This is a genomic window from Anaerobacillus sp. QJM3NY_17, from assembly GCF_056173665.1.
Window position 1 is genome coordinate 2,817,598 of sequence record NZ_CM149685.1, and the last position, 56,005, is coordinate 2,873,602.

The 56,005-nt window shown below is 38.9% G+C and carries 66 protein-coding genes (2 of these 66 running past the window's edge); 16 read left to right on the forward strand and 50 right to left on the reverse strand.

Annotated features, from left to right (window positions below):
• The 9 genes from prmA to gpr form a co-directional block, all read right to left on the reverse strand.
• On the reverse strand, window positions 1–475 hold the 5' portion of the coding sequence (prmA, locus tag AC0VYV_RS14805; protein ID WP_475365520.1) for a 50S ribosomal protein L11 methyltransferase. Its footprint begins 470 nt before the window's first position; only the first 475 of its 945 coding nucleotides appear in the window; it begins with the start codon at window positions 473–475; its stop codon lies off the left edge, out of view.
• A gap of 98 nt (window positions 476–573) precedes the next feature.
• A complete protein-coding gene (gene dnaJ / locus AC0VYV_RS14810) occupies window positions 574–1,683 on the reverse strand; it encodes a molecular chaperone DnaJ (RefSeq protein ID WP_194219501.1) in 1,110 nt (369 codons plus the stop codon).
• Between the two features lie 346 nt (window positions 1,684–2,029).
• Entirely contained in the window at window positions 2,030–3,862 is a 1,833-nt protein-coding gene (gene dnaK, locus AC0VYV_RS14815; protein WP_194219500.1) for a molecular chaperone DnaK, read from the reverse strand.
• Window positions 3,863–3,893: 31 nt separating this feature from the next.
• Entirely contained in the window at window positions 3,894–4,466 is a 573-nt protein-coding gene (gene grpE / locus AC0VYV_RS14820) for a nucleotide exchange factor GrpE (RefSeq protein ID WP_194219499.1), read from the reverse strand.
• Window positions 4,467–4,558: 92 nt separating this feature from the next.
• Window positions 4,559–5,599 (reverse strand): heat-inducible transcriptional repressor HrcA, encoded by a 1,041-nt coding sequence (gene hrcA / locus AC0VYV_RS14825; protein ID WP_226614406.1) that lies wholly within the window; start codon window positions 5,597–5,599, stop codon window positions 4,559–4,561.
• 220 nt (window positions 5,600–5,819) lie between these two features.
• Window positions 5,820–6,962 carry a radical SAM family heme chaperone HemW gene (gene hemW / locus AC0VYV_RS14830; RefSeq protein WP_194219650.1) on the reverse strand — a complete coding sequence of 381 codons (1,143 nt, stop codon included), beginning with the start codon at window positions 6,960–6,962 and terminating at the stop codon, window positions 5,820–5,822.
• 103 nt (window positions 6,963–7,065) lie between these two features.
• The gene (gene lepA, locus AC0VYV_RS14835) at window positions 7,066–8,898 is read right to left on the reverse strand and encodes a translation elongation factor 4 (protein WP_194219497.1); all 1,833 of its coding nucleotides are present in this window, start codon (window positions 8,896–8,898) and stop codon (window positions 7,066–7,068) included.
• Between the two features lie 260 nt (window positions 8,899–9,158).
• Complete coding sequence (locus tag AC0VYV_RS14840) at window positions 9,159–9,509, reverse strand: DUF3679 domain-containing protein (RefSeq protein ID WP_475372685.1); 351 nt, start codon at window positions 9,507–9,509, stop codon at window positions 9,159–9,161.
• A 67-nt stretch (window positions 9,510–9,576) separates the two neighbouring features.
• Window positions 9,577–10,695, reverse strand: a complete 1,119-nt coding sequence (gpr, locus tag AC0VYV_RS14845; protein WP_430244173.1) for a GPR endopeptidase — start codon at window positions 10,693–10,695, stop codon at window positions 9,577–9,579.
• A 156-nt stretch (window positions 10,696–10,851) separates the two neighbouring features.
• Here gpr and rpsT point away from each other — a divergent pair, with 156 nt between their 5' ends.
• Window positions 10,852–11,118, forward strand: coding sequence for a 30S ribosomal protein S20 (rpsT, locus tag AC0VYV_RS14850; RefSeq protein WP_194219495.1), 267 nt, complete (start codon window positions 10,852–10,854; stop codon window positions 11,116–11,118).
• Window positions 11,119–11,162: 44 nt separating this feature from the next.
• On the opposite strand, the gene holA is transcribed toward rpsT, so the two are convergent.
• Window positions 11,163–12,188, reverse strand: a complete 1,026-nt coding sequence (holA, locus tag AC0VYV_RS14855) for a DNA polymerase III subunit delta (RefSeq protein WP_475373945.1) — start codon at window positions 12,186–12,188, stop codon at window positions 11,163–11,165.
• 403 nt (window positions 12,189–12,591) lie between these two features.
• Here holA and AC0VYV_RS14860 point away from each other — a divergent pair, with 403 nt between their 5' ends.
• Window positions 12,592–12,723: a YqzM family protein gene (locus AC0VYV_RS14860; RefSeq protein WP_194219493.1), complete on the forward strand. Its 132-nt coding sequence runs from the start codon at window positions 12,592–12,594 to the stop codon at window positions 12,721–12,723.
• A 25-nt stretch (window positions 12,724–12,748) separates the two neighbouring features.
• On the opposite strand, the gene AC0VYV_RS14865 is transcribed toward AC0VYV_RS14860, so the two are convergent.
• The 3 genes from AC0VYV_RS14865 to AC0VYV_RS14875 form a co-directional block, all read right to left on the reverse strand.
• Window positions 12,749–15,031 carry a DNA internalization-related competence protein ComEC/Rec2 gene (locus AC0VYV_RS14865; RefSeq protein WP_475373946.1) on the reverse strand — a complete coding sequence of 761 codons (2,283 nt, stop codon included), beginning with the start codon at window positions 15,029–15,031 and terminating at the stop codon, window positions 12,749–12,751.
• A complete protein-coding gene (locus tag AC0VYV_RS14870; protein WP_194219491.1) occupies window positions 15,031–15,594 on the reverse strand; it encodes a ComE operon protein 2 in 564 nt (187 codons plus the stop codon). The genes AC0VYV_RS14865 and AC0VYV_RS14870 overlap by 1 nt, the downstream gene beginning before the upstream one ends.
• A gap of 67 nt (window positions 15,595–15,661) precedes the next feature.
• A complete protein-coding gene (locus tag AC0VYV_RS14875) occupies window positions 15,662–16,303 on the reverse strand; it encodes a helix-hairpin-helix domain-containing protein (RefSeq protein ID WP_430244165.1) in 642 nt (213 codons plus the stop codon).
• 101 nt (window positions 16,304–16,404) lie between these two features.
• Here AC0VYV_RS14875 and comER point away from each other — a divergent pair, with 101 nt between their 5' ends.
• Window positions 16,405–17,241 carry a late competence protein ComER gene (gene comER, locus AC0VYV_RS14880; protein ID WP_475365523.1) on the forward strand — a complete coding sequence of 279 codons (837 nt, stop codon included), beginning with the start codon at window positions 16,405–16,407 and terminating at the stop codon, window positions 17,239–17,241.
• Window positions 17,242–17,328: 87 nt separating this feature from the next.
• On the opposite strand, the gene AC0VYV_RS14885 is transcribed toward comER, so the two are convergent.
• Genes AC0VYV_RS14885 through AC0VYV_RS14920 form a run of 8 tightly spaced genes read right to left on the reverse strand, consistent with a single transcriptional unit; the run spans window position 17,329 to window position 22,343 of the window.
• Window positions 17,329–18,057, reverse strand: a complete 729-nt coding sequence (locus AC0VYV_RS14885; RefSeq protein ID WP_475373947.1) for a class I SAM-dependent DNA methyltransferase — start codon at window positions 18,055–18,057, stop codon at window positions 17,329–17,331.
• 1 nt (window position 18,058) lies between these two features.
• A complete protein-coding gene (gene rsfS, locus AC0VYV_RS14890) occupies window positions 18,059–18,412 on the reverse strand; it encodes a ribosome silencing factor (protein ID WP_194219487.1) in 354 nt (117 codons plus the stop codon).
• Window positions 18,413–18,432: 20 nt separating this feature from the next.
• On the reverse strand, window positions 18,433–18,999 hold the full coding sequence (gene yqeK, locus AC0VYV_RS14895; RefSeq protein WP_194219486.1) for a bis(5'-nucleosyl)-tetraphosphatase (symmetrical) YqeK: 567 nt from the start codon (window positions 18,997–18,999) through the stop codon (window positions 18,433–18,435).
• Complete coding sequence (locus AC0VYV_RS14900; RefSeq protein WP_371018229.1) at window positions 18,986–19,576, reverse strand: nicotinate-nucleotide adenylyltransferase; 591 nt, start codon at window positions 19,574–19,576, stop codon at window positions 18,986–18,988. The genes yqeK and AC0VYV_RS14900 overlap by 14 nt, the downstream gene beginning before the upstream one ends.
• On the reverse strand, window positions 19,576–19,866 hold the full coding sequence (gene yhbY, locus AC0VYV_RS14905) for a ribosome assembly RNA-binding protein YhbY (protein WP_404681512.1): 291 nt from the start codon (window positions 19,864–19,866) through the stop codon (window positions 19,576–19,578). The genes AC0VYV_RS14900 and yhbY overlap by 1 nt, the downstream gene beginning before the upstream one ends.
• A complete protein-coding gene (gene aroE / locus AC0VYV_RS14910) occupies window positions 19,866–20,705 on the reverse strand; it encodes a shikimate dehydrogenase (RefSeq protein WP_475372687.1) in 840 nt (279 codons plus the stop codon). Before aroE ends, yhbY begins: the two co-directional genes overlap by 1 nt.
• A gap of 10 nt (window positions 20,706–20,715) precedes the next feature.
• Window positions 20,716–21,825 carry a ribosome biogenesis GTPase YqeH gene (gene yqeH, locus AC0VYV_RS14915; protein WP_475373948.1) on the reverse strand — a complete coding sequence of 370 codons (1,110 nt, stop codon included), beginning with the start codon at window positions 21,823–21,825 and terminating at the stop codon, window positions 20,716–20,718.
• Window positions 21,826–21,827: 2 nt separating this feature from the next.
• Window positions 21,828–22,343 (reverse strand): YqeG family HAD IIIA-type phosphatase, encoded by a 516-nt coding sequence (locus AC0VYV_RS14920; protein ID WP_194219481.1) that lies wholly within the window; start codon window positions 22,341–22,343, stop codon window positions 21,828–21,830.
• A 354-nt stretch (window positions 22,344–22,697) separates the two neighbouring features.
• Between AC0VYV_RS14920 and sda the strand changes: the two genes are divergently transcribed.
• Window positions 22,698–22,841: a sporulation histidine kinase inhibitor Sda gene (gene sda, locus AC0VYV_RS14925; protein ID WP_226614430.1), complete on the forward strand. Its 144-nt coding sequence runs from the start codon at window positions 22,698–22,700 to the stop codon at window positions 22,839–22,841.
• A 42-nt stretch (window positions 22,842–22,883) separates the two neighbouring features.
• Here the strand turns inward: sda and AC0VYV_RS14930 are convergent, their stop codons facing one another.
• Entirely contained in the window at window positions 22,884–23,342 is a 459-nt protein-coding gene (locus AC0VYV_RS14930; RefSeq protein WP_194219479.1) for a hypothetical protein, read from the reverse strand.
• A 178-nt stretch (window positions 23,343–23,520) separates the two neighbouring features.
• Between AC0VYV_RS14930 and AC0VYV_RS14935 the strand changes: the two genes are divergently transcribed.
• Genes AC0VYV_RS14935 through mnhG form a run of 6 tightly spaced genes read left to right on the forward strand, consistent with a single transcriptional unit; the run spans window position 23,521 to window position 28,781 of the window.
• Entirely contained in the window at window positions 23,521–25,863 is a 2,343-nt protein-coding gene (locus tag AC0VYV_RS14935; protein WP_430244156.1) for a Na+/H+ antiporter subunit A, read from the forward strand.
• Window positions 25,863–26,201: a Na(+)/H(+) antiporter subunit C gene (locus AC0VYV_RS14940; RefSeq protein ID WP_194219477.1), complete on the forward strand. Its 339-nt coding sequence runs from the start codon at window positions 25,863–25,865 to the stop codon at window positions 26,199–26,201. Before AC0VYV_RS14935 ends, AC0VYV_RS14940 begins: the two co-directional genes overlap by 1 nt.
• On the forward strand, window positions 26,194–27,675 hold the full coding sequence (locus tag AC0VYV_RS14945) for a Na+/H+ antiporter subunit D (RefSeq protein WP_430244154.1): 1,482 nt from the start codon (window positions 26,194–26,196) through the stop codon (window positions 27,673–27,675). Before AC0VYV_RS14940 ends, AC0VYV_RS14945 begins: the two co-directional genes overlap by 8 nt.
• 5 nt (window positions 27,676–27,680) lie before the next feature.
• Window positions 27,681–28,157, forward strand: a complete 477-nt coding sequence (locus AC0VYV_RS14950) for a Na+/H+ antiporter subunit E (RefSeq protein ID WP_194219475.1) — start codon at window positions 27,681–27,683, stop codon at window positions 28,155–28,157.
• Window positions 28,154–28,444, forward strand: coding sequence for a Na(+)/H(+) antiporter subunit F1 (locus AC0VYV_RS14955; RefSeq protein WP_194219474.1), 291 nt, complete (start codon window positions 28,154–28,156; stop codon window positions 28,442–28,444). Before AC0VYV_RS14950 ends, AC0VYV_RS14955 begins: the two co-directional genes overlap by 4 nt.
• Window positions 28,416–28,781 carry a monovalent cation/H(+) antiporter subunit G gene (mnhG, locus tag AC0VYV_RS14960; RefSeq protein ID WP_194219473.1) on the forward strand — a complete coding sequence of 122 codons (366 nt, stop codon included), beginning with the start codon at window positions 28,416–28,418 and terminating at the stop codon, window positions 28,779–28,781. The genes AC0VYV_RS14955 and mnhG overlap by 29 nt, the downstream gene beginning before the upstream one ends.
• Window positions 28,782–28,848: 67 nt before the next feature.
• Here mnhG and AC0VYV_RS14965 read toward each other — a convergent pair whose 3' ends face one another.
• Window positions 28,849–29,016, reverse strand: a complete 168-nt coding sequence (locus AC0VYV_RS14965; RefSeq protein ID WP_194219472.1) for a hypothetical protein — start codon at window positions 29,014–29,016, stop codon at window positions 28,849–28,851.
• 187 nt (window positions 29,017–29,203) lie between these two features.
• On the opposite strand from AC0VYV_RS14965, the gene yfkAB reads away from it, so the two are divergent.
• Window positions 29,204–30,322, forward strand: coding sequence for a radical SAM/CxCxxxxC motif protein YfkAB (gene yfkAB, locus AC0VYV_RS14970; RefSeq protein WP_475373949.1), 1,119 nt, complete (start codon window positions 29,204–29,206; stop codon window positions 30,320–30,322).
• A gap of 113 nt (window positions 30,323–30,435) precedes the next feature.
• Window positions 30,436–31,179, forward strand: a complete 744-nt coding sequence (locus AC0VYV_RS14975) for a GDSL-type esterase/lipase family protein (protein ID WP_430244148.1) — start codon at window positions 30,436–30,438, stop codon at window positions 31,177–31,179.
• 494 nt (window positions 31,180–31,673) lie between these two features.
• Here AC0VYV_RS14975 and sigK read toward each other — a convergent pair whose 3' ends face one another.
• The 3 genes from sigK to AC0VYV_RS14990 form a co-directional block, all read right to left on the reverse strand.
• A complete protein-coding gene (sigK, locus tag AC0VYV_RS14980) occupies window positions 31,674–32,387 on the reverse strand; it encodes an RNA polymerase sporulation sigma factor SigK (protein WP_404681504.1) in 714 nt (237 codons plus the stop codon).
• Between the two features lie 123 nt (window positions 32,388–32,510).
• Window positions 32,511–32,669 (reverse strand): hypothetical protein, encoded by a 159-nt coding sequence (locus tag AC0VYV_RS14985; protein WP_303531793.1) that lies wholly within the window; start codon window positions 32,667–32,669, stop codon window positions 32,511–32,513.
• 53 nt (window positions 32,670–32,722) lie between these two features.
• Window positions 32,723–33,163, reverse strand: a complete 441-nt coding sequence (locus AC0VYV_RS14990) for an Rrf2 family transcriptional regulator (RefSeq protein ID WP_430244145.1) — start codon at window positions 33,161–33,163, stop codon at window positions 32,723–32,725.
• 197 nt (window positions 33,164–33,360) lie between these two features.
• On the opposite strand from AC0VYV_RS14990, the gene hmpA reads away from it, so the two are divergent.
• Window positions 33,361–34,575 (forward strand): NO-inducible flavohemoprotein, encoded by a 1,215-nt coding sequence (hmpA, locus tag AC0VYV_RS14995; RefSeq protein WP_475373950.1) that lies wholly within the window; start codon window positions 33,361–33,363, stop codon window positions 34,573–34,575.
• Window positions 34,576–34,617: 42 nt separating this feature from the next.
• Here the strand turns inward: hmpA and AC0VYV_RS15000 are convergent, their stop codons facing one another.
• The 6 genes from AC0VYV_RS15000 to AC0VYV_RS15025 form a co-directional block, all read right to left on the reverse strand.
• Complete coding sequence (locus AC0VYV_RS15000; protein ID WP_475373951.1) at window positions 34,618–35,064, reverse strand: hypothetical protein; 447 nt, start codon at window positions 35,062–35,064, stop codon at window positions 34,618–34,620.
• A gap of 107 nt (window positions 35,065–35,171) precedes the next feature.
• Entirely contained in the window at window positions 35,172–35,603 is a 432-nt protein-coding gene (locus AC0VYV_RS15005; RefSeq protein WP_430244139.1) for a hypothetical protein, read from the reverse strand.
• 92 nt (window positions 35,604–35,695) lie between these two features.
• Entirely contained in the window at window positions 35,696–36,517 is an 822-nt protein-coding gene (nadE, locus tag AC0VYV_RS15010) for an ammonia-dependent NAD(+) synthetase (RefSeq protein ID WP_430244136.1), read from the reverse strand.
• A gap of 196 nt (window positions 36,518–36,713) precedes the next feature.
• On the reverse strand, window positions 36,714–36,857 hold the full coding sequence (locus AC0VYV_RS15015; RefSeq protein WP_194219462.1) for a YrzI family small protein: 144 nt from the start codon (window positions 36,855–36,857) through the stop codon (window positions 36,714–36,716).
• Window positions 36,858–36,978: 121 nt separating this feature from the next.
• Window positions 36,979–37,113 (reverse strand): hypothetical protein, encoded by a 135-nt coding sequence (locus AC0VYV_RS15020; protein ID WP_276511805.1) that lies wholly within the window; start codon window positions 37,111–37,113, stop codon window positions 36,979–36,981.
• Window positions 37,114–37,140: 27 nt separating this feature from the next.
• Entirely contained in the window at window positions 37,141–37,287 is a 147-nt protein-coding gene (locus tag AC0VYV_RS15025) for a hypothetical protein (RefSeq protein WP_194219461.1), read from the reverse strand.
• A 503-nt stretch (window positions 37,288–37,790) separates the two neighbouring features.
• Between AC0VYV_RS15025 and AC0VYV_RS15030 the strand changes: the two genes are divergently transcribed.
• The gene (locus AC0VYV_RS15030; RefSeq protein WP_475373952.1) at window positions 37,791–39,332 is read left to right on the forward strand and encodes a hypothetical protein; all 1,542 of its coding nucleotides are present in this window, start codon (window positions 37,791–37,793) and stop codon (window positions 39,330–39,332) included.
• A complete protein-coding gene (locus AC0VYV_RS15035; RefSeq protein ID WP_430244131.1) occupies window positions 39,329–40,018 on the forward strand; it encodes an OmpA/MotB family protein in 690 nt (229 codons plus the stop codon). Before AC0VYV_RS15030 ends, AC0VYV_RS15035 begins: the two co-directional genes overlap by 4 nt.
• Before the next feature lie 71 nt (window positions 40,019–40,089).
• Here AC0VYV_RS15035 and AC0VYV_RS15040 read toward each other — a convergent pair whose 3' ends face one another.
• The 6 genes from AC0VYV_RS15040 to AC0VYV_RS15065 all read right to left on the reverse strand — a co-directional run bounded on the left by AC0VYV_RS15040 (window position 40,090) and on the right by AC0VYV_RS15065 (window position 44,334).
• Window positions 40,090–40,320 carry a YrhC family protein gene (locus AC0VYV_RS15040; protein WP_194219458.1) on the reverse strand — a complete coding sequence of 77 codons (231 nt, stop codon included), beginning with the start codon at window positions 40,318–40,320 and terminating at the stop codon, window positions 40,090–40,092.
• Window positions 40,321–40,435: 115 nt separating this feature from the next.
• The gene (locus AC0VYV_RS15045) at window positions 40,436–41,569 is read right to left on the reverse strand and encodes a bifunctional cystathionine gamma-lyase/homocysteine desulfhydrase (RefSeq protein WP_194219457.1); all 1,134 of its coding nucleotides are present in this window, start codon (window positions 41,567–41,569) and stop codon (window positions 40,436–40,438) included.
• A 3-nt stretch (window positions 41,570–41,572) separates the two neighbouring features.
• A complete protein-coding gene (locus tag AC0VYV_RS15050) occupies window positions 41,573–42,496 on the reverse strand; it encodes a PLP-dependent cysteine synthase family protein (protein WP_430244124.1) in 924 nt (307 codons plus the stop codon).
• A gap of 15 nt (window positions 42,497–42,511) precedes the next feature.
• Complete coding sequence (locus AC0VYV_RS15055) at window positions 42,512–42,979, reverse strand: S-ribosylhomocysteine lyase (protein ID WP_475372713.1); 468 nt, start codon at window positions 42,977–42,979, stop codon at window positions 42,512–42,514.
• Window positions 42,972–43,676 (reverse strand): 5'-methylthioadenosine/S-adenosylhomocysteine nucleosidase, encoded by a 705-nt coding sequence (gene mtnN / locus AC0VYV_RS15060; RefSeq protein ID WP_226656728.1) that lies wholly within the window; start codon window positions 43,674–43,676, stop codon window positions 42,972–42,974. The genes AC0VYV_RS15055 and mtnN overlap by 8 nt, the downstream gene beginning before the upstream one ends.
• A 19-nt stretch (window positions 43,677–43,695) precedes the next feature.
• On the reverse strand, window positions 43,696–44,334 hold the full coding sequence (locus AC0VYV_RS15065) for a class I SAM-dependent DNA methyltransferase (RefSeq protein ID WP_430244356.1): 639 nt from the start codon (window positions 44,332–44,334) through the stop codon (window positions 43,696–43,698).
• A gap of 160 nt (window positions 44,335–44,494) precedes the next feature.
• Between AC0VYV_RS15065 and AC0VYV_RS15070 the strand changes: the two genes are divergently transcribed.
• On the forward strand, window positions 44,495–44,701 hold the full coding sequence (locus AC0VYV_RS15070) for a YrzA family protein (RefSeq protein ID WP_194219452.1): 207 nt from the start codon (window positions 44,495–44,497) through the stop codon (window positions 44,699–44,701).
• Between the two features lie 31 nt (window positions 44,702–44,732).
• On the opposite strand, the gene AC0VYV_RS15075 is transcribed toward AC0VYV_RS15070, so the two are convergent.
• The 12 genes from AC0VYV_RS15075 to AC0VYV_RS15130 all read right to left on the reverse strand — a co-directional run.
• The gene (locus AC0VYV_RS15075) at window positions 44,733–45,413 is read right to left on the reverse strand and encodes a YrrS family protein (protein ID WP_475373953.1); all 681 of its coding nucleotides are present in this window, start codon (window positions 45,411–45,413) and stop codon (window positions 44,733–44,735) included.
• A gap of 80 nt (window positions 45,414–45,493) precedes the next feature.
• Window positions 45,494–47,221 carry a peptidoglycan D,D-transpeptidase FtsI family protein gene (locus AC0VYV_RS15080; RefSeq protein ID WP_475372715.1) on the reverse strand — a complete coding sequence of 576 codons (1,728 nt, stop codon included), beginning with the start codon at window positions 47,219–47,221 and terminating at the stop codon, window positions 45,494–45,496.
• 148 nt (window positions 47,222–47,369) lie between these two features.
• Window positions 47,370–47,846 carry a transcription elongation factor GreA gene (greA, locus tag AC0VYV_RS15085; RefSeq protein WP_430244113.1) on the reverse strand — a complete coding sequence of 159 codons (477 nt, stop codon included), beginning with the start codon at window positions 47,844–47,846 and terminating at the stop codon, window positions 47,370–47,372.
• An 82-nt stretch (window positions 47,847–47,928) separates the two neighbouring features.
• Entirely contained in the window at window positions 47,929–48,564 is a 636-nt protein-coding gene (udk, locus tag AC0VYV_RS15090; protein ID WP_430244112.1) for a uridine kinase, read from the reverse strand.
• Window positions 48,565–48,624: 60 nt separating this feature from the next.
• Window positions 48,625–49,269: an O-methyltransferase gene (locus AC0VYV_RS15095; RefSeq protein ID WP_475373954.1), complete on the reverse strand. Its 645-nt coding sequence runs from the start codon at window positions 49,267–49,269 to the stop codon at window positions 48,625–48,627.
• Window positions 49,270–49,355: 86 nt separating this feature from the next.
• A complete protein-coding gene (gene mltG, locus AC0VYV_RS15100) occupies window positions 49,356–50,516 on the reverse strand; it encodes an endolytic transglycosylase MltG (RefSeq protein ID WP_475373955.1) in 1,161 nt (386 codons plus the stop codon).
• Window positions 50,517–50,789: 273 nt separating this feature from the next.
• Entirely contained in the window at window positions 50,790–51,077 is a 288-nt protein-coding gene (locus AC0VYV_RS15105) for a DUF1292 domain-containing protein (RefSeq protein WP_194219446.1), read from the reverse strand.
• Window positions 51,078–51,089: 12 nt separating this feature from the next.
• Complete coding sequence (gene ruvX, locus AC0VYV_RS15110; RefSeq protein ID WP_226614489.1) at window positions 51,090–51,509, reverse strand: Holliday junction resolvase RuvX; 420 nt, start codon at window positions 51,507–51,509, stop codon at window positions 51,090–51,092.
• Between the two features lie 9 nt (window positions 51,510–51,518).
• Window positions 51,519–51,782, reverse strand: a complete 264-nt coding sequence (locus AC0VYV_RS15115) for an IreB family regulatory phosphoprotein (RefSeq protein ID WP_048312684.1) — start codon at window positions 51,780–51,782, stop codon at window positions 51,519–51,521.
• Between the two features lie 79 nt (window positions 51,783–51,861).
• Window positions 51,862–54,495 (reverse strand): alanine--tRNA ligase, encoded by a 2,634-nt coding sequence (alaS, locus tag AC0VYV_RS15120; protein ID WP_475373956.1) that lies wholly within the window; start codon window positions 54,493–54,495, stop codon window positions 51,862–51,864.
• Between the two features lie 375 nt (window positions 54,496–54,870).
• Window positions 54,871–55,926, reverse strand: a complete 1,056-nt coding sequence (locus AC0VYV_RS15125; RefSeq protein WP_475373957.1) for an AI-2E family transporter — start codon at window positions 55,924–55,926, stop codon at window positions 54,871–54,873.
• A 29-nt stretch (window positions 55,927–55,955) separates the two neighbouring features.
• Window positions 55,956–56,005: the 3' end of a hypothetical protein gene (locus AC0VYV_RS15130; protein WP_194219443.1), read on the reverse strand. It continues 139 nt past the right edge of the window; 50 of the gene's 189 nt are visible here — the last part of the coding sequence; its start codon lies off the right edge, out of view — the gene reads right to left on this strand; it ends in the stop codon at window positions 55,956–55,958.

Here is a 56,005-nt window from a genome sequence, read left to right on the forward strand (position 1 = left end):
GTGTTCCTGTACCGAAAGCCATGCCAGGATCAAGCTCAATAATAATTTCATCTGTTGTGACAGGCTTGTAATCTTCCCATGTGGGTGTAATCGTAATTCGTTCAGATATTTTGACAGGTTTATAATATTTTTTCCACGCTGTAGCCCATTCTTCCTCATTCACTTCACTGATTTGAACAGTGTTATGTCCTAAATCAATATCATAGACAAGTAGTCCATTAATCGCTTCTTTAATTTGTTCAACCGTTTCACCAAGAAAACTATTGACAGGCAAGTAAGCTTTCAAGATAACGCCTTCTTCAGGATAATCATCTGGATTGAGCTGATAAACCTCTCCGAAAGTAGTATCCCATACTTTCACAAGATCCATTGGGTCTTCAATGACTACCCCACTGGCACCTGCTTCATGTAGAATGTTTGATACTGCTTCAATTGCTTCGTTTGTCGTATGAATGCTTATCTCAGACCATTTCATTCATTGCCCACTCCTCTTTTGGATCCTTTTTTTCGGAAAGGAAACAGGCAGGCCACTTGAAGTAGTAGCCTGCAATCTGTTACCAGCTTTCACCTTACTTATTCTCCTTTGAACGCCTTTTTCACTTTAGAGAAAAAATTCTCATGCTGTTCGTCAGGTACCTGTCCGGAAATTTCACTAAACTCCCGTAGAAGCTCTTTTTGTCGATCAGTTAAGTGCTTAGGAGTAATCACTTGAATTTTAACATGTTGATCTCCCTGGCCATAACCACGTACGTTCTGAATACCTTTCCCTTTTAGACGGAAATTAGTTCCACTTTGTGTACCAGCTGGCACTTTAAGCTTCACTTTACCATGAAGGGTCGGCACTTCAATTTCATCTCCAAGACCCGCTTGTGAGAAGGTGATCGGCATTTGACATAACACATCATCGCCACTACGTTCGTAAAAGTCATGTGATCTCACATAAACAACTACAAATAAGTCTCCTGGAGGTCCACCGTTAACGCCAGCTTCCCCTTTTCCAGTTATGCGGATTTGTTGACCTTCATCGATTCCTGCAGGGAGTTTAACGTGAATTTTCTTTTTAACTTCAACTTTCCCTTTACCGCGACACGTCTTACACTTATCTTTAATAAGTTTGCCTGTACCTTCACAATGATGACACACGCGACGATTAACTACTCGTCCAAACGGAGTATTTTGCTCTACATTCAATTGACCAGCTCCACCACAGTGTGAACAAGTTTCAGGTGAAGTTCCTGGTTTTGCGCCAGAACCATCACATGTTGAACATTCTTCTTCTTTTGGAATAAAGATATCCGTCTCTTTACCAAATGCTGCTTCTTCAAAAGTTAGTTCCATTGAATACTGAAGGTCAGCACCCTGTCTCGGAGCATTTGGATTACGGCGACCTCCGCCACCAAAGAACATATCAAAAATGTCGCCAAAGCCACCGAAGTCAGCTCCTCCGCCACCAAATCCTTGATTTGGATCTGCGTGCCCAAACTGATCGTACTGAGCTTTTTTCTGAGAGTCACTTAATACTTCATAAGCTTCCGTTACTTCTTTAAACTTCTCATCTGCACCCGGCTCCTGGTTGATGTCTGGGTGATATTGCTTAGCAAGCTTTCGATAAGCTTTTTTCAGCTCGGCATCAGAAGCATCCTTACTTACGCCCAGCACTTCATAATAATCTCGTTTACTCATCGTATCCACTCCCGATTCTCTTCACATAACGTTTATCATATCATTGAGTTTATACGCTCTGCAATACTCTATCGTAAGCACCAGTGAACGCTAATAGCAAATTGGGCAAAGTTGGATAATAACCCAAAAGTTAATTGGTGAATATTACCACGATACGTCGCTTCCACCCGATTTTTAGAATTTTTCAAGTATGGAGAAAACGTGACCTGTGATTAGTTATTGTTCAACTGCAAACAACATTCTTAGCATACGTATTATATGGAATTGAATGGTTTGCATTTCATTTTAAACGAAAAAAGTCAAAGTCAAGATACGCCTGACTTTGACTTTTTTTCGTATCATCTTCTTACTTTTTGTCGTCGTCTACCTCTTCATACTCAGCATCAACGACGTTATCATCTGCTTGTTCAGCTCCGCCTTCTTCGCCAGCTTGAGCCTGTTGAGCTTGTGCAGCCTGCTCATAGACTTTCATTGATAAGGCTTGAACGATTTCTTGAAGCTCATCTTTCGCAGTGCGAATTGCTTCAATGTCATCATTTTCAAGAGCTGCTTTCACTTTATCTTTTGCTTCATTAGCTTTTGTCACTTCTTCTTCCTCTACTTGACCTTCAAGGTCTTTTAGAGTTTTATCAGTAGTGAATACGAGCTGATCAGCTTCGTTACGTGTTTCAACTTCTTCACGACGCTGCTTATCTTCTTCAGCGTTAGCTTCAGCGTCTTTCACCATGTTTTCAATTTCGTCATCTGAAAGACCGCTTGAAGATTTGATTGTAATAGACTGTTCTTTATTCGTACCAAGATCCTTCGCGCGAACGTTCACGATACCGTTTTTGTCGATATCAAATGATACTTCGATTTGCGGAGTTCCTCGTGGTGCTGGAGGAATATCAGTCAGCTGGAAGCGACCAAGAGTCTTGTTATACTGAGCCATTTCGCGCTCACCTTGAAGAACATGAATGTCAACTGAAGGTTGGTTATCAGCTGCAGTTGAGAAAGTCTGTGACTTACTAGTTGGGATCGTTGTATTACGCTCGATAAGCTTCGTAAATACGCCACCCATTGTTTCAATACCAAGAGAAAGTGGAGTTACGTCAAGAAGAACAACGTCTTTCACATCTCCAGCAATAACACCAGCTTGAATTGCTGCACCAAGTGCAACGACTTCATCAGGGTTAACGCCTTTGTGTGGATCTTGTCCTGTTTCTTTCTTAATCGCATCTTGTACTGCAGGAATACGAGTAGATCCACCAACAAGAATTACTTTATCAAGTTCAGATGGTGACATTCCAGCATCTTTAAGAGCCTGACGAGTAGGTGCCATTGTACGCTCTACAAGATTTGCAGAAAGCTCTTCGAATTTAGCACGAGTTAGGTTAAGCTCAAGGTGTTTAGGACCTGAAGCATCCGCTGTGATAAATGGAAGAGAAATTTGAGTTTGTGCTACACCTGAAAGATCTTTCTTCGCTTTTTCAGCAGCATCTTTCAAACGTTGAAGTGCCATCTTATCCTGACCTAGGTCAACACCAGTATCTTTCTTAAATTCAGCTACTAGATGATCGATAATAACTTGGTCAAAGTCGTCACCACCAAGACGGTTATCACCAGCAGTAGACTTAACTTCAAATACGCCTCCGCCAAGTTCAAGGATTGATACGTCAAAAGTACCGCCACCAAGGTCAAATACTAGGATTGTTTGATCTTCATCTTCTTTATCAAGACCGTAAGCAAGCGCTGCAGCAGTTGGTTCGTTTACAATACGCTCTACTTCAAGTCCAGCGATTTTACCAGCATCTTTTGTTGCTTGACGCTCAGCATCGTTAAAGTAAGCAGGCACTGTAATAACCGCTTTTTCAACGCCTTCACCAAGATAATCTTCAGCGTAAGATTTTAGCTTCTGAAGAATGATCGCAGAAATTTCTTGAGGAGAAAATGATTTACCCTCAACGTCTTCTTTATGATCAGTACCCATATGACGCTTAATGGATTGAATTGTGTTTGGGTTTGTGATTGCTTGACGCTTCGCAACTTCACCTACTAGACGTTCTTCATCTTTAAATGCAACGACAGATGGAGTTGTACGGCTACCTTCCGGGTTCGGGATAACGGTAGCTTCTCCGCCTTCCATTACTGCAATACAAGAGTTTGTTGTACCTAAGTCAATACCGATAATTTTACTCATTACATTCTACCTCCTATTTCTTAATATGTAGTTAAGAGCTTACCTTTACCATTGCTGGTCGAAGGACGCGATCGTTTAGTTGATAGCCTTTTTGTAAGACCTCTACAACCACATCTGAATCATGTTCATCTGATTCAACCTGCATGACAGCCTGATGGAGATGCGGGTTGAATGCTTCTCCTACAGAACCAATTTCTTCGACACCTTCATTAGCAAGTGCCTCTTTCAACTGACGATACACCATTTCCATTCCGGTAAGCAATGACGTTACTTGCTCACTATCGCTTTGAACAGCTAGTGCACGTTCGAAATTATCCATAGCTGGGAGTAACCCTTCAGCTAATTTTTGAGAACGGTATTTTGCATCTGCATTTCGTTCTTCACGCGTTCTGCGGCGGAAGTTATCGTATTCTGCCTGAGTGCGCATATATTTATTCTCAAGCTCTTCAACCTGCTGTTGCAAGTTCTCAAGCTCTTCATTTTCATTGGTTTCAGATACTTCAATCACTTCAGGTTCATCATTCTCTTCAGCATTTTGCTCAAGATTCTCTTCCTCTTCAGTTAGAAGTTCTTCTTCCTCTTGATGACTGTTTTGCTTTTCCACGAATTTCACCTCCCTAACGAAATATAACAAATCTTTCTCCCATAGAAAAGGATGGAAGAAATGTTTCTCCCACCTTCTTCACTATTACCAATTTACCAGTGTTTGAAACTTTGATATCGATCGGTCAAGGTTCGAGTAAGATCATTTGCTAGAAAACCAAGAATACTCATTGAACGATGATATTCCATTCTAGTCGGGCCAAGCAAAGCGATAGAGCCCATTCGCTTGCCTTCTATGAAATAGTCGGCGGTTACGATGCTACAATGCTGCATCGCCTCAAGATCATTTTCCTGACCAATTTTAACTTCAATTCCATTTTTCTCAGGTCGAAGTATGTTATACATAACGTCTTCTTGTTCAAATGTATTAAGTAACAACCTGACTTTATCAATATCTTTGAATTCAGGTTGGGTCAGAATATTAGTCTTGCCTCCGTAATACACTTTTTCAGCATTGGTATAGAGAAAAAGATTTTCAAGCATTGTATTAACCTGATTATAATTTTCAATATGTTTCTTTAAGACAGTTGCCATTTCTTTCATCATTGTCGACTTCAAGGAGATTAGTGGAACGTCCTTCAAGCGTTCATTCATGATGTTCACAACTTTTTCAATATCAGACATACTGACCGAAGGCGGGATTTGCATTGTTCGGTTCTCGACATGTCCACTGTCAGCTACCAAAATCACAACGGCCGTATCCTTTGACAAGGGAATGATCTGAATTTGTCGAAGTTTCGTTTCAAATACTTCAGGTCCAAGAATAATGGACGTATATTGAGTTAGCTCTGAAAGTATTCCAGCAGATTGTTGAATCACTTTCTCTACTTCCACCATTCTCTCTGCAAAAAGAGAATGAATGTTATTCACATCTTTTTTCGAAAGCACAGGTGGAGACAGAAGATGATCAACATAAAAACGATATCCCTTTTCAGAAGGTACTCTTCCAGAAGAACTATGTGTCTTCTCGATGTAGCCCATCTCTTCAAGGTCCGCAAGTTCATTACGAATGGTTGCAGAACTGAATGTCACATCTTCACGCTTGGAAATCGTGCGTGATCCAACAGGCTCAGCCGTTTGAATGTAGTCATTAATCAATAACTGCAAAATGAATAGTTGACGTTCTGTTAACATCTCCTCATCACCTCTGTTAGCACTCTAATGTGCCGAGTGCTAAATCTATTAATAAGGTAACAGAAACTTATTTTAGTTGTCAATCATTACGTTAATCATTATTGTGACTAAACATTTCCAACAATAGAAAGGCTCTTAATTATCGCTTTATCGGGGTACTCTGAAGACCACCATCACTATCTTAGTTAACAACCTAAGGGCCTAATTGACAACGATGTCACTAGATAGCAAGAAATTCTTGAAATACTTCATTGCCTAAAAAGAAGCCTTGCTCTGTCAATGCAATATGTGATCCAGTATCTTTCAAGAGGTCGCTTCGGACTAACTTTTCAATTTGTTCACTAAAAACTTCCTCAATCGACTGATTAAATTTATACTTAAACGTCTCTTTTGAAACGCCCTCTCTCATTCGAAGGCCCATAAACATTTCTTCTTCCATTCGTTCGTTTTTCGTTAGAACATTGTCATCCATATACGGAAACTTGTTCTCATCTATTTTAGTCATATATTGCTTAAGCGGACCAGCATTTGCTCGTCGTACCCCATCAATATAGCTGTGAGCACCCGCACCTATTCCATAGTACTCATTATTCTTCCAGTACGTTATGTTGTGTCGGCTCTCGTATCCAGGCTTTGCGAAGTTACTAATCTCATACTGCAAAAGACCAGCTTCCTCAAGGCGTTTCATTAGAAGCTCATACATATCAGCTTCAGCTTCTTCCGTTGGAAGAGGTAATTCTCCTTTACGCCATTTGTTATAAAACACTGTTTTCTTCTCTACCTGCAAGGAATAAGAAGAAATATGAGTAATCCCTAATTCAATTGCTTTTGTAATCGACTCTGAGAATTGTTCAATAGTTTGTTCTGGTAATCCAAACATCAGATCCAGTGAGAGGTTAACAAAGCCCTCACTCTGAGCCATCTGAACAATTTCTCCGATTTCTTCAACGGAATGACCTCTGCCAAGCTTGTTTAGAAGCGTATCTTGGAATGCCTGAGCTCCGATACTTAATCGATTCACACCGTACTTCTTCATAATTCGAAGCTTCTCAGGTGTGACACTCCCAGGATTTGCCTCCATTGAAAACTCGAGGTGCTCGGATACATACGGACCAAAGCGTTCTTGAACGTCTTTTAAAAAGCGCTCAAGCTGCGCTTCGTTTAATGCTGTAGGTGTTCCTCCACCTACAAATATTGTGTCTATTCGATTGGTCGGGAATCGCTCCAATGTATTTTTCATTTCAGTATCCATATGAGCTAAATAGTCATCCACAGGCTGACCTTGCATAAAAACTTTATTAAAATCACAATAGTGGCATATATAGTCACAGAACGGAATGTGTAAATAAACAGCGTTAACCATTTCAATCACTGCTTTCTGGCATAATGTAAAGACCGCAGAAACGCTCTGCGGTCTTCTAACCTACATAGTATAAAAATCAACTCAGCACTTCAACTAAAGCACCTTAATTATTCTTCGTGTTATCCTGACGGAGGACAGCCATAAATGCTTCTTGAGGCACTTCTACTTTACCTACCGTTTTCATTCGTTTCTTACCTTCTTTTTGTTTTTCAAGAAGCTTACGCTTACGAGAAATATCTCCACCGTAACATTTTGCTAGTACGTTTTTACGCATAGCTTTGATTGTAGAACGGGCAACAATTTTCTGTCCAATAGAAGCCTGAATCGGGACTTCAAATTGCTGTCTTGGGATAAGGTCTTTCAATGTCTCAGTAATGTCTTTACCACGGTCATAGGCAAAGTCTCTGTGAACGATAATGGATAGAGCATCAATTGTCTCACCATTAAGAAGAATGTCCATTTTAACAAGGTTTGAAGCTCTATACCCAATTAATTCGTAGTCGAAGGACGCATAGCCTTTCGTACTTGACTTCAATTGATCAAAGAAATCATAAACAATTTCGGAAAGAGGAATATGATAGACAATATTCACACGACTTTCATCCATATATTGCATATCGATAAAGTCACCGCGTTTACCCTGACATAATTCCATAATAGCACCGACATAATCATTAGGTGACATAATTGTCGCCTTTACATATGGTTCTTGCACTTCCGCAATAGATTGCGCATCAGGCATCATTGCAGGGTTATCGATAATCACTTCTTCTCCGTCTGTTAGTTTAACTTGATAAATAACACTCGGAGCCGTCGTAATCAAATCAATGTTAAATTCTCGTTCAATCCGCTCCTGCACGATTTCCATATGAAGAAGTCCAAGGAAACCACAGCGGAAACCAAAGCCGAGTGCCTGAGATGTTTCTGCTTCGTATTGAAGCGAAGAATCGTTTAACTCAAGACGTTCAAGAGCCTCGCGGAGATCATTGTATTGCGCTGAGTCTACTGGATAAAGACCACAGTATACCATTGGATTCATTCTCCGATAACCAGGCAGAGGAGTTGCAGCAGGATTTTTCACAGCTGTAATTGTATCCCCTACACGAGAATCTCCCACATTCTTAATCGCTGCAGTAAGGAAACCAACATCGCCGACAGAAAGTTCTTTCTTAGATACCGGCTTAGGATTAAACACGCCAAGCTCATTTACTTCAAATTCTTTACCTGTCGCCATCATACGGATCTTATCGCCGACCTTAACAGATCCCTCTGTTATTCGAATATAAGCAACTACTCCCCTATATGGATCATAAAGAGAATCAAAGATAAGCGCTTGAAGCGGCCCTTCAGGATCTCCTTGTGGCGCGGGTACTTTCTCCACAATTTGTTCTAGAATGTCTTCTATACCAATTCCAGACTTAGCTGAAGCAAGCACTGCGTCAGAAGCATCCAATCCAATTACATCTTCTACTTCTTGCCTCACTCGTTCAGGCTCAGCACTCGGTAAATCGATCTTATTAATAACTGGAAGGATTTCTAAATCATTATCAAGAGCAAGGTAAACGTTCGCTAGCGTTTGAGCTTCAATTCCCTGTGCTGCATCAACAATTAATAATGCTCCTTCACAAGCTGCCAGGCTCCTAGATACTTCATAAGAGAAGTCGACATGTCCTGGTGTATCGATTAAATGAAAAATGTACTCTTCTCCATCTTTCGCTGTATAAGTAAGCTGAACAGAATTCAGTTTAATCGTAATTCCTCTTTCACGTTCGAGATCCATCGCATCGAGCGTTTGAGCTTTCATTTCACGGTCAGTTAACGCACCTGTCCGTTCTAAAATGCGGTCTGCAAGAGTCGATTTTCCATGGTCGATATGAGCAATAATGGAAAAATTTCGAATCCTGGACTGTCTTTTCAATTTTTCTTCAAGGTTCATCTACAATCACTCCTAAGGCGAAACTACGCTAGTATAGATTATAGCAATACCGCTGTCCAGATTCAATCCGGAATCCACCCATTTACATAGACTATGAATTTCTCTTAGAAATTCCTCTCTTTTTTTACAAGAAAAAATAACACTCTGTGACCTTTCAAGACTCAAATAATATATAAAATAACTTAGCTTTGTTAACTTATACTTTCGATTCTCGATTTTTAACATAGCCAATAATTTAAAAAAGGCCGCAAATGCGACCTTTATGATTGAAAAAAGGAAAGAAATGTCGTAATTAATGTGAATACAAACGCTAAAAGGGTTTTGATTAATGCTGATAACCAGTTACTAAGCTTTGAACCGAGGTCTCCTAGCACATTAAATTCATTTGCACCTTCTAACGTTTCTTGTTTATTTTGGAGATCGCTTTGTGTAATGGATGTTCCTAAAATTTCAGCTTCAACACCATTGGATGCAGTCTTGATTTGAAAAGCTCCAGTACTCTCATGATCCTGCATATGATTCATATTTCTAGAAGCTTGTTCCATTCCAAGAAGCACACCAAACAAAAGCAATGAAACAAGAAGAAAACATTTAAGAAAAAAAGATACCATCACTTCGGCCCCTTCCTGAAATAGCTCGTCCTTCAGTAATACCTATGCAAAAAAAACCAAAATATACTCAATGGGTATACATTCCACTGTTTTGTTGGTTTACTTCACCATGAAGGCAGCTATTAAGCCCTCCAGATATGACATTCGCCATATCTTCTATAAAAACATCTACTTCTTTAGGTGTAACCATTAAGTTGTGTCCCATAGGAGCAAGAACCTCTCGGATTAAATTACGTTTTTCTTCATCTTCTAACGTACCAATCATACCAAGAAATGTTTGTCTTTTCTCTGCATCCGGGAGATCATCCTCGGTATATGTTTTTCTTTCTCCGAAAGTCATTCCCGCAGGAGCTAACGATTTCGATGGCTTTCCTTTTTCCTTCAACTCTCTTCCAAAATGTTTCAAAATAAAATCAATCGTATCACTCGTTATAGAGACAGCGTCAACAACTGTTGGTATGCCAATCGCTATTACTGGTATGCCGAGTGTATCAAAGCTTAGCTCCTTACGCTTATTTCCTACACCTGAACCTGGATGGATTCCTGTATCAGAAATTTGTATAGTTGTATTTACACGCTCGATTGATCTTGAAGCAAGCGCATCTATTGCAATCACGAAATCAGGCTTAGCTTTTTCAATAACCCCATGTATAATATCGCTCGTTTCAATCCCGGTTACCCCCATGACACCTGGAGTAATTGCGCTTACAGGGCGAAACCCTTCTGAAACAGTTTCTGGTTGAAGCTCAAATAAGTGGTTTGTAATGAGCAAATTTGAAACAACTAATGGCCCTAGTGAATCTGGGGTAACATTCCAATTGCCGAGCCCAACAATAAGACAACTCGCTTCTTTCGCAATATTCTGTTGTTTAAGGAAAGCCGCAAATTCATGAGCAAAGACATCCTGAACGGTTTGTTGAAGAGCAGAGTCTTTTCGACGAATTCCCTGTACCTCGAAGGTAAGATAATGACCAGCTTTTTTTCCTATCTCTTTCTCACCCTCTTCTGTCACTTCAACGGTTGTAATATTTACTCCCTTTTCATTTCTTTCTTTCACAATAACGCCTTTAAGCCCATCAGGCTTATCTTCTTTCATGCTTTTTGCTTTTTTCTCTTTCACCATTTCTTGCGCTTCAACCGCAAGATCTGTTCTCACCTGATATTTTTCTAGATCAACGAATCCCATCAGATCACCTCTCATTCTATCTGTTACATGTTAGCGTAACCCTGAAATAAGGTTTTCATTCTCTATTGCAATTCATTGTGCTATTTGATAGAATGTTTCTTGTTCTATGCACGGATATGACATGGAATTGTTAAGCCTTGCAAGGAGGTGAAAGGTATGCCAAATATTAAATCTGCGGTTAAACGCGTTAGAACTCAATCTGATCGTCGCGCTAATAACCTCGCTTTCAAATCTGAAATGCGTTCTGCAATCAAGACTTTTGAAGCGAAAGTTGAAGCAAAAGACGTTGAAGCTGCGAAAACAGCTCTTAACCAAGCTTCTAAGCGCATCGACAAAGCTGCTGATAAAGGAATCATTCATAGAAACACAGTAGCACGTAAAAAATCTCGTCTAACTAAAATGTACAACGAGATTTCAGCGTAATTCCTTAAAACGTTAAAAGCTGTTGGGGCAACCCAACAGCTTTTTTATGTGTTTTTAATTTTAGTAACTAACAATTCAAGAATAAGTTTTTTATCCATTCTACCTGTTTTCATTTCATAATCCGATTCTGCGATTTGGTCTAGAATAAAACGCAACTTTTCTTCATGAAAACTTCGACTTTGCTGCTGTGCAATTTTAACCGCGTAAGGATGCAATTTAAGTGTCGAAGCCATTTGCTTTTGACCATAACCTCGCTTAGAAAGTTCACTAACCTGGTATATAATTCGAAACTGCCTGCCGATTAAAGAAAGAATTTTGATTGGTTCTTCATTTATTTTTAATAAATCATATAAAATACGAAAGGCTTTATCTAGGTCTTTTCTAACAATCCGGTCTATTAGCGCAAAAATATCATTTTCTAATGTTCTTGCAACAAGGAGATCAACAACCTCCGCATTGACAACTCCACCCTCACCAACGTATAGAGCCATTTTATCAATTTCCTGCTGCAATAACATCAAATGACTACCTGTTAATTGAACAAGCCTCTCTTCACCTTCCTGGTCAAATGTAACACCATTCTCTTTTGCTCGTTGCTGAAGCCAGTCCCCAAGATGACTTTCTTGTAAAGCCTCAGCTTTCACAAAGGCTCCTGCTTTCTTAATTGATTTTACCAATTTTTTTCTCTCATCCAGCTTTTCATAAGGTGCTTCAATAATGAGTATCGTAAAAGGAGAAGGGTTTTCAGCATATCGTTGAAGGGAATCAAGATCATGCTCAACTTTGCTTTTGTCCCTACTAGCAGCTGTTAAAAACAAAGGATTCTTTACTATTATCACCCGTTTCTCCCCGAGAAACGGCAGCGTTTCAGCATCTTCTACGGCAGCTTGTACGGGGGTTTCGTTTAGATCATAATAAGCAAGTCCAAATTCTCTTTCCTCTTCAGGTAGTGCCTGTTCAATGATCATTTTTTGCAGCTCATCAATTAGGAAAGCTTCTGTTCCTGTTAAGAGATATAGTGGATCTAACTTGTTCTGTTTGATTTTCTTTTTTAAGTCTGAAATGGACATTTATGTACACCTCGATTTTATTCGTCCATTCCTATCCTAATAGCAGACAACAAAGTTGGCAAGTAGAAAAGGGAAGCCGGCTGCTACAACCAGCCTCCCATTTATAGTAAACGCTGCTCCGTAAGGCCTAGGACTCTTACCAAGCAACGATGTTCGGTGTGTAGTAGATAGGATATCCTATGCAAAGTTAAAGTATGGGTGACAACTCTTTACAGGAAAGGGAGTGATTTTTTCGCATAAATTACGTTCATTAAAAACGTAAACAGTTCATGGATAATAAAGACATGAGGAATAATACATGATACAATATTGTTTGAAATGTACATTTAAAGGAAAACCCCTACATAAAGACTACATAGGTAGTTAACAGTGAATACTATTGGGGAAGCAGGAGGGAAGGCAAATGAACGAGTTCGAAAAAGATGTTCAAGCTAAGGAGAACGACGCTGTCCAATCAGCTGTTGGCTTTGCAGTACCATTTTTATTCTTTTCCATCATTTTCTTCACGGCTGTAATTATTAAAGCGCTAGGCTAAATAGACTGCCCCAGGCAGTCTATTTTCAATTTAACATCACAGACCACCTTCCAATTTTGTTGTTTCTAAAGATGTATCTCACCGTACCATTCTCATCTGTTCTGAGGACTGGAATATGAAGTTCTTCATACCTTTTCAAAACCTCTTCGTTTGGATGACCATATCGATTATTTACACCTACTGAAATAATCGAAAGCTCAGGTGATAAATGCTCAATAAACTCTTTAGAGCTGGATGTAGGGCTTCCATGATGCCCTACTTTTAGTACATCGATTTCTTTGAGGTAACCACTTGAAAGCAATCGACGTTCTCCCTCTTCTTCCAGATCTCCTGTAAATAGCCAACTATATCCGCCTAATCGTGCATGAAGTATAATGCTACCGTCGTTCTCTTCTGCTTTCTCTAAAGCCTGAAAAATTGTAAATCGAGCGTCATTCAGAGACCAGGATTGCCCCGCCTCCGCTAAAGAAATAGTGGTCCCCCCTTCTTTCGCAATATGAATCAACTCTTTTTCTAATGCCGTTTGTTCTGTGCTGTGATCGAGTAATAACCTTCTTACAGAGATCCCTTCAAGCAACTCCTTGGCTCCCCCCGCATGATCATAATCCCCATGTGTCAAAATTAACAAATCAACGGCACGAATTCCTTTAGACTTGATATATGGAAGGACTACATCACCCCCTATATCAAATGATGAAGCTCTTTTTCGCCACTCTTCCTCATTGCCATACATCGGTCTTCCTCCTGTATCAATTAAGATGACTTGCCTTTGAAAAGGCAATGTAATTAATATACTATCTCCTTGACCCACGTCAATAAACGACACTTCTCCATATGGATTCAAATAAGGCATAACGTATAATACGATGCAAAATACACTCCACAAAGTTCCGCCTAAGAAAACATTTCCACGCTCCCACAAAAGCAAGATACCAATACTTACGCCTAATGAGACAATTAGCGTTATGGCTGATATTTTCCCGAATACAACAATCGTATCCTTACCTGCAATAAATACAAAGAAAGTATGAATATGATCTATAAAAAAAACGAGAATTTCAGAAATAAATTGAAAAAGAAAATGTAAGTGGAGGGTATGCAATAGAAAGGTAAGCATCAAACCTGGTAATACAATGACTGAAATAATTGGAACATATATGAGGTTTAATCCAAGACTTAGAATGGAAATTTGATGAAAGTGATAAATAACAACGGGGAATGAAATAATTTGAGGGAGAACAGAAAGAGAAAGAAGCTGAGCGAATGGATGAGTTGAACGATTAATGATCGATTTGGAAGAAACAATTAAAGCAAACGCAATGAGAAAAGAAAGCTGAAATCCAATATGGTAGGCGTAATATGGGTTTACAGATAAAATAACCACACAAGCGAATGAAACACCATCAAGCGGATTGACATTTAACTTTAGCCGCAAGCTGATGACAACTAGCATAGCCATTAATGAAGCTCTCATAACAGAAGGAGCACATCCTGTTAGAGTCATATAAATCGGATAAAATGCAATGAGTGAAGTATACGCTTTTTCTCTGGTTAGTCCTAAACGGATACATAACCAAAAGAACACCCCTCCCACAACGCCAACGTGTAACCCCGAAACAGCCAGAACATGACTTAATCCTAAAACTTGATAAGCTTCCTCAACTTCATCTGGTAATAGGCTTCGTTCGCCTATTAACAAAGAAGCAGCCAATCCATGAAGGCGGGCTGGGTATTCTGAAACAATGGTCGATAAAACATTTTGACGAGATTGCTGAACTAAAGAAAAAAATGACTTTGATAATTTGTGACATTCAGGCTTTGATTTTAGTTCATAAATCCAATGAATGTTTTGGTAATAAAGATAACGCTCATAATCAAATAAAGAGGGAACTCTGAGAGGGGATGGAGGCTCTAGCGACCCAGAAAGGTAACATGTATAACCAACTTCTAATTGCTCTACTTCATTTTTTTCTTGTATAGAGGAGATATAATAATTGACCTTCAATTTCTCTTTTTCAGTCTTTAGTTCAAATGACATAAAATCGCCATCAATTTCTGGTATTGACGAAATGGTTCCTAGAATAATACTTGGCCCTTCCTTTAAGGATGTTACATTAAAAACATTCACAATAACTGTATAACTAAAGAAAAGAATGCAGGTTAGGCAAACTAACAGCATTAATAGCTTTCGCTTGCCCTTCCATAACCATAGTAATACTACAAATAATACAAAAAAGGCGCCTGAAAAATTGACACTCATTACGCCAATGAATGCAGCAGCTGCTATGACCCACAAATTCCCTTTCATTACATGCCGTATAGTTTTGAAGCTTTCTCATATAAAGGTTTTACTTCTGTTGGATCGAGTCCAGCATCAGATACTTTTCTTAACAAATCAGCCGTTAAATCAAGTTTCTCTTGACTATTTGTATCCAAAATCATTTCTTCCAGCTCAACTTGTCTAACACTTACTCCTGCATCCTCAAATAATTCAATCGCATAAGGATGATTTTTATAATTCTCAGCGTAGATGACCGTTTTAATTCCAGCCTGTATAATTGCTTTACAGCAGTTGAGACAGGGAAAATGAGTAACATAAATTTCAGCATCAGTTGTTTGCACACCAAATTTAGCACATTGTATAATTGCATTCATTTCAGCATGAATGGTACGAACACAATGATTATCAATGACGTAACATCCTTCATCAATACAATGCACCCCACCTGACACAGATCCATTATATCCGCCAGCAATCATACGCTTATCCCTCACAATTGTTGCCCCTACAGTTAAACGAGTGCATGTGCTCCTAAGTGCAAGTAAATGGCTTTGCGCCATAAAATATTGATCCCACGAAATGCGTTCCAAGGTTCTCCCCCCAATGTCTTTTATCTTCTATTAGTTTGATCTAAATAAACTGTCTCGTCAATCTATCTCATTGAACCGTAATCAAATCCTTTAATTTCTCAAACGTTTTCTCCCCGATCCCACTGATGTTCATCAATTCTTCTATTGCAGTAAAACTACCATTGTCTTCTCGAAATTGGACAATTGCTTCAGCCTTGGCAGGACCTATCCCCGGCAGTTTTTGAAGCTCATTTAAATCAGCTGAATTAATTGAAACGAGCTGTGATTCAACACTTGGCTTCTCACTAACTGAACTAACTGAACTAGATGTCACTTCCCCAACTATTGGTACATAAATGACCATTTCATCCACTACTTTGCTTGCTAAGTTCAGCTGAACCTGATCGGCATCTTCAAGAAATCCTCCAGCTTTTTTAATGACATCCTTTACGCGCCCATTGCTATTTATTTCATACACGCCTGGCGCTACTACAGCTCCTTTCACGTCTACCAGTACGACACTAACTACTTCATCCGGCTTCTCTACAACCGTTTCTTTTGTTTCTTGGAGTTCACCACCTTCACTTTCTAAAAGCGCATGATCAAATGAGAGATTGTCTTGATTTTCTGCAAATACATTAAAATAAAAGAGGAAACTAATACCAACCGAAACGGCCAGAATAGAAAGAATTACTTTTTCACGAACAGTTAAATTTCGAAAATACTTCATTCTTCTCTCATACCTTTCTAATGTTTCATGGTCTTAAACATATATTGAGACTTTCATACATATGTTGTAGGAGAAATGAGTATGGAAGGAGGGGGAGTAAATTGAAAATCGGTGTAATTGGTACCGGCAATATGGGGACAATTCTTATTTCTTCCTTTATTGATTCGTGCGCCGTAATACCTTCCCATCTCACAATAGTAAATCGATCAATCGAAAAAGCAGCAACATTAAAAAGGCAGTACCCTTCGTTAAACCTTGTGAGAAGCGCAGAAGAAGTAGTGAAAAAATCTGATATGATCTTTGTTTGTGTAAAGCCACATGAGTATTTCCCACTCTTAAAGAAAATTCGACCTGGACTTAAACCCCAGCATCTTGTTGTTTCCATCACAAGTCCAATTAAGGTGAGTGAACTCCAATCGTTTGTTCCATGTGATGTTGCAAGAGCCATCCCAAGCATTACAAACAGGGCCCTAAGTGGCGCTTCACTCGTAACATTCAGCAGTCAGTGTTCTGAAGCAAATAAAGTGAAATTGCTTTACCTCATGTCACAAATTTCAACGCCGATCGAAACAGAAGAAGAAATCACTAGAGTTTCATCTGATATTGTCAGTTGTGGTCCTGCTTTTCTAAGTTACTTGATCCAACAGTTCATCGAAGGAGCAGTAGCTGAAACAGACATATCAAATGAACAGGCTTCCATTTTGGCTACTGAAATGCTGATCGGGATGGGGAAGCTTCTTGAAAAAGATTATTTTTCACTTGAAACATTGCAGAGAAAAGTAACTGTAAAAGGAGGCGTAACTGGAGAAGGGTTGAAAGTTCTCGAAGCGGAAACTGGAGAGATGTTTCGTCATTTAATACAGAGCACTCATAAAAAATTTGATGAAGATCGCGAAGGAATTAAAATTCAATTCAAGGAAGAATCGAGACAAAAATAATAACTACTTAAAGTTCATTCGTCAAAACTTAGCCGTTTCCTTTAACCAAATAAAAAAAGAGTGATTTCAGTTGAAATCACTCTTTTTTCATTTCACAGCTCTAAAAAACAGGCGCTCAGATGTAGGAGTTGGAGCTAGCTCAGTAAAGTCAGCTGTTACTGAAATATTTGAAAAGCCTACCTCTGTTAACCAGGCTATATAATCATCCGTTTGGAACGTTCTTTGAAAATGAAGCTCATCAAATCGTTCATAGAGACCTTCTTCATTTTCTACAAAAAAGCTTAATTCATGCTCAACAGATCCCTCTTCTTCCCCGGCATAACTATTCCATATATAAGAAATGTCATCTTCACTACTCGCAAAAGTATGACCAACAAAATGGTTTTCCATTTTGTGAAGAGAGTGAACATCAAATAACAAAACCCCACCTGGTTTTAAATGCTTATAAATGCTTCGAAAAGAATCTTGAACACCATTTTTATCTGTGACATAGTTCAAAGAATCACAAAAAATCGTTACTATGTCGTACGTTTCACCAGTATCAAGTTCTCTCATATCTTGTTGGAGCAGGTTTATAGGAAGATTGTATTTTAGTGCTTTATCTTGCGCCACGGAAAGCATATGTTCTGAAAGATCCACTGCAGTAACATCATATCCCGCTGACGCAAGTCTAATTGAACATTCTCCAGTACCAGATCCTAAATCCAAAATACGACCATGAGACAATTCCCCTTTAACAAGAGCAGACCATTTCTCATAAGGAGCTTCTTCCATCAAACGATCGTAAACATAAGAAAAGCGTTCATACGATTGCATATTATGCCAGAATTTCTTCAAGGCTTAAATGCGGTGCATCGCCCCATAATTTCTCAAGATTATAATAGTTGCGCTCATCTTTATGAAAAATATGGACAATGACGTTCCCTAAATCAACAAGAACCCATCTCGCTTGGTCATATCCCTCAAGCCTCTTCACATCCATACCTTGCTCTAATGCCTGGTCTTTAACCTCTTTTGCAATAGCTTGAACTTGCTTCTCTGAATTCCCGTGACAAATCAAGAAGTAATCTGCAATTAAAGAAACTCCATTCATATTAAGGGCTACAATATCTTCAGCTCTTTTATCATCGGCTGCTTTTGCAGCAAGGTTAATCATTTGGTTTTCATTCATATTGTTTCCTCCAATTCTTCTCAGGCGTTCAATGATTTTACAATGCTGTTATATGTTAAGAACGTCGCCGGATAAACGGGTTGATTCTTCTTCATTAGAAACTGCACAGTATTCCTGAGAGACAACGCAATAGCTTGATCGAGATCTTGTTGAACCATTTCTCTGACCTCATCTACACCAGGAAATGACCGTCCTGGTTCAATGTAATCAGCTATAAACACACATTTTTCCATTAATGTCATTTCAGGACGACCTGAAGTATGATATTTGATGGCATTTAGAATTTCTTCATCCTCAATCCCTATCTCACAACGTACTAAATAAGCTCCAACTGGAGCGTGCCAGAGTTCAGGCGAATACTCCAGCAAATCTTCAGGAAATCCTTGATCAATAATAACCTGGCGCATTTCATCCTTTGGACGAAACTTAGCATAATCATGAAAAATAGCCGCAATTTCTGTCTTTTGACGATCTGCGCCATATTTTTCTGCAAGCTCAATTGCAGTATCCGTTACTCCAACAGTATGAACGTAGCGATGCTCAGTTAAATGAGGCTCAACTAACTTTAACGCTTCAGTTCGATTCATATAATCCCTTCTCTTCAATAAAAGTTCGGACGGCTTCTGGAAGCAAGTACCGTCCACTCTTTCTATGGCGTAAATCGTCTCTTAATTCACTTGAAGAAACATCGATTTGAGGAACGTCTATAACAGAAACATTGTAACGTTCTTTATCTGGATCATACCCAGGTCGATTTACTCCTACAAATGAAATCATCGAAGACAACTCATCAATTCGATGCCAATTGGGGAGATCCTCAATCATATCTCCACCAATGATAAAATAAAAATCGATATTAGGATAATTTTCTTTCAATATTTCAATTGTATCAATTGTATAGGATCGATCATTACGTTCAAATTCGATTAAAGAAAGCTTAAAGTAAGGGTTCCCCTCTATTGCCAACTGTACCATCTTCACACGGTGATGATTATCAGTAATATGACTACCATTTTTATGTGGAGGTCGATGACTTGGCATAAACCAAATTTCATCCATTTGGCAAGTTTCGAGCACCCCTTGCGCAATGGTAAGATGACCGAGATGAGGGGGGTCAAATGTTCCACCGAGTAGGCCGACTCTTAATTTTTTCTCAACAGTCATTATGGAAGAATAATTTCTTTATTCTCTTCTGATTCTTTATACAAAACAACCATATTCCCAATAATTTGTACGAGCTCCGCCCCTGTTTCAGTTGATAGTTGTTCCCCAACTGTATTGCGATCTTCGTCACAATTTTGAAGAATGCTTACTTTAATAAGCTCTCTAACCTCTAATGCTTCTTCAATTTGTTTTGTCATATTCTCATTCACGCCACCTTTTCCTACTTGGAAAATAGGGTTTAGACGATTAGCTTTTGCGCGTAAGAAACGCTTTTGTTTTCCTGTTAACATTAATATCCTCCTAGCTCTTTTAAAACCGTATTTCGCATTCGTTTCCGATCAGGCGAGACTCCTGTCCACTTTTCAAATGCAAGCGCCCCCTGTTCAACGAACATCGAGATGCCATTATCAGTGACTGCGCCTTTTGATTTTGCAAGCTTCATCCATTTTGTTTCTAGTGGATTATAAATCAAATCACTAACAACCGTACCTGATCTTATATGTTCAAGTGATATTGGCATTCGATCAAGGTGAGGGCTCATACCAATAGACGTTGTATTAATAACGATATCGAACTGTCCCAATGAAGTCTCTGCTTCAGATAGCGTTATAGCATTTGCCACGCTGTAATGTTGACATAATTTTGATAGCTCTTCTGCTTTCTCAAGTGTTCGATTGGCAATCGTTAAAGATGCCACCTCGGATTGGGAAACAGAAACAGCAACTGCTCGAGCAGCGCCTCCAGCACCAATAACAAGAATTTTCTTTCCGCTCAAGTTTTTTTCTCCAATCAAAGTGAGCAACGAAAGTAAATAACCTGATCCATCAGTGTTCGTACCGATATATTTACCATCACGCTTATAAACCGTATTAACTGCACCAATATCAATAGCTTCTTGCTCCACCTCATCTAGTAATGGAATAATGGCGACTTTGTGTGGAATGGTCACATTGAAACCTTGAATATCAAGCATTTTCATTGCATCCACACCATCTTCCAGCTGTTCTGGCGATAGATCAAATGCATGGTAATGATGCGATAAACCAAGCTCTTTAAATTCACCGTTATGCATGATCGGTGACATCGAATGTCCTATAGGATGACCAATCAGTCCATATAACTTCCCCATTATCTGCCTCCTAGATGAGTGATTTTCTAATAGACACGCCTACTCCTTCAGGTGCATATGCTTTCACAGTTGTTCCTTTACCGGATACGGTTACCCATCCTAGACCTGAAAAAACGATATCCATCTTTTCCTCTTTGATGCGGAGTTCATGACCAACTAGAGCAGGCAGCTCTTTCTTTGACTGATCTCCTGGAGGATAAAGAAGTTCTCCTAGATGCTCATCATAAAGATCATCAGCCTTCTCAATTTTTGTACGATGGATATAGAGATCATTTGACACATGACAAATAAAAGACTGCCTTCCGCCCTCAAGAAAATCAAGGCGTGCAAGTCCACCGAAAAACAGCGTTTGTCCTTCATTTAACTGAAATACTTTAGGTTTAATTTCTTTCTTTGGACTAATTACTTTTAATTCCTCAGCGTTGACAAAGTGTGCCATCTGATGATGATTAATAATACCTGGAGTGTCATATAATGTGTTTCCATCATCAAGCGGAATATCAATCAAGTCAAGTGTTGTACCTGGAAACTGACTTGTTGTAATCATTTGCTCTTCATCTCCGCCAAACTCTTGTATAAGTTGATTTACAAAAGTTGATTTACCAACATTTGTACAGCCAATTATATAAACATCTTTTCCATCTCTCAAGCGATCAATTTCACCTGCTACATCCATAACGCTATCGCCTTTTTCTGCACTCATTAACATGACATCAGCAGGCTTTAGTCCATTCTCTTTGGCGCTTGTTTGCATCCACTTTACTAACTTTGATTTGTTTACTGACTTGGGCAACAAATCTACTTTGTTTCCAACTAATAAAACAGGATTTCCTCCTGCGAATCTCTGAATACCAGGAAGCCAACTTCCATTAAAATCGAAGATATCGACAATCTTGACGATAAGAGCATCCGTTTGGCTAATTTCATTTAGTATTTTCAAAAAGTCATCATCTGTTAAAGAAACGTCTTGAATTTCATTATAGTGCTTTAAACGAAAACAACGCTGACATATAATGACGTCTCGATTAAGTGCAGACGGTGGTGCATAGCCAAGTACGTTTTTGTCTTCTGTTTGAATGTGTACACCGCATCCGGCGCAAATAATTTGTTCGTTGTCCAAACTTATTCCTCCCAATTTATCTTCCCTTTTCGTTTCATCCAGGTAAGGAAAATGCTTTCTATTTTTCGATTGAATTTCGTAAAGAACCCATCTGTGCTTGCAACTGGCACGACAAGAATTGTATGAAGGCCCATGCGATTTCCTCCGACCACATCCGTGAAAATTTGATCTCCAATAACTACAGTATCATCTGCGCTAAGATTCATATCCTTCAACGCTTTCCGAAAAGCTTTAGTCATCGGTTTTCGAGCTTCATATATAAATGGCACCTCAACTGGTGAGGCAAACTTTTCTACTCTTGTCTTATTATTATTCGAAACAATGGTAACGAGAATGCCCTCATCACTCATTTGCTTAAACCATTTTAGCAACTTAGGTGTGGCATCAGCTCTATTCCATTCCACAAGGGTGTTATCGAGATCAGTAATAATGCCCTTAATGCCTCGCTCTTTCAATAATTCTGGACTTATTTGAAAGATGTCTTGTACATGTTCATTTGGTAAAAACTTATTTAGCAAATTGCAACACTCCTACTATTAGTGACATCCCTATTGTATCAATATTTTCACCTCGTACAACTATTAACTTACGAATGAACAAAATGAAAACAAAATAATAAAATCAAAATTTTTCGACACATTATGTCATTCACAAAATATGTGGATAACATTATTAACATAAACAAACCATAAAATCATTGTGAATGACTAAGATATAAACATGATACCCACAAATTATCCACTCTTCACTGTGGATAACGGAACGGTTGTTCTCCGTATGTTTACGTGGTAAGCTTACTGCAAATAAAAGATCCACATACACAATATGCGGACTAGACGGAGAATAGAACCTTATTCAGGAGGTGCTTAATCATGGAAAAGTTATCAGATGACTTATTGATTGAATCCTTTTATAAGGCAAAAGAATTAAAGCTAAGTAGCGACTTTATAGGTCTTATTCAACGTGAGATCGAAAGGCGCAGACTTGATAAGCAAGTTTCTCTTATCGGGATTTAAACATTGCCAACCTTGATCGTATCCAGGGTTGGCCTTTTTGTTTTATTCGATTTCAAAGTAGTTCCCCCATGAAGAAGTCCACTCTTCGCTTGTTACTTCATCAGTCGTCTTCATTTTCTTCGCTTTTCGAAAGTGATCAGGTTCTGATAAGAAGACAACCGCCAATCCTTCTGCTTGAAACCATTCCTTGTACTCTGTAAGCAATGGCTCAATATCTTGTCTTGTATATGCAAAAGGTTTCAACGCCACCACCGTTTGGTCATTACGGGATAAAATAATGACATCATTTATAGCAGACTCGTTTTTTATTTTTTTCCGAATAGCTTCTAATGAACTTAACGGTTTATGATCTTTCATTATTGCGGCTCCGATGGGAGCCATTTCTATTGAGCGAAAATATTCTCTTGGCCCAAATGGAGATTGATCCTCGCTTTTATATATCGTTTGACACGCCGTTAACAATATAAGGATAGGAATAAGAATAGAAATGGATTTTATCACGTGAATCCTCCTTTCGCAAATAGAATCGGCGATGTTTGGAAAACTTATACGGGAAAGTTGCTTTTTTAAACAGGAAAAGTTGATAAACGTGTCGGTTTTTGATTACAATTGAAGTATCGCAATATGAGTTCATTTGAACTTTTATCATATTGAGCATTAGTGGGGAGGTTTTTGTAGAATGCTTCATGCAGCTGTCTTGCTACCTTTTCTGGCAGCGTTTTTCATCCCGTTACTTTATCGGGGCGTCAAACAAGTCCATTTAGGATGGTTTGTTCTTTTAGTTCCGATAGTGTTGTTTGGGTATTTTCTTACGTTTATAAAAGAAGTTACGCAGGGTGTACATACACTTAAAACGTTTGAGTGGATTCCATCACTCGGAGTGAACGTTACATTCTATATTGATGGTCTTGGCCTGTTTTTCGCGCTTTTGATCACTGGAATTGGATCACTCGTTGTTCTCTATTCCATTTATTATTTAAGTAAAGCCGAAAAGCTTGGCCATTTTTATGTCTATCTCCTATTGTTTATGGGAGCCATGCTCGGGGTTGTGTTGTCGGATAATTTATTTGTTCTCTACACATTCTGGGAATTAACGAGCATTTCATCATTCCTGCTAATTGGATACTGGTACCAACGAGAGAAATCAACATCTGGTGCCCTTAAATCCATGATGATTACTGTTTTTGGCGGTCTAGCCATGCTCGGTGGTTTTTTACTCATGGCAGATATCACAGGAACGGCAAGTATTAGGGGGATTATTGAAAGCGGAGAGATGATTGTTACGTCTTCCCTTTTCCCATTCATCTTAGTACTCGTACTACTGGGAGCTTTTACGAAATCAGCTCAGTTTCCATTTCATACATGGTTACCTGACGCAATGGAAGCACCAACACCAGTCAGTGCCTTCCTACACTCAGCTACTATGGTTAAAGCTGGTATCTACCTTGTTGCGAGGTTAAGCCTCATCTTCGCAGGTACCGATCTCTTTTTCTTGATTGTTAGTGGATTTGGATTGCTCACGCTATGCTGGGGATCTTATATGGCGGTTAGACAAACAGATCTTAAAGCTATCCTCGCCTATTCGACGATTAGTCAACTGGGTATGATCATGGCTATGTTAGGTTTTGGTACTGAAGTGGCTATTCTTGCAGCGGTATTCCACATTTTGAACCACGCTACGTTCAAAGGGAGTCTCTTTATGGTCGCAGGTATTATTGATCACGAGACAGGCACTCGAGATATTAGAAGGCTCGGAGGCCTATTTACGTTCATGCCAATCACTGCAACCTTAGCATTCTTTGGCACATTCTCAATGGCAGGATTCCCGCTACCTTTTCTAAACGGTTTCCTGAGTAAAGAAATGTTCTTTGAATCGTCCCTGCATTTTGAAAATGCATCTACAATTGTTGAAGCTGTTTCACCTTATTTCCCTTATTTAGCAGTTGGCGGAAGTATCTTCACTTTTGTTTATTCCATTATGCTTTTCTTCCGAACATTTACCGGTAAACAAAGGGATAAATTACCTAAAGAACCACACGAAGCACCGATTGGTATGCTTATCTCGCCAATCATTCTTGTACTTCTTGTGATCGTCATTGCTTTTGTTCCGAACGTTTTTGGGCATTCTCTTCTTTCGCCAATGGTGGATTCCATAGCCGGTTCAGCTGGTGAAACGCATATTAAATTCTGGCACGGATTAGGGCCTGCTCTTTACATGAGTTTAGCTGTACTTTTGCTAGGAACGGTTTTCTATCTGACCCGTACAAAATGGGAACGTATATACACTATTTTACCTGGTAAACTTTCTGCAGCTAAAGCCTATGATGGTATTATAAACGGCATCATAAATGGATCTAAGAAATTAACGAATGGTTATATGACTGGATCTCTCAGGCATTACATGATATATATCCTAATCTTCTTCATAGCTCTTGTCTCCATCACCATAAGTGTTACTGGAGGCTTCGAAATGTCATTTGATGACCTGGCCCCGATTGCTATTCCTGAGTTACTTATAGCGATTGTGATGGCCGGCGCTGCTTTTGGAACGATTTTTATGAAGAATCGTATTGCCGCTATTCTAGTACTTGGAATCGTAGGGTATGGATTATCCCTATTATTCGTCTTCTTCCGAGCACCAGACTTAGCGCTCACTCAGCTTATTGTAGAAACCGTAACGGTTGCACTATTTCTTCTATGTTTTTATCACTTGCCTAATTTTGATAAACAGAAGGAATCCAAAAGAACAAACGCCGTTAACTGGGTCATCTCTATATCTGTAGGGGTTCTTGTAACTATGATAGGAATCGCTTCACACAGTACGAAATTGTTTGAACCAATTTCAGAGTACTTTCTTAAAAACTCCTATAAATTGGGCGGAGGAGACAACGTTGTTAACGTTATTCTTGTTGACTTCCGTGGACTTGACACGATGCTTGAAATCCTTGTACTTGGACTTGCTGCGCTCGGCATCTTCACAATGATTAAATTGCGTCCGAGTAAGAAGGAGGGAAATGATTAATGGAAATTATCATGTCTGTACTTGCAGGTCTGCTTTTTACAGCAGGTGTCTACATGATGCTGCAAAAACAAATTCTTAAAATCATTATCGGTACGGCACTGTTGTCTCATGGAGCACACCTCTTTATTATTACGATGGGAAAGTTAAATCGTGGAAAACCTCCTATCCTTGCAGAAGGCGTAACAAGTTATGTTGATCCGTTGCCACAGGCACTTATATTAACTTCCATCGTTATTAGTTTCGGTGTGACATCGTTTCTTCTTGTGCTAGCGTATCGGACATATCAAACGAACGGTACTGATAATATGGAGAAGTTAAGGGGTAACGAAAATGAGTAATCTAGCTATACTACCAATTTTATTACCGTTATTAACTGGAATCATTCTTGTATTCCTCAATAAACGGTTGCCACTTGTACGATTGATTACACGCATTATGGTGCTAGTCAATCTCGCAGTTGTATCTGTCATCGCATTTAATGTGATTCAAAACGGCACGATCGTATTAAAAGCCGGGGATTGGACAGTGCCTTATGGCATTGTTCTGGTCGCCGATCCGCTTGCTATGTTGTTAGTCGTCACTGCGAATATCATTGCTGTTGCATGTGCTTTTTATGCTTTTAATTCGCTTGATGAACAACGCGAACGGTTTTACTTTTATCCGCTTTTTCAACTTCTCATTGCGGGTGTTAGTGGTGCGTTTCTAACAGGAGACCTATTTAACTTATTCGTCTTCTTCGAAGTACTGCTTATTGCTTCATACGGATTAATCGTTCTTGGTGGGACCAAAGAACAATTCAGAGAGTCCTTTAAATACATCATTATCAATCTATTTTCATCTATGCTGTTTGTTACAACGATCGCCTTTCTATATGCAGTAGTTGGGACAGTCAATATGGCTCAGTTAGCTGAACGGATCGGTGAAGTTCAACAGGATGGTGTGTTAACGACCATTGGCATTTTGTTATTGATCGTTTTTGCAACGAAAGGTGCGCTTTTCCCATTATATTTCTGGCTCCCTAAGTCTTATACAGTTCCACCAACTGTTATTTCAGCATTATTTGGAGCGTTACTTACCAAAGTTGGGGTATATTCTATACTAAGAGTTTTCTCTCTGATCTTCGTCTATAACCTTACAGTTACGCATCAAATTTTGCTTGTACTGGCAGGATTCACGCTTGTTTTCGGTGTGATTGGGGCCCTTTCGACGAATAATGTGCAATTGATTATTGCCTATAATATCATTCCAGCAGTTGGTTATATGATTCTTGGTATTGGCACGTTCTCAGCAACTGCTCTTGCAGGCACAATTTATTATTTGCTTCATGATATGATTATTAAAGCAGCACTCTTCTTCCTTGTTGGTGCTATGGTGGCTTACGCCGGCACATCAGATTTAAGAAAGATGGGTGGCATTATTAAAAATCAACCAGTCCTTGGATGGCTCTTTTTCATTGCAGCATTAGCGCTTGCTGGATTACCGCCATTTAGTGGATTTATCGGTAAACTCCTTATTCTAAGAGGTGCTTTCGAGGAAGGACATTATGTACTAGCGATTATAGGATTAGTGACCAGTCTTTTAATTCTTCTTTCTGTTATCCGCATCTTTATTAATGGATTCTGGGGAGAGGCAAAGCAGGAATATGTTTCAACAGTTAACTCTACTAAAGGTAAAATAATGCCTGCTACTTTCTTACTCATTTTCACGATATTTCTTGGATTAGGTGCAGAATTTATTTATCCTACGGTTCAAACAATTGCGGATCAAATGATTGATCCAGCAAATTATATTGATTCGGTTATGAAGGAGTAGATGGCATGCCAATACAAATTATCATAAACCTGATTATTGCCGTTCTCTGGATGTTTCTTTTTGAAAGTTACTCTTTTAGTACGTTCTTTGTAGGCTATTTATTTGGAATCGGATTACTTCTATTAATGGAGCGTTTCATTCCAGACCGCTTTTACTTTTATCGTCTTTGGGCGATTCTTAAGTTATTGTTTTTGTTTATTAAAGAGCTGATTATGGCTAATGTTCAGGTTGTTAAGCTCGTATATAGTCCCAAACTTAAAATGGAACCAGGCATTATCGCTGTACCCATTGATGTTCGAACAAACTGGGAAATTACGATGCTCGCAAATCTCATTACATTAACACCAGGGACACTAACGGTTTCAGTCGCTCCAGATAATATGCACATTTATATCCATGCTATGGACGCACCTGATGCAGATGAGGTTATTAAAGAAATTAAAGGCACATTTGAGAAAGCAATTATGGAGGTGACGAGATGACTTCTCTTTTATCTACTGTATCAACCATTTGTATCGTCATCATCGCAATCTCTACCCTATTTTTACTCTATCGAGCAATAAAAGGACCTTCAAATCCTGACCGTGCTGTTGCACTGGATACAATCGGCATTAATCTTATGGCAATAGCGGGTATTCTAGCAATCAAACTGGAAACAGCGTATTTCAATGATATTATTCTTCTTATTGGAATTCTCGCTTTTATAGGCACAGTAGCTATTGCTAAATTTCTGGAAAAGGGTGTTATCATTGAAAGAAGTCGTGATTAGCATTTTTATGATCATTGGCACGTTTTTCCTTTTTTCTGGAGCACTTGGAATTTTTCGACTTCCTGACGTTTATACTCGTCTACATGCTGCTTCAAAAAGCGCTACTCTAGGAGTAGCTGGAATCCTCATTGCCGCTTTCCTTTATTTTATCTTTGAAGAACAAATGGTAAGTGGAAAGCTCATTCTCGGTATTATTTTCATTTTGATGACAGCTCCAGTTTCTGGACATATGATTTCTAGAGCTGCTTATCAAAAAGGTGTTCCGCTCTGGGATAAAACTACGAGAGATGATCTTGATAAAGCACAAAACCAAAAAGCAAGTACGAAAAAGGGTTAAACCCTTTCGTACTTGCTTTTTTACATGTTGACCGTGTCCTTGAAATTATTGTTATAGATTTATCAAATTATTTATAGCTTCCATAATGATTAGCGTAGTAATAGTATCCTCCGCCAATAACAAGTAGTAATACTAGTAGAACAACGATTAAGGCAAAATATCCTCCGCCATAGCCTGGATATGGGTATGGGTAAGGCGGATAAGGATAACCACAACCGGGATAACCGTAACTCATGCTCCCCCTCCTTCTCTCCTTCAAACAATCTATTGGTAGATATTACAGTCTATGATAGGTTGATCAAAAATGTATGGACATTGGCGGAGTTTTCTAAATTCATTACTACATCTGTTCATCCTTCATTTTATGTTCTACAATTATAGAAGGGTGTAAGCCTTGAACTAACACTAAGGGGTCGATTTAAATGATAACACCAATGAAAACAATAACGCCTAGCTATGACCCATGGGAAGCTTATATGGATGTTGAAGAATATGGAATTATGATTCTTTCCAACATAGAACTAACAACGACTACTTTATGTAATATGAGATGTGAACATTGTGCAGTTGGTTATACATTGCAACCAAAGGATCCTGATCCACTTCCTCTAGACCTTATTACTCGTAGTCTTGATGAAGTAGAAAAACTTAGGGCGTTAAGTATTACGGGTGGTGAACCAATGCTTTCCATGAAATCGGTTAAGCAATATGTAGCTCCACTTCTTAAATACGCTCATGAACGCGGAGCGAGAACACAAATCAATTCAAATTTAACGCTTGATCGTAAGCGATATGATTTGATCATACCCTATCTTGATGTTTTACATATTTCACATAATTATGGAAGCATAGACGATTTCACTGACATTGGATTCGCTGTTATGGAAAGGAAGCCATCTCTCAAACAGCGGGAAGCTTATTTCCATCGTATGGTTGAGAATGCAAAAGATTTAACATCTAAAGGTGTCATCGTATCAGCGGAGACAATGATTAATCGTAGAACTCTTCCAAATATCGTGAGCATTCATCAACAAATAGCAGACATGGGGTGCCAGCGTCATGAAGTTCATCCGATGTATCCGTCAGACTTCGCTTCAGGTCTTGATATTGCCTCTTTGGATGAAATTCGAGAAGGAATTCACCGTTTATTAGATAATCGAGATCCAGATGTTTGGCTCTTATTCGGTACCCTTCCATTTTACCCATGCAGTTCCAATCAAGAAGACCTTAGACTTCTCGAAAGATTATATTCAGAACCTAATGTCACTGTTAGAAATGACCCAGATGGACGTTCTAGATTAAATATGAATATTTTCGATGGCGATATTATCGTAACTGATTTTGGAGATACGCCACCACTTGGAAATATTAAAGATACTAATCTGAATGATGCTTACGAAAAATGGCAAGAAAGTAAAATGGCTCAAAGCATAAGTTGTCATTGCCCTGCAGTAAAGTGTCTAGGACCCAACCTTCTTGTAAAGGATGCTTACTATCAGGATGTTGATTTCTTACAAAAAAAGACAAACATCTCGCTATAACCTCCAATTTTGGGGGTTTTTTTACTCATTTTTAAATTTAATACCATTTTCAGCTTTCGCATTAACTCAGATAGGGTATAATACCTATCGTAATCTATAGGAGTGTGATAGTTGTGAAGAAAAAGACATGGATTCTGATTCTAGTTGCGGGATCTCTTGTTATTTTGCTTGCATTGGCTGAGAACCAAACAGATTTTCTAAGAACCAATGCAAATGAAATGCCCGAAAATGATTCAGAATCAAAGAAGAAAAACATTACGTATTATACTAAATATTATCAGACTAAAAAGAGCATTTATGACTCTTATAAACATGAGGAAAGCGAAACCATTTTCCTCGGTGATAGTTTGACTGATTATTATGAGTGGGGGGAAGCTCTTAGTGACCATGAAGTATTAAATCGCGGTATTGCTGGGGATACGACTACAGGAGTTCTAAACAGGATTGAAGAAGTCGTAAAAGCAAAGCCAGATCGGATTTATTTGTTAATTGGTATTAATGATATGATTGCTGGGCAGTCAGTAAACAAAATTGAAACCAATTATAAGCAAATTCTAGATACGCTCAAAACGCAATCACCTAACACAAAAGTTTATGTGCAAAGTTTATTTCCGGTGAACACAGCATTAACTGGTCACCCACTAAATAATTCAATCATTAAGGATTTAAATAAACGCCTAGAAGATCTTTCGAATCTGTATGATTATCAATTTATTGATATTTATCCAGAGCTAGTAGAGTTTGGTCAGTTAAATAAAGATTTCACATTTGATGGGCTTCATCTTAATGGAGAAGGATATAAAATATGGACACGAAAAGTTCTCTCAACATATAACACTAACGCAGAGGAGAAATAATAAACTCTTCAATGCGTTATTGCTTTTTTGCTTTTGTGTGTTAAACTATAAGAGACCAACCTTAAAATGCTTCGGAGGAAAACCTCCGGAGTCCTTTTTTTTGCTCTTTTTAGCTTTTAATTCATTAATGAGTCCTTGCTCCTGGCAAATTGACATGGTTAGTCAACAAAGAGTTGTTCAGTTTTAAACATTCAAACTATCTTTCTTAAATGACAAAATCCAATTGTTTCTTCTACATTTACAACATAAAATGTTACAACTCATTCAGAAAGCTGATTTTCTTTTGATAAATAGACTATTTCGACCGACTGATGATGAGTTAGATACCCTTTTTATTTTTGATACTTCATACACCCCCTCATTCAGATTGTTTGTTCCGATCGTATTACGAACAAACTGCCAATAATTCTCACGAGAAGAGAGAAGTTATTTTTCCTGTTAGCGTTATGACCAATTGATGAAACAAACATAAAAAAACCTGCACTTTGGCAGGTTTAGGCTCCACTCTCTTTTTCTTTTCGATTACGATAGAATTCATGAAACAGTTTCATTAGTGCTCGCTTTTCAATTCTAGATACGTAACTTCGTGAGATCCCAAGCTGTCGGGCTATTTCTCGCTGTGTTAATTCCTTCTCAAGATTCAGACCAAATCGCCCAACAATAACTTCCTTTTCTCTGTCATCTAAAATATGAATGTACTCATATATCTTCTTTTTCTCCATGTTTAACTGAATTAATTCAACAATATCTTCCGTTTCTGCTTTTAAGACATCGATCAGAGAAATTTCGTTCCCTTCCTTATCCTGACCTATGGGGTCATGAAGAGATACGTCTTTTTTCGTTTTCTTCAAAGCGCGGAGATGCATCAGAATTTCGTTCTCAATGCATCTTGCAGCATAGGTTGCTAGCTTAGTACCCTTGTCAGTAGAGTAGCTTTCAATTGCTTTAATTAATCCGATTGTCCCTATCGAAATGAGATCTTCAGGGTCTTCACCTGTATTTTCAAACTTCTTCACAATATGAGCGACAAGACGGAGGTTATGCTCGATCAGACGATTTCGTGCATCTTCATCACCTTTTGCCATCAGTTCTAAATACTTTCTTTCGTCCTTTCTTGAGAGAGGCTGAGGAAAAGCATTGTTCTTCACAAACGAGACAAAGAAAAGAACTTCCTTACATACGTAAGCAAGTGCTGCCAGTAATGACACATACTCACCTCCCAAAGATGGGCTTTTACTATACCTTATGTTTATGTGAATGCCTACCCCTACGTGTCTGTCCTTATGGAATTCTAATTAAAAAAATAAGACGCCCCTGACTGGAACGTCTTATCAACCGTTATGATCTCTCTTCTTTTCTCTTGCCCACTTCTCAGACATAACTTCTTCCCTTAAATACCGATGATGGGTGGAGTAACGTCCATACTTCAAACGTATAACTGTTAGGATAGCAACGATTCCGCCAAGACCTGTCAGCTCTAACCATTCCATACCTGCCACTCTCCTCTAATGACAGTATATTCATAAATAATTAGATTGCTACGCTATAGATTAGTGTTGAATAGTTTAACGAGCATCTCATCGTTTATAATTAAATCAGACAGCTGATAACCATCCAAAACTTCAAAATAAGCTGATAAGGCATCATGTAGGACATGTTTTAATCGACAAGCAGGACTAATCACACAACTATTATTTTCCTTATCAAAGCACTCCACTAAATTGAAGTCTTCTTCAGTGCTTCTTACAACTTTTCCTACATTAATATCTTCTGGGAGATGAGCGAGTCGCAATCCTCCATTTCGCCCTCTAATCGTTTCGATATATCCATTTTTCCCAAGCTCATGTGCTACTTTCATGAGATGATTTTTTGAAATTTGATAGGCACTAGCGATTTCTTGTATGCTAGCTAACTTATCCTCTTTCATACTACCAAGATAAATCAGCATTCTTAACGAGTAATCCGTGTAATTAGTTAAACGCATGTTCCTTCAACCTCTTTTCGCTCCATTGTTCATGGGTCTATTTTATCATACCTCCTAAAACATAGTGTTCTACAATGCTTTCTATAAGATGTGAACGTTTCTTTAAAGATGTATATTTTATATTGCTTTTCAAATAACAATTCGATACCATAAAGATGTATTAAAAATGCATCTTTAAAATATTGGAGGTTTTATCTATGTTATCACCTAAAACCATTACTACAATTAAATCAACAGTACCTGTCCTCGAAGTTCACGGTACTGAAATTACAAAGCGTTTTTATGAAATGCTATTTGAGAACCATCCTGAACTATTAAATATTTTTAACCACGCTAATCAAAAACAAGGAAGACAACAACAAGCTCTTGCAAATGCAGTTTATGCAGCTGCCAAACATATTGATCAATTAGAAACTATTCTTCCTGTTGTTAAACAAGTTGCTCATAAACACCGTAGCCTTGGTGTGAAACCAGAACATTACCCAATTGTAGGAGAATATTTGCTTAAGGCTATTAAAGAAGTTCTTAAAGAAGATGCAACAGAAGAAATTTTACTTGCATGGGAAGAGGCCTATGGCGTCATAGCTAGCGTTTTCATCGAGGTGGAAGAAGAGATGTATGAAGATGCAGCAAAACAACAGGGTGGTTGGGACCTTGAACGCACTTTTGTAGTCGACAGGAAACAGAAAGAAAGTGATGTAATTACCTCATTCTATCTAAAACCAGCTGACGGGGAGCCAATTGCTTCATTTAAACCTGGTCAATATATTAGTGTCAAAGTTCATATTCCAGGAGATCAATTCACTCATATTCGTCAATACAGTTTATCTGACGTTCCTGGTAAACCTTACTATCGTATATCTGTGAAAAAAGAAGAAAATCCTTCAAAACCAGACGGAATCGTTTCCAACTATTTACACGACAATGTTAAAGAAAATGATGAGTTAAGCTTAACCGCTCCTGCAGGTGACTTTTATTTGAAGGAAGATCAATCTCCAATCGTTCTCTTAAGTGGTGGGGTAGGTATAACACCTATGCTAAGTATGCTGAAGACCAGCGCAGATCAAAATAGAAAAACGACATTTGTTCATGCAGCACTTAATGGAAATGTCCATGCTTTTGACGAGGAACTTAAGACTCTCAATCATCCATCTATGGACTATTTCGTATGTTACGAATCCCCTACGAAAGAGGATTCTATGAAAAACAGTTATCAAAAAGAAGGATTTGTAACGAGCGAATGGTTAAAAGAAATTCTTCCATTAGAACGCAATACGCATTATTATTTCTGTGGACCACTTCCATTTATGAAGGCTGTTAAAGAAGCATTAACAAAGCTCGGAGTCGATGAAGATAAAATGCATTTCGAGTTTTTCGGTCCAGCCGTCGCTCTAGAACCATCAATGCCATAACCGAACTTCTAAACATTAAAGAAGCGCCAAATAGGCGCTTCTTTAAATTGTTATAATAACCGTGTGATTTCGTTCCTTTATGAAAGAACTAATTTCAGCCCAGTCCTTTTCAAATGGAATATAAGGGACAAAGATAGGCTTTTGATTATTTTCGTTAATAATAGCAATAACTGGGGAACCGTTTATTTTTCCAAACATAACTTCTTTAACGTACGAAAAAGCTACACTTCGACAGCTAAATCCTTGTAACTTGTGTTCGATCCTATATTCTGTTAGTTCGATTCGCTGTGTTCGAATGCAGAAACTAAGAAAGGTACAAAACAAGACATAAATGAGCCCAATTAGCATGAAACTTCGCCAGCGTTCAAATGTTAAATCTTCTTTTAACCACAACAATAGGGTGCCAAAGCAAACGACAATACTATACACAAGCATCATAAAAAGTTCGATTACTTTCACTTTCGGATAATACGTTTTGATTACCTTCATAAACGTCACACCTTTACGTTAAATGGATGTGAAGCACGTTTTTCACTTATTTTAACAAGGTGTTTATCATCTGTATATGTTTTCAGAAAATTACATATTATAAAGTTTTACTTATAAAGCTTCATAGAGTGTTCTTTTAGAAGCGCTAGAATGTCCTTGAATTGTGGAACAAGATTGTAAGCATAGTTCCAGGCATTATTTTCAATTAGGACGGATACTTGCTTCTTCATTTCTAAACACTCAGTATGTGCCCTCTTACTAGCTAATATAGGAAGGTTAGAGTCTGCGGCATGACCAAGTTCATGAGCCAAAATCACAGTGAAAAAATCAAGAAATTGTTCCTCTGATCCAATTAACTTAACACACTGCGTTCGTACCTCTTCTACGTAAATTGTGACTTGATTCGTTTCTAATGAATATTTTCCTCCTATTAGTCTTCGCTCGGGAAAATAGTCTTTTAATTGAATTTGCACATCTAAACCTGAATCTCTGAGAAGCTTGTGACTAATGTCTTGAAGATAATTTATATTATCGCTCATGTCCCCAAACCCTTTCACCTTGATAGCGCCATCTCCTGTTTTATTTATTCATACGCAAAAAAAAGAGACCTTATTCAGGTCTCTTTCTCATCTTACTTCCACCAGCTATCGAATATTGTTGCGGCCATGTTTCGCTTATGCTTTGTTTTAATGAAATGATTCTCAATTGTCTTAGAAGCCTCTTCAGGAACTTCTTTTCCTTCAAGGTAATCATCGATATGCTTATAACTTACTCCTAGCGCTTCTTCATCAGGAAGTGCTGGGCGATCATCTTCTAAATCAGCTGTCGGCACTTTCTCCACAAGATGGTCTGGCATACCGATTTCTTCAAGAATCGCTCTACCTTGACGTTTATTCAAACCAAAAAGAGGGGTGATATCACATGCCCCATCGCCATGCTTCGTATAGAAGCCCGTCACAGCTTCCGCTGCGTGATCTGTTCCAATAACAAGCTTCTTCTCATCGCCTGCAATGTTATACTGAGCAATCATTCGCTCTCTAGCTTTGTTATTGCCTTTTGTAAAATCAGTAAGGCTATTTCCTGTGGCTTCAAGATATGTTGAGACTGAAGCATCAACGGCAGGTTTTATATTAATCGTAACCGTTTGATCAGGCTTAATGAACTTGAGTGCGGCCTGAGCGTCATCTTCATCACTTTGCTCTCCGTATGGTAGTCGCACAGCAATAAAACTTGCATCAGTTCCCTCTTCACGAAGTTCCTCAACTGCAATTTGTGCAAGACGCCCTGCAAGTGAAGAATCCTGTCCACCTGATATTCCAAGAACAAATCCAGTTGTTCCACTTTTCTTGAGATAATCTTTTAAAAATCCAACGCGCTTTTTGACTTCTTCTTTTACATCAATTGAAGGTTGTACACCAAGCTCTTCAATAATTTCTTTTTGCATTTCTCTCATAATTGTCACTCCTTTTAAATACCACATCTCTTATCTTTATATAATTTTCTCTACTAATCAATACCCCTTTGCCTACTTTTAAAAACAGATTCAGCTATATGTACACTACTATTTTGACTCGCATCTTACCTTTTCATACAAAAGAGCATTGCATTCAAGAAAATAGTCATAAGGCAGGTAGCCCCTGCCTTATGGCTTATTGATGGATATAGAAACTTTGTTTGTATTGATTTGAATCAATCAGTTCTTGCCTTCTCTTATGGTCTAATTCCTGATCAAGCGTATGCCGATTACGTTTGATCGAAAAAGTGATTGTAACAAACAATAAATGTAAAGTCATTCCACTCCACTCCTTTCCAGTTAGATTACTTCAGGTTAACCCTTTCTCTACTGCGATCCATTTTTGAATGGCTAATTTCTTCTGATCGATAATCATCATTCTCTTCCTTTCCGTTTTGGTATTAATGCATCCAGATTGGTTTTTCACTTCTTACATTCATTTGTCTTTTCACTCGCAAATAATGTTGTTCCTCAGCTAAAGTTCGTTCATGAACGCGAAGACGAATTGTGACAAAAACTAAATGTATCGTTAACATGATCATTTCTCCTTACTGTCTTTTAAATTAGGATAACCACATCGAAGCTCGGTTTCTTTTCATTTCGGCTTCTGACATGCGTTGATGAATGGAGCGCTGATGTAGTTCTGTAGATAAACTACGATGAAAAGCACCCTTCACTTTTGTTATGATCATTAAATGGAATGGCAACATGTTAACGACCTCCTTTCTATTCAATTACTTCTGGGGACCCATTTTTTCCTTTTTAGTTGTTTTACGTTCAACACTTTTCCATTCTCCATTTTCATTCCTCCTCTCCATTTTTGGACACAAAAAGCCGCAGGATATTAGCCTGCGGCAAAAAAAGCATAGAAAAGCCACAGGCATCGACCTGCGGCTTTTCAATCCATATTAAAAAGGATTCCTCTTATCGAGGCACTGGTCGAACAGATTGTGCATATTCAGTTACAGTCGTTGCATCTGCTTTCATCATCTTCATCATTCTGTTCGACCTCCTTTTTTCATATTTGTTTACAAAGGTAAGTATATCCATATCCACCATTTAAGTAAACCTTTTTTACTAAATTTCCTAAATATTTTATTTATATGAATATTTTCGACAATCTTCAACATTGTCCTAAATCCCCTTATATTATAAGAAACCAAGAAAGTTCTGCTAAAGAGGACATACATATATACAAAGTGGAGGTGAACATATGCTGAACGTGACAACAATCGTCCTCTTTATCATTGGATTTCTTGCTGTGTTCGGGGTAACAGCAACGATTCAGATTAGTTTACAAATGAAAAAATGGCTCCGAGATATTGAGAATGCTGAGATACAAAATGATTCAACGACTCAGACTGCACCATGGATTCAAAATGTTATGAAAGAATACAAGTCATACCACTTAGCGGGCGTATCTCAAGTCAATACACAAGCTCTTATTGAGAAGCATTTCTATAAAGAATCCGTTCCTCTATTTGGCTTTGCTCGTGTTCCAGCAGGTGGAATGATGCGATTCATGCAGCAGCTACCCCCTACCTCCATTATCATAGGAATACTAGGAACTTTTATCGGACTTACACTCGCCATATCATCGATGCAAGAAACGCTCATGTTTCTTTCACAGAAACCAGAAGATGCAAACCTTAATCTTGCCTCCGTGATTGAAGCGATCTCAAGTCCTTTTCAAGGAATGAGCGTTGCATTCATCACAAGCATAGCCGGGATTGGTAATGCTCTATTTTTAACACTTATCCAAAATGGTGTATTAACAAATGGGCGAACAACTGCTTATTATTTGGAGAAAATTATTTCGGATTGTGAGTCCCTTCTTGATCATAATCTAAATGCAAGCTTAACTCAGGAAAAACCTCACGATGAAATGGAACGAATTTTAGATCGCCTTGCAGGTAGGATTCAAGATAGTTTTCATGAAACACTTGGAGATTTTTCGACCAATATGGTCCACTTTACAGCTGGTCTTGAACAGGCGATGAAAGACGTTCAAGCTACATTAACAGCTCAACGTGAATATACCGAACAATTCTCAATTAGCACCGAGACGTTGGAATCATTCGGCATAAAACTTAAAGACTCATTTACCCAGCTTGACGGTGTTCAAGAAAAAGCAACGAACGGAATTATCGATCTTGGGAATCGATTAAAAACACTCGAAAGTCAACTTCAATCTTTATCTAAACACCATGAATCTGGTCAGCGTAAATTCGAGCAGCTTGTTCAACGATCGGATCAATTAATCAAGGAAACTCAAAAGAAAGCAGAAGAAACAGGGCAACATTACTTAAGAGGCTTAGATGAACAAATGCAGCGGTTCCAAGGCTCGCAGGAGGAGCTTGAGAGGCGCGTTCACCAAATGCAGGATGAATGGTATTACCGCTATCAAGATAAGCAAAATCAATATGGAAGAGCTTCTCAAGAATTCGCTGAATCAGTTTTACAGCTTGAAAAAGCCTGGTATAGCTCTCTCGATAAAATTAAGCGTGAAGCACTGGAGCCAATTATTCATCGAATGGAACGGGACCAGCGTGATCAACCTCTTCAACATGAAATGAGAGCTATATCAAACAGTCTTGATTCTCTTTACCAAGGTCTAGCTCGAGAGCTAAAAGATATTCAACACCAGCTCTCAGAATCACATCAACTACAGCTACGCTTGTACGAGGAGCAAATGCGTCGTCAATCTATGGCACAGCAGCATGTCCAATCAAGGATGATTGGTGACAATCGATGAAAAATCGAAAAAGGCGATTTCAAATACAGAGTGATGAAGAACATTATTGGCCTAGTTTTGCTGATATGATGGCGATGATCGTTCTTGTCATGCTCTTTATCGCGATCATCGCGTTCGTTCAAATGATCTATGATGCATATGACCAAACGGTTATGAAACAAGAGCTTGCCAAAGTAGCAGATGTCAAAAAGCATATTAGTGATTTAATTGAGGAACAGCTTGAAGAAAACGTTGGCAAAGATAAGATCGTTCGCGGACCAAATAATACGATTTCAGTCGAAGGAGATATTTTATTTGATACAGGAAGCGCCGAAATTAGCCCTCAGGGGAAAAAAGTTTTAAACGACCTGGCGGATGTTTTTGCTAATTTAATCGATGAAGAAGATATTAGTCAGTACCTCTATATCATCTTAATCGAAGGACATACTGATAAGGTTCCCTATGATAACTGGAAACTTTCAGCTGATCGCTCTGTCGCAGTTGTAAAGGAATTGATGAAAGCAAACCCTAAACTAGATACTCCAGAATATGCAAAATATTTAGCGGCAACGGGATATTCAGAATATAAACCAGTGGTTGAAGAAAATACAAGTGATGCGTACGAGAAAAACAGAAGAATCTCTTTTCAAATTATTCTTGATGACGAGAAATGGCAGGGACGCCTTAAAGAAATCATGACTTATTAGGAAATACAAAAGCCGCTCCCAAAAAGGAAGCGGCTTTCATTAAAACATATGGATCATTCATCATATATCGTTTAATAGTTTATATCTTGCTCGTTTATTTTTTTTTGAATAGCGATAGCGCGAGAATAGAAGAAAATCGCAATCCCAACGAGTACAAACCCACCACCCGTTAAAATAAGGGCTGCACCATCCGTCTTCCCTTCAACTGGAAGAAAAGAACCAATATATAAGAAAACACTAAGACTAAGCAATACAAACGCAAAACGTTTATAATCTTTCATTTTGTCTTGAAGTTGCTTCATAGCGCTCACCTCTCCCGTCTCTTATTCTACCATAAGAAACGGGTCTACTAGAGATGTAACTCTTTCCAATCATTAAAGAGCCCTTATCCAAATATATCAGATAAGGGTTCTACTATTATCCTAATGCGTTTGAAAGGTCTTCAATTAAATCATCTGCATCCTCAAGTCCAACAGAAATACGTACAAGACCCTCTGTGATGCCGAGCTCATCTCGTCGATCTTTCGGAATAGAAGCGTGAGTCATGCGAGCAGGAACTGAAATTAAACTTTCCACCGCTCCTAAACTTTCAGCAAGAGTAAAATATTTCACTTTGCTTAACAGCTCATCTGCTTTATCAGCACTTCCGATATCAAAAGAGATCATACCACCAAAGCCACGAGACTGATTAACAGCGATATCATTACCTGGATGTGTACTTAGCCCAGGATAATATATTTTCTCGACTGATGGGTGATTACTAAGGAATTGGACAATTTTCGCTGTGTTTTTCTCATGCTCTTCCATACGAACCCCAAGTGTTTTCAATCCTCTAATAAGCAGCCATGAATCCTGCGGTCCAAGAATGGCACCTGCCGAATTTTGAACAAAATGCACTTCTTCCGCCAGCTCTTTTGAATTAACAACAACAAGTCCAGCAACGACATCACTATGCCCGCCTAAATACTTTGTTGCTGAGTGAAGAACGATATCAGCACCATGGTCAATTGGATTTTGCCAATAAGGCGTATTAAACGTATTATCAACGATAGTTAGAAGATTGTGGTCTTTTGCCAATTTGGAGATGGCATTAATATCGGTCACCTTCAACAACGGATTCGTTGGTGTTTCAACGTAAATCGCTTTCGTATTATCCTGAATCGCAGCTTTAACAACAGCTAAATCAGTCGTATCGACAAAAGTTGATTCAATACCAAGACGGTTTAAAACCTTTGTCATTACACGGTAAGTTCCACCGTAAACGTCATCTGTCATAACAACATGATCTCCAGAATTAAACATCATCATAACAGAGGAAATGGCTGCCATTCCGGATCCAAATGCAAATCCTGCGACGCCATTTTCAAGGTCTTTAATCAGCTCTTCTAGTGCATGACGTGTTGGATTCCCTGTTCTGGAATATTCATAGCCGTTGAACTTTCCTACGGCTTCTTGTTTGTAAGTACTTACTTGATAGATCGGTACCGATACAGCTCCAGTTTGTGGATCACCGGTAATCCCACCATGAATAAGTTTTGTTTTTGGCTTCATTGGTTAAATGCCTCCTTGATAAATCTTCTTACTTAAGTATCGTTCACTACTATCTGGAAAAATCGTAGCGATATTTGTTCCGGGACGAGCGTGCTGTGCTTCGATAAGAGCCGCCTCGAGCGCTGCTCCAGAGGAACTTCCAACTAAAAGGCCCTCTTTTTCAGCGAGCTCTTTTACACGTTTGAAGGCTACTTCATCTGTTACGGTATGAATACTATCAAAGTAGGCTTCGTCCATATAATCAGGTAGAAACTCCATACCAATCCCCTCTGTTTTATGAGGACCAGATTCTCCACCATTTAAAATGGATCCCTCGGGTTCTACAATAACGGTTTTCACATTCGCCTTCTGCTCCTTCAAATAGCGAGCTGTACCCATAAATGTTCCACCAGTTCCAGCCCCAGCTACAAAAACATCAAGCTCACCGTCAAGCTGCTTCCACAACTCTGGACCAAGTGTTTTGTAGTAGGTTAGTGGGTTAGCAGGATTACCAAACTGACGAGGCATGTATGAATTAGGGATTTCCTCAATTAGCTCTTCAGCTCGAGCTATTGCCCCTTTCATTCCAAGCTCAGTAGGGGTATTGACAATTTTCGCACCAAGCGCCCTCATTAAATCCTGTTTTTCCATACTGAATTTTTCTGGAACCACAAACATCACGGTGTACCCTCGATTAACCGCCGCAAGAGCAAGACCAATGCCTGTATTTCCAGCTGTAGGCTCAATAAATGTTCCGCCCGGGGCTATTCGATTATGATCAATCGCTTCCTGGAGTAGTTCCTGACCAAGACGATCTTTAATACTTCCCCCAGGATTATAAAACTCTAACTTTGCAAAAAGGCGAACGCCTACTGGTAGATCAAAATGATGGAGCTCGATGACCGGAGTTCGGCCTACGAGCTCATGAATATTATGAAAGATTTCCATAGCGTGAAATCCTTTCTATTGGGCGAAGATAATGTGCCACTCATCACGATGTGTCAGCATTTCGTCTGCGATTTCTTTTGCCCCTTCTAAACTATGGTTAGCAGCCCAGCCGCATTGTACTTCGTTGCACGCTGGTACTTCTTCTGCATTTAGAACATCCTGCAATGTTTTCTCGAGTACTTCTAGAATCTCGTCGTAGTTTGAATGATTTAGAACAGCAAGATAAAACCCAGTCTGGCATCCCATCGGACCAATATCAACGACGTTCTCCATATGGTTACGAATATTTTCTGCCATCAAGTGTTCGATCGAGTGTAGACCAGCCATTTCCATGTGCTCTTTGTTTGGTTGTTTGAAACGAATATCATACTTATAAATTTCATCACCATTTGGTCCTTTTGTTACGCCTACTAGACGAACATATGGTGCTGCTACCTTTGTATGATCAAGATTAAAACTTTCTACATTCATTTTTTTAGCCATTCTTACTCAACTCCTCCACTAGATTTAAAATTAAGTTTGCTGAATTAATTGAAGCTGTCTCAAGAAATTGATCGAAAGAAATATTTGATTCTTTCCCTGCAATATCAGAAAGTGAGCGGATAATCACAAAAGGTGTACCGAACTGATAACAAACTTGTGCAATCGCTCCTGCTTCCATTTCTGCAGCGTCTAGGTTCGCAAGTTTTGACCTAACATAGTCAACTCTCTCCGCATCATTCATAAAGGAATCGCCAGTCGCGATCATTCCTTTTACTACCTGATGTTCCGTTACTTTCTCAGCACTTCGCTCAGCAGCTTCAACAAGCATGCTGTTCGGTTCATAAAGAGCCGGCATTTGAGGAACCTGGCCGTATTCGTAACCAAAAATGGTTGCATCTACATCATGGTAACGAACTTCTGAAGAAATCACGATGTCGCCTACTTTTAATTCAGGATTAAATCCACCCGCAGAGCCTGTATTGAGAATGTAGTCTGGTTTAAATAGTTGATTCATTAATGTTGTTCCGATGGCCGCATTCACTTTACCAATGCCTGATTTTAAGAGAACTACCTCCTGGCCATCTATGCTTCCTGTAGTGAACTCAGATCCTGCAATCACCTGTTCTTCTCTGTGATCGAGACGGTCACGTAAAATTCTAACTTCTTCTTCCATTGCTCCAATAATACCGATCTTCATGACGAACTCCTTTACTTGTTCAATTTTTGACGGCTTCCATCAACCAAACAAAATCGTTTAGCTGAGTAAAAGTAACGTCGAATCCATGCTGTCGAAATAATGTCTCCAACACTGAAATCGTCGTATAATATTCCGACTGTAAATCTTGTAGCAAATTGTAATATCCCTTTGCTTTCACTTTCTCATGCATCTCTACTCTAGCTTTGTCATTCTTAAATGCTGTATCCGCAAATACAATTTTATCATTTTGAGCCAGTAGTTGGCTATATTTGTGAATGGCGATACTTTTTTCTTCGTCAGTGAGATGGTGAAATGCATAGGTACTCACGATTGTTTGTACAGGGTTAGTCGGAGTTGGAAAATCCATGAAATCACCATCATGAAGCGTGACATGAGGTAACCTTTCACTCGCCTTATCTCTCATCGCTTTTGATGGCTCTATACCTGTTACCGACAAGCCTTTCTTAAGTAGAATAGAAGTTAAGTTTCCTGTTCCGACGCCAAATTCTAACACGTGGCCTGAGGAAGCTTGAGCAACTGCAGATAGAATGCCGTCGTATCCCTTAAAGACATCACGATACTCTTCATCTTGACCAGACACCGTCGTATCATACGAGTCAGCCCAGCGCTCAAATAAATCAATAAACTCTCTTCCCATTGCTGTCACATCGCTTTCCTGTTTTTAATTCATAGTATTAAGGTATGAATAATATGCATTATGGTTCTAACTTATCATATTCTTTTTTGAATATCAATTTGTATGATTTAACAAAAATGTGTACACTGTTATGTGAAAGTATTTTAAGGAGGAGCACTAAATGAGTTTTTCCCTTGAACGGATAGATGATAAAGTAGAATTTTTCGAAGGATTTTCGCTTGAAGAAATCGAGAATAAAATTCAGACTCAGATCGATAACAACCGTGCACTGCTGCTTCAAGTTCATTCTGTTCAGCATCACGCTCTTACACATGAAAAAACAGGCAGACCTTATTACTCTGCTGTTGTTCATTTTAAAGCAAAATAAAAAAAGCAGGAGCATTTGCTCCTGCTTTTTGTTATTCGGGCTTTACACTAACCGGCTTCCAACCTTCTCCATCAACCCACTCAAGTTCGATGTAATAGACTTGGTTTCCCGATCCTGCTTTACTTACACGTGCAAAGGATTTTTGAGGCCCACCATTACCACCTATTCTCCAGATAGTCATTTGATCTTCTGATAGACCCATAACAGATTCTGCTGCTTTTATTTTTTCATTCCAGTCATCAGTACCTTTGGTATAACTAGATTTATGTGGACCTGATTGCACTGTACCCACAGGCTCCCATGGTCCTTCAAGATTTGGTTCACCTGGCTCTTGATCAGCTTCTTCTTTGTCCTGGTCTTCTTTATCTTCTTTCTCTTTATCGTTCTCTTCTTTTTCTTTCTCTTCGTCAGTACTTTCATCTTTTGAACTATCTTGATCAGCATTACTGTCAGAATCTGAATCATTGGACTCTGAATCCTTCGAGTCGGCTTCATCAGAAGTAACGGAATCGTCACTGCTCTTATTCGATTTTTCATCTGAACTTGTTTGTGCTGTTGGTTGTTCTTCACTTGCTGTTTGTTGAGAGTCGTTACCTGTAAACACAATGTTGGCAACAAGTACAAGTATCACTGCGAGAACAATTCCAATTAAACTATTTAATACGATATTTTGTTTTCTCTTTGAATGTCGGTCCCCATATCGTGATCTCAAACCCATCCACTCCTCTATTTAGCTGTTGCTCTTATTTTATCATCTCTAAATGATTCGTAGAAGGCTTGACTTTTGTTACGTTATTGTCTCTCATATTGTTGCAACAGCTTAACGATTGAAGCAAAAGCTTCATAAGTTTTATATTCTTTCTCCTTTCGTTCGAAATCAACAACAACCAAAGCATACTTTGGAGAATCATAAGGAAAGTAACCAGCGAACCACTGATGATCAAATGACAAATCTTCACCAAGTTCAGCAGTACCTGACTTACCAGCTACTTTTACTGGTAAATCAGCTAAATATGTACGACCGGTTCCGCTTACGACTACTTCTCGAAGCGATTTTTGTAGTGACTTTACTACCTTATTCGAAAGTTTTCCGTTCAAGTTTCTTTCACTAAAACTAAGGAAAGTTGTGCCATTTTTATAAAGTATGTCACTAACGGCCCTCACCTGCTTTGCTTCTCCCTCTCTTCCAATTGTCGCCATCATATTGGCGATAGCCAGTGGACTTAACTTAACATTTAATTGCCCAATCGCTGTTTGGTCAATCGCCTTAATCACAACTTTATCTTTATCATCTTTAAAAAAGACCGGTTCCGACTCGTCGGGAAACTGTTTAAAATCTTCGTAATGATAGAGCATATCTTCCCAACCAACAGTTTTGCCAATCCCTAGTTTTGTTGCAGTATTTTCAATCACATCCGGATCAATTTTGATGAGCTCTTCAGCAAGTTCTGTGAAAGCGGCATTGCAGCTAGCTGCAAAGCTACTCTTTAGGTTCAAGATTCCTAGGTCCCGGTTCCCAGGTCCATCTCGATATAAATTCAGATCACAGTTGAATGTGCGGGTATCTTTTATCCCGTTCTCATAGGCAGCTGCTAGAATAATCGTTTTAAATACCGAACCTGGAAAATATCCTTTTACCATTTGATTGACTGCGCCTTTTCCAAGTGGATCATCCGATTCAAAGAGAGGACGACTCACCATTCCAATAAGATTGTTCGATTCGATATCAAGTAAAACTGCTCCACCATTTGTAATACCTGCTTCATCTACCGCTTCCTCAAGACTGTTCTGGATCTCCATATCCAACGTTGTCTTCACTTGAAGGGGGTAGAAAGAGTCTGTTGTTGAAAAAAGCTTCACATCAAGTCCGAGTAGAGGATTTCCCTGACGATCAGCATGATAAAGGAGTGTGGTATCTCCTTCAGATATTAAAAAGGGATCAAAAGCAGCCTGGAGTCCTGAAATACCTAATTTAGTGTGTTCATTAATTGTTCCTTCTGCCCATTTCTCAGGATATTTCGATTTGATTAGATCTGGATTTGGTCTTACACTTCCAATAACATGAGCAGCTAACGGATTTTCGTTCAATGGTTTATTTACAGCGTAAACTCCCGGAATACTTAATTCGTTTATTTGCCTCATCTGTTCAGATGTTAGTCTTTTTTCATAATTAAATGGTTGCTTTCGCTTATCAAAAGAGCGGTCGAGTTCATCAGGAGACGTCTTTATAATCTTTGCTACCTCTTCAATCGGCCAGTCCCGATCTTTCAAAAACGGAAATAGAACTAAAGCTGGAATGGTCTCACTCATCGGAATACCATTTCGATCTAGCATCGTTCCCCTTCCTTCATCTAGTACATAAGATTGGGTACGCTGATCGATGCTCGCTTCTATTAAATTCACTTCATGCTTTGAATAAGATTCCGTTTCAACTAATTGTAGCTGAATCAATCGGCCAACTAGCACGAACATCAAGCATATAAAGAGAAAACCAACTCCGGTCACCCTTCTCCTACTCATACCACTCACCTCTATATGAGTGTCGACCGATGTCCCCTATTTCAAACATAAGTAACCTGGGACTTGCTGTTGACTTATAACTTTAATTCAATTGATATTCCATAAAAAAAGACAGCCGGATTGGCTGTCTTTTTAAACAATGCATTTATTAGCTAACTTCTAGAATTTCAACGCGAATTTCTCCGCCTGGAGTTTGCACATTAACCTTTTCTCCAATTTGACGGCCGAGAAGACTTCTTGCCATAGGTGAGTCATTTGAAATTTTCCCTTCAAATGGATCAGCTTCAGCACTACCAACGATAATATATTCTTCTTCATCTCCATCTGGAATCTCAACGAATTTAACCCGCTTACCTATTGATACAACATTCGATGAGCTATTGTCTTCTTCAATAATTTCAGCATTACGAATCATATTTTCAACTGTTTGAATACGCGCCTCAACAAATGCCTGCTCATCTTTTGCAGCGTCATACTCAGAGTTCTCAGATAGATCTCCAAAACTACGAGCAATTTTAATTCGTTCTACTACTTCTTTTCTTTTCTCTGTTTTAAGGGAATCAAGTTCATTTTCAAGCTTTTCTTTACCTTCTTGTGTCATGTAATACTTTTTATCCTCTGCCATTTCTTTCACTCCTTCATCAATTAAGGGCATCAATCGTAATAAACTGTATGAAAAAAAGAGGTAAATATACCTCGTTTAATCGTTATAACATGGCTTTTTCTTCGAGTATCGTATGAATCTTCGTTACCATTAGGTCGATGGCTACTCTATTCTGCCCGCCTTCTGGAACAATAATATCTGCGTAACGCTTTGTAGGTTCTATAAACTGAAGGTGCATGGGGCGAACAACTGAAGTATATTGCTCTACAACAGAATCAAGCGTTCTCCCTCTGTCACGGATATCCCGAACCATTCTTCTTAAAATACGGAGATCAGCATCCGTGTCTACAAATAGCTTAATATCCATTAAATCACGGAGACGTTCATCTTCAAGAATTAGGATACCTTCCAAAATAATGACATCTTTTGGTTCGACAGGGATAATTTTATCAGATCTTGTGTGAACTGTATAGTCATAGACAGGTTTTTGAATAGGGTTATATAACATTAGTTCTTTCACATGGTCAATTAACAGGTCATTATCGAACGCTAGTGGATGGTCATAGTTTGTACCTAGTCTTTCAGGCATTGACTTTTCACTCTGATCTTTATAATAAGAATCCTGTTCAATGACTAACACTGATTGATCAGCAAACTGTTTAAATATCTCTCTTGTTACAGTGGTTTTACCTGAGCCTGAGCCTCCGGCAACACCAATCACTACGGGTCTATTAACCATAATTCTTCCCCTTCTATTATAGAAAAACCGCTCGTACATTCGTACGTCGGCTTTTCTTTATCATGAGTTTTTACGCTGACTAACAGCTAATCCATCTCCAATAGGATATATTGTAGTATCTAGTTCGGGATGGGATATTAAAAATTCATTATAAAGACGGAGCTTTTTTACCATTGATCTAAAGCGCTTCTCTTCGATCTCCTCTTCTGCTACCATACCTCTAAAGAGAATATTATCCGAAAACACTACTCCGCCCTTTTCTAATTCATCATAAAATTCATCAAAAAAACGCTGGTATTGACCTTTGGCCGCGTCAATGAAGAGCGCTTGATATGAACCATAGCTCTTAAGCTCATCAGCCAGCTCAAATGCATCCCCAAATAAAACGGTTATTCTATCTGAGTATCCTGCTTTTTCAATATTTGCGATCGCTTCATTATAACGAGTTTCATCTCGTTCAATAGTGAGTATAGCAGTATTTGGCAAACGCTCAGCCATACGGATTGCTGAGTAGCCAATAGCTGCACCAATTTCCAATATTCGGCCCGGTTTCAAAAAGGTCAGGAGTTGAAGCATCACATCAAGACTCGTTTGTTCCATAATTGGAACATGTTTTTCCCGTGCGTATTCTTCTATCTCTTTTATTAAGTCTTCTCGATTCGGGCGTAAAGATTCCAGATATTGTTCCACATGATCGGATATCATGATCGGTCCTCCTTCATGTAACCCGAATAATTTTATCATAATCGAAAGGGGAATGGTAGTCTTACTCGCCATTCCCCATAAATTTCTTATTCTTCTTTTTCTTTATCTTCTTTCTCTTTCTTCTTATAATACTGTGTCCACTCTTCCTTATACTTAGCAACTTTTTTATTGTGCTCTTCATTAGTTTCTGAGAAAAGCGTTTCGCCACTCGGTCGAGCATAGAAATAAAGTGCTGCTGTATCGGCTGGTTCTATTGCCGCTATGATCGACGACTCACCAGGGTTCGCAATAGGGCCAACCGGCAGACCTTTTTGCTTATACGTATTATAAGGCGACTTTGCATCAAGATCATCCTGGGTGATTTCTCCTGATTGCTGTCCTCTTGCATATACAACGGTAGGATCAGTTTGTAAGATCATATCCTTATCAAGACGATTATAAAACACCTTCGAAATTTTTGTTCGATCAGCTTTTGCTGACGCTTCTTCTTCAATGATCGAAGCAAGTGTCATCATTTCATGGATGGAATAATCACGATCTTCAAGTTCAGAGCGATATTTTTTTAAGACGCTATCGGTTTTGTCTAACATATCTTTCACAACGACTTCCACTGAAGGTTCTTCTTCAAAATCATAAGTAGCAGGGAAAAGATAACCCTCTAACGGATGACGAATGTCTTCATTTAAAATATCATCTGTTAAAAACCAATATTCATTCACTAAAGCTTTCAAGTATTTCTCATCATCTAATTTCTTAACAACATCTTCTTTCTTTAACTCAAGTTCCTTCGCAATACGAGCAGCTATGTCTTCTAACCAAATTCCTTCTGGTACAGATATAGTGGCAACAGCTTCTTTCATTACTTTCCCACTCTTCATAATAGCAATAATTTCATCCATCGTCATAGAAGGAGAAAGTTCATAATCACCCGCTTGAAAGCCGCTTTCATTCTTATATTTCACGTAATAACGGAAAGCTGTGCCATCTTTAATGATGCCTTCTTCTTCTAGTTTAGCTCCAATTGAAGATGTTGAAGATCCAATTGGAATAGTCACAGCTGCTTTTTCTTTGCTATCAGAATCAACTGGTTCGAGTATGTTTTTTATGTAGAAGTAACCACCTGTTATAACGGCAGCCACCGTTATGGTTAAAAGCAGTAAAATAATAAACACTATTTTTCTTACCGTTTGATTCTCGGTCTGGCGCTTCATAAGCTTCTCTTTATACAAGTCCTTAAAATCAGACAACGCCGTGGCCCCCTTTCATTCTTCATCTATTATACTATATGTCGACATATTGTCGGCAAGGATGCCAACGTTCGCCAAAAATTATCCATTATGTATTATACAAGGTTATTTGAAAGGTTTGTAGTCATTTCCAAAAAACAGTAAGAAGATTCTTTGCCCTAAGGTATCCAAACACATAAGAAATCTTACTCAAACCGATCATGACACAGTAATTCTAAACGTATAATCAAGAAAAAAAGCTGCCGATTTTCACCGGCAGCTTTTGATTGAAATTTACTCGCTATCTTCTTCTTCTTCAGAGAAAGTGTTGAGCATTTCCTCGACCATTTCCCATTCCTTATCTGATTCAATAGGGAAAAGCTTATAGTCTCGCTCTTCATTGTCCTCTTCTTCATAGCGGAAAGCATAAACTTCCACTTCCTCTTCACTATCAGCTTGATCAGCAGGAACTACAGTCATATAAGATTGACCGTTCTCAGCTACATCAAATGTAAAGAGAACTTCAAATAGATGCTCGTCTCCATTTTCATCTGGAATGATAATACGTTCTTTTTCCTCCATGTTTTCACCTCATTAATTTTGCTTGCTGTCTAAGTATCCTTGCAGAATCATAACAGCAGCCATTTTGTCGATCACTTTCTTACGCTTCTTACGACTCACATCAGCACTAATCAGCATGCGTTCTGCAGCGACGGTTGTTAGTCTTTCATCCCACATGTCAACTGGAATATTAGTCGTTGTCTGAATAAGTTCTGCAAATGCCTGACAGGCTTCGCCACTCGGACCAATTGAGCCATTCATGTTCTTAGGAAGTCCAACGACAATCTTGCTGACATCATTCCCATTAATGATTTCCATTAAACGATCAGGAATCACATCCTGCGCTTCCGGGTTACGTTTCACGGTTTCTAATCCCTGTGCCGTCCATCCCATTGCATCGCTTAGCGCTACGCCGATTGTTTTTGTACCGACATCCAATCCAAGTGTTTTCATGCTGTCTCCTTATCCCTGATGATGAGTAAGATACGATTTTACAAGCTCTTCAATTAATTCGTCTCTTTCAAGCTTACGAATTAAGCTTCTCGCATCATTGTGTCTCGGAATGTAAGCCGGATCCCCAGAAAGGAGGTAACCCACGATCTGGTTAATCGGATTATAGCCCTTTTCTTGAAGAGCACTATAGACGGTGAGTAACACTTCCTGGACATCATGATTATATGCGTCGTCTGGAAAATTAAATTTCATTGTTTTGTCCATCGAACTCATTCCTTACACCTCTTTCTCCGATCCCCATCTAGAATCGTAACTAGTCAACTAATTCTTATTGTACACTACTAAAACCAAATTAGGAAATGGATTTCACCCAATCTGTTGTGTAAGCAAGAGCATCATCCAGTTTCTCTGGATTTTTGCCCCCTGCCTGCGCCATATCCGGTCGGCCACCGCCACCGCCGCCACAGCGAGTAGCAAGCTCTTTAATCAATTTCCCTGCATGATATCCCTCTTTTACGAGGTCATCTGTAATTCCAGCAGCTAACTGAACCTTCCCGTCTGCACCGCTACCAAGTACAACAATGACACTGCCAATCTGAGCCTTCAGATCATCGACAATACTACGAAGGTTATTCATATCTGTGTCGATGCGTTTAGCAACTACTTTCACACCGTCTACTTCTTGAACATTTCCTGCCATCTGTTTTGCTTCAACATTTGCAAGTTTTGACGTCAATGAGTCATTTTGGCGTTGTAAATCTCGAATCTGACCAAGTAGTGCTTCTGTTCTTGATGGAACATCCTTCACATTTGATTTTAACAAGTCAGCCGTATTTTTCAAAATTGATACTTGTTGATTTAGAACCTGGTAAGCTCCTTCGCTTGTTACAGCTTCAATACGACGCGTTCCTGCACCAATGCCTGATTCAGAAAGAATTTTAAACAATCCAATTTCTGCTGTGTTTTGAACGTGTGTACCTCCACATAGTTCAAGACTATAATCACCAACACGTACAACGCGAACAGAATCTCCATACTTTTCACCAAACAATGCCATAGCTCCCATTGCTTTAGCTTCGTCAATAGGCTTTACCATCGTATTCACTGGAATATTAGCCCAAATTTGATCATTCACTTGTTTTTCAATCTCTTCAAGCTCTTCAGATGTAATCTGTCCAAAGTGAGAGAAGTCAAAGCGAAGTCGCTCTGAACCAACGAGTGAACCAGCCTGGTTTACATGCTCACCAAGAACATCTTTTAATGCCTGATGAAGCAGGTGAGTTGCCGTATGATTCTTTACAATTGCAGAACGGTTCGAACGATTGATTTCAGCTGTTATTTTTGCTCCAGTTTTTATCGTTCCAGATTCTACAACCGCCGTATGGACGTGTTGGCCATTTGGCGCTTTTTGTACATCCGTTACGCGAAGTTGAACATCCTCGCCACGAATGATACCAGGATCTGCAACTTGCCCGCCGCTTTCAGCATAGAAAGGCGTGCTTTGAAGAATAACCTGGATTTCGTCGCCTTCTGACGCTACCTCAGTCAGCTCTTTATCTTTTATGATTGCGACTACTTCTGTATCAACAGACCGCTCTTCATAACCGACAAAATCGCTTTCGACTGAAATGTCGCCAAGCGCGCCACCTTGAACCTGCATGGAACCTACATCTTGACGAGCATCTCTAGCACGTTTCCGCTGCATTCCCATTTCCTGTTCGAAACCTGTACGATCAATTTCCATGCCTTCTTCTTCAGCATATTCCTCCGTTAATTCCACAGGGAAACCGTACGTATCGTAAAGTCGAAACACATCGCTACCAGAGATGACATGATTACCAGCTTCTTTTTCTTTCTTCATAATGTCTGAAAGAATTGACAGTCCTTCATTTAATGTTTCATAGAAGCGGTCTTCTTCATTCTTAATTACTTTTTGGATGAATTCCTTCTTCGCATTAACTTCAGGATAGAATTCAACCATGATGTCCCCAACGACTGGTACAAGTTCATACATGAATGGACGGTTAATACCAATTTGCTTAGCGAACCGAACTGCTCTTCTAAGTAATCTTCTTAGTACATATCCGCGACCTTCGTTCGATGGAAGGGCACCGTCACCAATGGCAAATGTAACTGTTCGAATATGATCAGCGACTACCTTAAATGCTGTATCTCCCTCTCTGGAATCTCCATAGTTCACTTCTGCCATTCGCTCTGTTTCACGAATGGTTGGCATAAAGAGGTCTGTATCATAGTTTGTTTTTGCATCCTGAATAACCGATACCATCCGTTCAAGTCCCATGCCCGTATCAATATTCTTCTTAGGTAATGGTGTATAAGTACCATCAGGGTTATGATTAAATTGGGAGAAAACAAGGTTCCAGATTTCAAGATAACGCTCATTCTCTCCACCAGGATAAAGTTCTTCTTTAGAATCTTCGAAACCATACTCTTCTCCACGATCATAGAAAATTTCCGTATTAGGTCCACTTGGCCCTTCCCCGATATCCCAGAAGTTACCCTCTAGACGGATGATACGCTCTTCTGGAAGTCCAATTTTCTCTTTCCAAATGGTAAATGCTTCATCATCTTCCGGATGAATTGTGACAGATAATTTATTAGCATCAAAGCCAATCCAATTCTCGCTAGTTAGGAATTCCCATCCCCATTCAATCGCTTCTTCTTTAAAATATTCTCCGATAGAGAAGTTCCCAAGCATTTCAAAGAACGTATGATGGCGTGCTGTTTTGCCTACATTCTCAATATCGTTTGTACGAATTGATTTTTGAGCATTTACAATTCTTGGGTTGTCAGGTGTTACGCGACCGTCAAAATATTTTTTAAGCGTAGCTACACCACTATTGATCCACAGTAAAGTTGGATCTTCATGTGGAACGAGAGATGCACTTGGTTCCACCGAATGACTTTTTTCTTTAAAGAAATCGATAAACATTTGTCTTACATCTGCTGATGATAAGTTCTTCATACTAATTATCCTCCTTTAGTTACTCAGTAATGGATTTTGGGGGTGGTGTTTTTTGAACGCAAAAAAACTCTCACCCCTGAATAAATCAGGGACGAGAGTTTTGTTTAAATGCTCACGCGGTACCACCCTGGTTATAGACAAAACTGTCTATCACCTCAAGCGACCGTAACGAGGTCGAGACGGCGGGGATTAACCCGCACTCAGGATTAGCTTTCTGCTGATCTTGTTCTTAAAGCTCTTACAGCCAGGGAGCTTCTCTCTAACGAATACAGTTCGTATTCAAGAATAGGGGTCAACATACTCGTTCCGTCAATGTGTTTAATTCTTAATCTCTGGGATTATTATAGTCAGAGCAGCATTCGTTTGTCAATTGCTTCATTCATCTTCGTTTCGATAGAGAAAGAGTGCTTTTAGAACCGCAAGAGCAGGCACTGCAAGAATTAGTCCGATTACGCCAGCAATCTCTCCCCCTGCAAGAAGTCCAAAAATTATGATGACCGGGTGAATGTGCAGACTTTTCCCAACAATATAGGGTGATAGAATATTACTTTCAATAAACTGAAGAACCACAATAACGATAATCGTAATGATCGTCATTTTAACTGAAACGGTCGATGCAATTAATAGTGCTGGAGCCGCGCCAAGAAAAGGTCCAAAGTATGGGATAATATCTGTTATACCAACGATAATCCCCAGTAGAATGGCATATGGAAGCTTAATCAACCAGAACCCCAGTGCCGCAAGAACACCTAACACCGAAATGACAAAAAATTGACCTCGAATATAATTACCAAGTGATTCATCTATTCGGATGAGTAGGTTCTTTCCGGGTGCTCTCCACTTAGGTGGCGTTATTCTCCATGCTGTTTTTTTTAACGTCTCAAAATCTTTCAGTAAATAGAACACGATGAAAGGAATAATCATAATGACAAAAAAAGAACTAAGTAACTTTTTTGCTAATTCAACCGCCAATGTCAATGTATTGTTAACAGCATCTTCAACATCCTGAAAAGTTTGATCAACCTTTCCTTGTAAAGAAGGAGGTAAGTTTGAAGTAAAGTCATATGTATGATGCACAGCATCCCGATACATATCAATGAACATTGGAACGTTCTCCATTAACTCCTGTGACTGTTTCACAATATGAGGAAGCCCCTTAAAAATCGCATAGCCAGTACCTCCAAAAAACAGAACATAGATTAAAAGTACAGCTATCCCTCTTGGCAAACCTTCTTTATGAATTTTCTCTACAATGGGATGAAGCAAATAAGTTATAAGAGAAGCAATTAAAAATGGAACAATTAAAACAGTTAACACATCGATGATCGGATCCCAAATTGGAGAAAGCTTCATCAATAAATAAATGCATAAAAAAACTAGCAGAAGGGTCGTTAAATAAATGATCCAGTTCAGGTTCCATTCACGCTTCACTGTCAATCCCTCCTGCTAGCAAATACCATCTACAACTCAACTCGCATATCATAGTCTTCAAATAAATCATCCAGGGATG

What these genes read in the sequence shown, in the direction of transcription:
- AC0VYV_RS15025 (WP_194219461.1), bottom strand. Translation starts at nt 37,287, where the DNA reads ATGTTGCCATTCCATTTAATGATCATAACAAAAGTGAAGGGTGCTTTT.
- dnaJ (WP_194219501.1), bottom strand. Translation starts at nt 1,683, where the DNA reads ATGAGTAAACGAGATTATTATGAAGTGCTGGGCGTAAGTAAGGATGCT.
- aroE (WP_475372687.1), bottom strand. Translation starts at nt 20,705, where the DNA reads ATGGGGAAGTTATATGGACTGATTGGTCATCCTATAGGACATTCGATG.
- hemW (WP_194219650.1), bottom strand. Translation starts at nt 6,962, where the DNA reads ATGGTTAACGCTGTTTATTTACACATTCCGTTCTGTGACTATATATGC.
- holA (WP_475373945.1), bottom strand. Translation starts at nt 12,188, where the DNA reads ATGTCCATTTCAGACTTAAAAAAGAAAATCAAACAGAACAAGTTAGAT.
- AC0VYV_RS15040 (WP_194219458.1), bottom strand. Translation starts at nt 40,320, where the DNA reads ATGAAGCAACTTCAAGACAAAATGAAAGATTATAAACGTTTTGCGTTT.
- AC0VYV_RS15080 (WP_475372715.1), bottom strand. Translation starts at nt 47,221, where the DNA reads ATGAGTAGGAGAAGGGTGACCGGAGTTGGTTTTCTCTTTATATGCTTG.
- AC0VYV_RS14990 (WP_430244145.1), bottom strand. Translation starts at nt 33,163, where the DNA reads ATGCGTTTAACTAATTACACGGATTACTCGTTAAGAATGCTGATTTAT.
- lepA (WP_194219497.1), bottom strand. Translation starts at nt 8,898, where the DNA reads ATGAACCTTGAAGAAAAATTGAAAAGACAGTCCAGGATTCGAAATTTT.
- hrcA (WP_226614406.1), bottom strand. Translation starts at nt 5,599, where the DNA reads ATGTTAACAGAACGTCAACTATTCATTTTGCAGTTATTGATTAATGAC.
- AC0VYV_RS15045 (WP_194219457.1), bottom strand. Translation starts at nt 41,569, where the DNA reads ATGAAGCCAAAAACAAAACTTATTCATGGTGGGATTACCGGTGATCCA.
- AC0VYV_RS14885 (WP_475373947.1), bottom strand. Translation starts at nt 18,057, where the DNA reads ATGCAATCGTATGAACGCTTTTCTTATGTTTACGATCGTTTGATGGAA.
- yfkAB (WP_475373949.1), top strand. Translation starts at nt 29,204, where the DNA reads ATGATAACACCAATGAAAACAATAACGCCTAGCTATGACCCATGGGAA.
- AC0VYV_RS14875 (WP_430244165.1), bottom strand. Translation starts at nt 16,303, where the DNA reads ATGAAGTATTTTCGAAATTTAACTGTTCGTGAAAAAGTAATTCTTTCT.
- AC0VYV_RS15005 (WP_430244139.1), bottom strand. Translation starts at nt 35,603, where the DNA reads ATGAGCGATAATATAAATTATCTTCAAGACATTAGTCACAAGCTTCTC.
- udk (WP_430244112.1), bottom strand. Translation starts at nt 48,564, where the DNA reads ATGGTTAATAGACCCGTAGTGATTGGTGTTGCCGGAGGCTCAGGCTCA.
- rsfS (WP_194219487.1), bottom strand. Translation starts at nt 18,412, where the DNA reads ATGAATGAAAACCAAATGATTAACCTTGCTGCAAAAGCAGCCGATGAT.
- AC0VYV_RS15035 (WP_430244131.1), top strand. Translation starts at nt 39,329, where the DNA reads ATGAAAAATCGAAAAAGGCGATTTCAAATACAGAGTGATGAAGAACAT.
- AC0VYV_RS14950 (WP_194219475.1), top strand. Translation starts at nt 27,681, where the DNA reads ATGCCAATACAAATTATCATAAACCTGATTATTGCCGTTCTCTGGATG.
- hmpA (WP_475373950.1), top strand. Translation starts at nt 33,361, where the DNA reads ATGTTATCACCTAAAACCATTACTACAATTAAATCAACAGTACCTGTC.
- AC0VYV_RS15030 (WP_475373952.1), top strand. Translation starts at nt 37,791, where the DNA reads ATGCTGAACGTGACAACAATCGTCCTCTTTATCATTGGATTTCTTGCT.
- AC0VYV_RS15070 (WP_194219452.1), top strand. Translation starts at nt 44,495, where the DNA reads ATGAGTTTTTCCCTTGAACGGATAGATGATAAAGTAGAATTTTTCGAA.
- nadE (WP_430244136.1), bottom strand. Translation starts at nt 36,517, where the DNA reads ATGAGAGAAATGCAAAAAGAAATTATTGAAGAGCTTGGTGTACAACCT.
- AC0VYV_RS15095 (WP_475373954.1), bottom strand. Translation starts at nt 49,269, where the DNA reads ATGATATCCGATCATGTGGAACAATATCTGGAATCTTTACGCCCGAAT.
- sda (WP_226614430.1), top strand. Translation starts at nt 22,698, where the DNA reads ATGGAAAAGTTATCAGATGACTTATTGATTGAATCCTTTTATAAGGCA.
- greA (WP_430244113.1), bottom strand. Translation starts at nt 47,846, where the DNA reads ATGGCAGAGGATAAAAAGTATTACATGACACAAGAAGGTAAAGAAAAG.
- AC0VYV_RS14985 (WP_303531793.1), bottom strand. Translation starts at nt 32,669, where the DNA reads ATGGAATGGTTAGAGCTGACAGGTCTTGGCGGAATCGTTGCTATCCTA.
- AC0VYV_RS14935 (WP_430244156.1), top strand. Translation starts at nt 23,521, where the DNA reads ATGCTTCATGCAGCTGTCTTGCTACCTTTTCTGGCAGCGTTTTTCATC.
- AC0VYV_RS14900 (WP_371018229.1), bottom strand. Translation starts at nt 19,576, where the DNA reads ATGACTGTTGAGAAAAAATTAAGAGTCGGCCTACTCGGTGGAACATTT.
- gpr (WP_430244173.1), bottom strand. Translation starts at nt 10,695, where the DNA reads ATGGGATTCGTTGATCTAGAAAAATATCAGGTGAGAACAGATCTTGCG.
- AC0VYV_RS14860 (WP_194219493.1), top strand. Translation starts at nt 12,592, where the DNA reads ATGAACGAGTTCGAAAAAGATGTTCAAGCTAAGGAGAACGACGCTGTC.
- alaS (WP_475373956.1), bottom strand. Translation starts at nt 54,495, where the DNA reads ATGAAGAACTTATCATCAGCAGATGTAAGACAAATGTTTATCGATTTC.
- AC0VYV_RS14840 (WP_475372685.1), bottom strand. Translation starts at nt 9,509, where the DNA reads ATGGTATCTTTTTTTCTTAAATGTTTTCTTCTTGTTTCATTGCTTTTG.
- AC0VYV_RS15020 (WP_276511805.1), bottom strand. Translation starts at nt 37,113, where the DNA reads ATGTTAACGATACATTTAGTTTTTGTCACAATTCGTCTTCGCGTTCAT.
- AC0VYV_RS15065 (WP_430244356.1), bottom strand. Translation starts at nt 44,334, where the DNA reads ATGGGAAGAGAGTTTATTGATTTATTTGAGCGCTGGGCTGACTCGTAT.
- AC0VYV_RS15055 (WP_475372713.1), bottom strand. Translation starts at nt 42,979, where the DNA reads ATGGCTAAAAAAATGAATGTAGAAAGTTTTAATCTTGATCATACAAAG.
- dnaK (WP_194219500.1), bottom strand. Translation starts at nt 3,862, where the DNA reads ATGAGTAAAATTATCGGTATTGACTTAGGTACAACAAACTCTTGTATT.
- ruvX (WP_226614489.1), bottom strand. Translation starts at nt 51,509, where the DNA reads ATGAAAACACTTGGATTGGATGTCGGTACAAAAACAATCGGCGTAGCG.
- yhbY (WP_404681512.1), bottom strand. Translation starts at nt 19,866, where the DNA reads ATGTTAACAGGAAAACAAAAGCGTTTCTTACGCGCAAAAGCTAATCGT.
- AC0VYV_RS15015 (WP_194219462.1), bottom strand. Translation starts at nt 36,857, where the DNA reads ATGACTTTACATTTATTGTTTGTTACAATCACTTTTTCGATCAAACGT.
- AC0VYV_RS14965 (WP_194219472.1), bottom strand. Translation starts at nt 29,016, where the DNA reads ATGAGTTACGGTTATCCCGGTTGTGGTTATCCTTATCCGCCTTACCCA.
- AC0VYV_RS14955 (WP_194219474.1), top strand. Translation starts at nt 28,154, where the DNA reads ATGACTTCTCTTTTATCTACTGTATCAACCATTTGTATCGTCATCATC.
- AC0VYV_RS15000 (WP_475373951.1), bottom strand. Translation starts at nt 35,064, where the DNA reads ATGAAGGTAATCAAAACGTATTATCCGAAAGTGAAAGTAATCGAACTT.
- AC0VYV_RS14940 (WP_194219477.1), top strand. Translation starts at nt 25,863, where the DNA reads ATGGAAATTATCATGTCTGTACTTGCAGGTCTGCTTTTTACAGCAGGT.
- AC0VYV_RS15115 (WP_048312684.1), bottom strand. Translation starts at nt 51,782, where the DNA reads ATGAGTTCGATGGACAAAACAATGAAATTTAATTTTCCAGACGACGCA.
- AC0VYV_RS14865 (WP_475373946.1), bottom strand. Translation starts at nt 15,031, where the DNA reads ATGAAAGGGAATTTGTGGGTCATAGCAGCTGCTGCATTCATTGGCGTA.
- AC0VYV_RS15050 (WP_430244124.1), bottom strand. Translation starts at nt 42,496, where the DNA reads ATGGAAATCTTTCATAATATTCATGAGCTCGTAGGCCGAACTCCGGTC.
- AC0VYV_RS14945 (WP_430244154.1), top strand. Translation starts at nt 26,194, where the DNA reads ATGAGTAATCTAGCTATACTACCAATTTTATTACCGTTATTAACTGGA.
- rpsT (WP_194219495.1), top strand. Translation starts at nt 10,852, where the DNA reads ATGCCAAATATTAAATCTGCGGTTAAACGCGTTAGAACTCAATCTGAT.
- yqeK (WP_194219486.1), bottom strand. Translation starts at nt 18,999, where the DNA reads ATGAATCGAACTGAAGCGTTAAAGTTAGTTGAGCCTCATTTAACTGAG.
- mtnN (WP_226656728.1), bottom strand. Translation starts at nt 43,676, where the DNA reads ATGAAGATCGGTATTATTGGAGCAATGGAAGAAGAAGTTAGAATTTTA.
- AC0VYV_RS15105 (WP_194219446.1), bottom strand. Translation starts at nt 51,077, where the DNA reads ATGGAGGAAAAAGAACGTATTATCATTCCAGATGAAAATGGAGACGAG.